Annotated in this window: 51 protein-coding genes (1 of these 51 running past the window's edge); 23 read left to right on the forward strand and 28 right to left on the reverse strand. The window is 63.3% G+C overall.

Annotated elements, in window-relative coordinates; translation table 11 throughout:
- Window positions 1–43 precede the first annotated feature (43 nt).
- On the reverse strand, window positions 44–814 hold the full coding sequence (locus ACODSP_RS20140; protein ID WP_488967336.1) for a 4'-phosphopantetheinyl transferase family protein: 771 nt from the start codon (window positions 812–814) through the stop codon (window positions 44–46).
- A 292-nt stretch (window positions 815–1106) separates the two neighbouring features.
- Between ACODSP_RS20140 and ACODSP_RS20145 the strand changes: the two genes are divergently transcribed.
- From ACODSP_RS20145 to ACODSP_RS20165, 5 genes are all read left to right on the forward strand, one after another.
- Window positions 1107–3593: a M1 family metallopeptidase gene (locus ACODSP_RS20145; RefSeq protein ID WP_488967337.1), complete on the forward strand. Its 2487-nt coding sequence runs from the start codon at window positions 1107–1109 to the stop codon at window positions 3591–3593.
- A gap of 11 nt (window positions 3594–3604) precedes the next feature.
- The gene (locus ACODSP_RS20150) at window positions 3605–4120 is read left to right on the forward strand and encodes a DUF6702 family protein (RefSeq protein ID WP_488967338.1); all 516 of its coding nucleotides are present in this window, start codon (window positions 3605–3607) and stop codon (window positions 4118–4120) included.
- A 44-nt stretch (window positions 4121–4164) separates the two neighbouring features.
- Window positions 4165–4503, forward strand: coding sequence for a type II toxin-antitoxin system RelE/ParE family toxin (locus ACODSP_RS20155; protein WP_488967339.1), 339 nt, complete (start codon window positions 4165–4167; stop codon window positions 4501–4503).
- Window positions 4500–4817, forward strand: coding sequence for a helix-turn-helix domain-containing protein (locus tag ACODSP_RS20160; protein ID WP_488967340.1), 318 nt, complete (start codon window positions 4500–4502; stop codon window positions 4815–4817). The genes ACODSP_RS20155 and ACODSP_RS20160 overlap by 4 nt, the downstream gene beginning before the upstream one ends.
- Window positions 4818–4901: 84 nt before the next feature.
- Entirely contained in the window at window positions 4902–6509 is a 1608-nt protein-coding gene (locus ACODSP_RS20165) for a carboxylesterase/lipase family protein (RefSeq protein ID WP_488967341.1), read from the forward strand.
- 42 nt (window positions 6510–6551) lie between these two features.
- Here the strand turns inward: ACODSP_RS20165 and ACODSP_RS20170 are convergent, their stop codons facing one another.
- A complete protein-coding gene (locus ACODSP_RS20170; RefSeq protein WP_488967342.1) occupies window positions 6552–6932 on the reverse strand; it encodes a response regulator in 381 nt (126 codons plus the stop codon).
- A gap of 103 nt (window positions 6933–7035) precedes the next feature.
- Between ACODSP_RS20170 and ACODSP_RS20175 the strand changes: the two genes are divergently transcribed.
- From ACODSP_RS20175 to ACODSP_RS20190, 4 genes are all read left to right on the forward strand, one after another.
- Window positions 7036–8658: a diguanylate cyclase gene (locus ACODSP_RS20175; RefSeq protein ID WP_488967343.1), complete on the forward strand. Its 1623-nt coding sequence runs from the start codon at window positions 7036–7038 to the stop codon at window positions 8656–8658.
- 106 nt (window positions 8659–8764) lie between these two features.
- A complete protein-coding gene (locus ACODSP_RS20180; protein WP_488967344.1) occupies window positions 8765–11662 on the forward strand; it encodes a response regulator in 2898 nt (965 codons plus the stop codon).
- Window positions 11663–11839: 177 nt separating this feature from the next.
- Complete coding sequence (locus tag ACODSP_RS20185) at window positions 11840–12286, forward strand: MarR family winged helix-turn-helix transcriptional regulator (protein WP_488967345.1); 447 nt, start codon at window positions 11840–11842, stop codon at window positions 12284–12286.
- Between the two features lie 52 nt (window positions 12287–12338).
- The gene (locus ACODSP_RS20190; protein WP_488967346.1) at window positions 12339–12836 is read left to right on the forward strand and encodes an SRPBCC family protein; all 498 of its coding nucleotides are present in this window, start codon (window positions 12339–12341) and stop codon (window positions 12834–12836) included.
- 159 nt (window positions 12837–12995) lie between these two features.
- Here ACODSP_RS20190 and ACODSP_RS20195 read toward each other — a convergent pair whose 3' ends face one another.
- Window positions 12996–14354 carry an MFS transporter gene (locus ACODSP_RS20195; RefSeq protein WP_488967347.1) on the reverse strand — a complete coding sequence of 453 codons (1359 nt, stop codon included), beginning with the start codon at window positions 14352–14354 and terminating at the stop codon, window positions 12996–12998.
- Between the two features lie 223 nt (window positions 14355–14577).
- On the opposite strand from ACODSP_RS20195, the gene ACODSP_RS20200 reads away from it, so the two are divergent.
- Window positions 14578–16596, forward strand: a complete 2019-nt coding sequence (locus tag ACODSP_RS20200; protein ID WP_488967348.1) for a methyl-accepting chemotaxis protein — start codon at window positions 14578–14580, stop codon at window positions 16594–16596.
- Between the two features lie 98 nt (window positions 16597–16694).
- Here the strand turns inward: ACODSP_RS20200 and ACODSP_RS20205 are convergent, their stop codons facing one another.
- The 4 genes from ACODSP_RS20205 to uraD form a co-directional block, all read right to left on the reverse strand.
- Window positions 16695–17282 (reverse strand): hypothetical protein, encoded by a 588-nt coding sequence (locus tag ACODSP_RS20205; protein WP_488967349.1) that lies wholly within the window; start codon window positions 17280–17282, stop codon window positions 16695–16697.
- A 162-nt stretch (window positions 17283–17444) separates the two neighbouring features.
- Entirely contained in the window at window positions 17445–17798 is a 354-nt protein-coding gene (gene uraH / locus ACODSP_RS20210; protein ID WP_488967350.1) for a hydroxyisourate hydrolase, read from the reverse strand.
- Entirely contained in the window at window positions 17786–19210 is a 1425-nt protein-coding gene (locus tag ACODSP_RS20215) for an NAD(P)-binding domain-containing protein (protein ID WP_488967351.1), read from the reverse strand. The genes uraH and ACODSP_RS20215 overlap by 13 nt, the downstream gene beginning before the upstream one ends.
- Window positions 19207–19746, reverse strand: a complete 540-nt coding sequence (gene uraD / locus ACODSP_RS20220; protein ID WP_488967352.1) for a 2-oxo-4-hydroxy-4-carboxy-5-ureidoimidazoline decarboxylase — start codon at window positions 19744–19746, stop codon at window positions 19207–19209. Before uraD ends, ACODSP_RS20215 begins: the two co-directional genes overlap by 4 nt.
- 97 nt (window positions 19747–19843) lie before the next feature.
- Between uraD and puuE the strand changes: the two genes are divergently transcribed.
- A complete protein-coding gene (puuE, locus tag ACODSP_RS20225) occupies window positions 19844–20770 on the forward strand; it encodes an allantoinase PuuE (RefSeq protein WP_488967353.1) in 927 nt (308 codons plus the stop codon).
- Window positions 20771–20947: 177 nt separating this feature from the next.
- Window positions 20948–21241: a hypothetical protein gene (locus tag ACODSP_RS20230; RefSeq protein ID WP_488967354.1), complete on the forward strand. Its 294-nt coding sequence runs from the start codon at window positions 20948–20950 to the stop codon at window positions 21239–21241.
- 279 nt (window positions 21242–21520) lie between these two features.
- On the opposite strand, the gene ACODSP_RS20235 is transcribed toward ACODSP_RS20230, so the two are convergent.
- Together ACODSP_RS20235 and ACODSP_RS20240 are read right to left on the reverse strand one after the other, a co-directional pair.
- Complete coding sequence (locus tag ACODSP_RS20235) at window positions 21521–24610, reverse strand: efflux RND transporter permease subunit (RefSeq protein ID WP_488967355.1); 3090 nt, start codon at window positions 24608–24610, stop codon at window positions 21521–21523.
- Window positions 24607–25716: an efflux RND transporter periplasmic adaptor subunit gene (locus ACODSP_RS20240; RefSeq protein WP_488967356.1), complete on the reverse strand. Its 1110-nt coding sequence runs from the start codon at window positions 25714–25716 to the stop codon at window positions 24607–24609. The genes ACODSP_RS20235 and ACODSP_RS20240 overlap by 4 nt, the downstream gene beginning before the upstream one ends.
- 236 nt (window positions 25717–25952) lie before the next feature.
- Between ACODSP_RS20240 and ACODSP_RS20245 the strand changes: the two genes are divergently transcribed.
- Entirely contained in the window at window positions 25953–26660 is a 708-nt protein-coding gene (locus tag ACODSP_RS20245) for a TetR/AcrR family transcriptional regulator (RefSeq protein ID WP_488967357.1), read from the forward strand.
- Here the strand turns inward: ACODSP_RS20245 and ACODSP_RS20250 are convergent.
- From ACODSP_RS20250 to ACODSP_RS20260, 3 genes are all read right to left on the reverse strand, one after another.
- The gene (locus ACODSP_RS20250; protein ID WP_488967358.1) at window positions 26601–27416 is read right to left on the reverse strand and encodes a sulfite exporter TauE/SafE family protein; all 816 of its coding nucleotides are present in this window, start codon (window positions 27414–27416) and stop codon (window positions 26601–26603) included. The genes ACODSP_RS20245 and ACODSP_RS20250 overlap by 60 nt on opposite strands.
- A gap of 266 nt (window positions 27417–27682) precedes the next feature.
- A complete protein-coding gene (locus ACODSP_RS20255) occupies window positions 27683–28210 on the reverse strand; it encodes a hypothetical protein (RefSeq protein ID WP_488967359.1) in 528 nt (175 codons plus the stop codon).
- Window positions 28211–28328: 118 nt separating this feature from the next.
- On the reverse strand, window positions 28329–29321 hold the full coding sequence (locus ACODSP_RS20260) for an aldo/keto reductase (protein WP_488967360.1): 993 nt from the start codon (window positions 29319–29321) through the stop codon (window positions 28329–28331).
- Window positions 29322–29421: 100 nt separating this feature from the next.
- Here ACODSP_RS20260 and ACODSP_RS20265 point away from each other — a divergent pair, with 100 nt between their 5' ends.
- Window positions 29422–30318 carry a LysR family transcriptional regulator gene (locus tag ACODSP_RS20265; protein WP_488967361.1) on the forward strand — a complete coding sequence of 299 codons (897 nt, stop codon included), beginning with the start codon at window positions 29422–29424 and terminating at the stop codon, window positions 30316–30318.
- Between the two features lie 175 nt (window positions 30319–30493).
- On the opposite strand, the gene ACODSP_RS20270 is transcribed toward ACODSP_RS20265, so the two are convergent.
- The 5 genes from ACODSP_RS20270 to ACODSP_RS20290 all read right to left on the reverse strand — a co-directional run bounded on the left by ACODSP_RS20270 (window position 30494) and on the right by ACODSP_RS20290 (window position 35590).
- A complete protein-coding gene (locus ACODSP_RS20270; RefSeq protein ID WP_488967362.1) occupies window positions 30494–31063 on the reverse strand; it encodes a hypothetical protein in 570 nt (189 codons plus the stop codon).
- A gap of 6 nt (window positions 31064–31069) precedes the next feature.
- Entirely contained in the window at window positions 31070–31624 is a 555-nt protein-coding gene (locus tag ACODSP_RS20275; RefSeq protein WP_488967363.1) for a hypothetical protein, read from the reverse strand.
- A gap of 264 nt (window positions 31625–31888) precedes the next feature.
- Window positions 31889–33235 (reverse strand): metal-dependent hydrolase family protein, encoded by a 1347-nt coding sequence (locus ACODSP_RS20280; RefSeq protein WP_488967364.1) that lies wholly within the window; start codon window positions 33233–33235, stop codon window positions 31889–31891.
- Window positions 33236–33400: 165 nt separating this feature from the next.
- Complete coding sequence (locus ACODSP_RS20285; protein WP_488967365.1) at window positions 33401–34897, reverse strand: MFS transporter; 1497 nt, start codon at window positions 34895–34897, stop codon at window positions 33401–33403.
- A gap of 93 nt (window positions 34898–34990) precedes the next feature.
- On the reverse strand, window positions 34991–35590 hold the full coding sequence (locus ACODSP_RS20290) for a GNAT family N-acetyltransferase (protein WP_488967366.1): 600 nt from the start codon (window positions 35588–35590) through the stop codon (window positions 34991–34993).
- 121 nt (window positions 35591–35711) lie between these two features.
- Between ACODSP_RS20290 and ACODSP_RS20295 the strand changes: the two genes are divergently transcribed.
- From ACODSP_RS20295 to ACODSP_RS20305, 3 genes are read left to right on the forward strand one after another with little or no spacing between them, the layout of a single operon-like run.
- Window positions 35712–37280, forward strand: a complete 1569-nt coding sequence (locus ACODSP_RS20295; RefSeq protein WP_488967367.1) for a glycosyltransferase — start codon at window positions 35712–35714, stop codon at window positions 37278–37280.
- 58 nt (window positions 37281–37338) lie between these two features.
- A complete protein-coding gene (locus ACODSP_RS20300; RefSeq protein ID WP_488967368.1) occupies window positions 37339–38532 on the forward strand; it encodes an FAD-dependent oxidoreductase in 1194 nt (397 codons plus the stop codon).
- Between the two features lie 57 nt (window positions 38533–38589).
- Complete coding sequence (locus ACODSP_RS20305) at window positions 38590–39057, forward strand: hypothetical protein (protein ID WP_488967369.1); 468 nt, start codon at window positions 38590–38592, stop codon at window positions 39055–39057.
- A 104-nt stretch (window positions 39058–39161) separates the two neighbouring features.
- Here the strand turns inward: ACODSP_RS20305 and ACODSP_RS20310 are convergent, their stop codons facing one another.
- The 6 genes from ACODSP_RS20310 to ACODSP_RS20335 all read right to left on the reverse strand — a co-directional run bounded on the left by ACODSP_RS20310 (window position 39162) and on the right by ACODSP_RS20335 (window position 43711).
- Window positions 39162–39899, reverse strand: a complete 738-nt coding sequence (locus ACODSP_RS20310) for a DUF6065 family protein (protein WP_488967370.1) — start codon at window positions 39897–39899, stop codon at window positions 39162–39164.
- 3 nt (window positions 39900–39902) lie between these two features.
- The gene (locus ACODSP_RS20315; protein WP_488967371.1) at window positions 39903–41096 is read right to left on the reverse strand and encodes a DUF2336 domain-containing protein; all 1194 of its coding nucleotides are present in this window, start codon (window positions 41094–41096) and stop codon (window positions 39903–39905) included.
- Window positions 41097–41100: 4 nt separating this feature from the next.
- A complete protein-coding gene (locus tag ACODSP_RS20320; protein WP_444732994.1) occupies window positions 41101–41676 on the reverse strand; it encodes a MarR family transcriptional regulator in 576 nt (191 codons plus the stop codon).
- Window positions 41677–41813: 137 nt separating this feature from the next.
- Window positions 41814–42233, reverse strand: a complete 420-nt coding sequence (locus tag ACODSP_RS20325) for a VOC family protein (RefSeq protein ID WP_488967372.1) — start codon at window positions 42231–42233, stop codon at window positions 41814–41816.
- A gap of 22 nt (window positions 42234–42255) precedes the next feature.
- Window positions 42256–42684, reverse strand: a complete 429-nt coding sequence (locus ACODSP_RS20330) for a spore coat protein U domain-containing protein (RefSeq protein ID WP_488967373.1) — start codon at window positions 42682–42684, stop codon at window positions 42256–42258.
- A 112-nt stretch (window positions 42685–42796) separates the two neighbouring features.
- Window positions 42797–43711: a spore coat protein U domain-containing protein gene (locus ACODSP_RS20335; protein ID WP_488967374.1), complete on the reverse strand. Its 915-nt coding sequence runs from the start codon at window positions 43709–43711 to the stop codon at window positions 42797–42799.
- A 147-nt stretch (window positions 43712–43858) separates the two neighbouring features.
- Between ACODSP_RS20335 and ACODSP_RS20340 the strand changes: the two genes are divergently transcribed.
- Genes ACODSP_RS20340 through ACODSP_RS20350 form a run of 3 tightly spaced genes read left to right on the forward strand, consistent with a single transcriptional unit; the run spans window position 43859 to window position 46093 of the window.
- Window positions 43859–44167 (forward strand): type II toxin-antitoxin system TacA family antitoxin, encoded by a 309-nt coding sequence (locus ACODSP_RS20340; RefSeq protein ID WP_488967375.1) that lies wholly within the window; start codon window positions 43859–43861, stop codon window positions 44165–44167.
- A 7-nt stretch (window positions 44168–44174) separates the two neighbouring features.
- The gene (locus tag ACODSP_RS20345) at window positions 44175–44708 is read left to right on the forward strand and encodes a GNAT family N-acetyltransferase (protein WP_488967376.1); all 534 of its coding nucleotides are present in this window, start codon (window positions 44175–44177) and stop codon (window positions 44706–44708) included.
- Between the two features lie 5 nt (window positions 44709–44713).
- The gene (locus ACODSP_RS20350; RefSeq protein ID WP_488967377.1) at window positions 44714–46093 is read left to right on the forward strand and encodes an amidase; all 1380 of its coding nucleotides are present in this window, start codon (window positions 44714–44716) and stop codon (window positions 46091–46093) included.
- Here ACODSP_RS20350 and ACODSP_RS20355 read toward each other — a convergent pair.
- On the reverse strand, window positions 46056–48626 hold the full coding sequence (locus ACODSP_RS20355) for a fimbria/pilus outer membrane usher protein (protein WP_488967378.1): 2571 nt from the start codon (window positions 48624–48626) through the stop codon (window positions 46056–46058). The two genes, ACODSP_RS20350 and ACODSP_RS20355, sit on opposite strands and share 38 nt — an antisense overlap.
- 61 nt (window positions 48627–48687) lie before the next feature.
- Window positions 48688–49419: a fimbrial biogenesis chaperone gene (locus tag ACODSP_RS20360; protein ID WP_488967379.1), complete on the reverse strand. Its 732-nt coding sequence runs from the start codon at window positions 49417–49419 to the stop codon at window positions 48688–48690.
- 343 nt (window positions 49420–49762) lie between these two features.
- On the opposite strand from ACODSP_RS20360, the gene ACODSP_RS20365 reads away from it, so the two are divergent.
- The 3 genes from ACODSP_RS20365 to ACODSP_RS20375 all read left to right on the forward strand — a co-directional run bounded on the left by ACODSP_RS20365 (window position 49763) and on the right by ACODSP_RS20375 (window position 53088).
- Window positions 49763–51691, forward strand: coding sequence for a hybrid sensor histidine kinase/response regulator (locus ACODSP_RS20365; protein WP_488967380.1), 1929 nt, complete (start codon window positions 49763–49765; stop codon window positions 51689–51691).
- 267 nt (window positions 51692–51958) lie between these two features.
- Complete coding sequence (locus ACODSP_RS20370; RefSeq protein ID WP_488967381.1) at window positions 51959–52480, forward strand: RNA polymerase sigma factor; 522 nt, start codon at window positions 51959–51961, stop codon at window positions 52478–52480.
- Window positions 52477–53088: a hypothetical protein gene (locus tag ACODSP_RS20375; RefSeq protein WP_488967382.1), complete on the forward strand. Its 612-nt coding sequence runs from the start codon at window positions 52477–52479 to the stop codon at window positions 53086–53088. Before ACODSP_RS20370 ends, ACODSP_RS20375 begins: the two co-directional genes overlap by 4 nt.
- A gap of 49 nt (window positions 53089–53137) precedes the next feature.
- On the opposite strand, the gene ACODSP_RS20380 is transcribed toward ACODSP_RS20375, so the two are convergent.
- From ACODSP_RS20380 to scpA, 3 genes are all read right to left on the reverse strand, one after another.
- Window positions 53138–54745, reverse strand: coding sequence for a tyrosinase family protein (locus ACODSP_RS20380; RefSeq protein WP_488967383.1), 1608 nt, complete (start codon window positions 54743–54745; stop codon window positions 53138–53140).
- 205 nt (window positions 54746–54950) lie between these two features.
- Window positions 54951–56777 (reverse strand): hypothetical protein, encoded by a 1827-nt coding sequence (locus ACODSP_RS20385; RefSeq protein ID WP_488967384.1) that lies wholly within the window; start codon window positions 56775–56777, stop codon window positions 54951–54953.
- 758 nt (window positions 56778–57535) lie between these two features.
- Window positions 57536–57671 carry the 3' end of a methylmalonyl-CoA mutase gene (scpA, locus tag ACODSP_RS20390; RefSeq protein ID WP_488967385.1) on the reverse strand. It continues 2018 nt past the right edge of the window, so only the last 136 of its 2154 coding nucleotides appear in the window; its start codon lies off the right edge, out of view; its stop codon occupies window positions 57536–57538.

The raw sequence follows: 57671 nt of genomic DNA on the forward strand, positions 1-57671 counted from the left end.
ATTCTCGAAAAACTCCGATGCACCCCTGCATCTCTTCAATGAGTCAATGCACTAGAATCGGTGCACCGTCGGCCAAGGCGGCCAGACCGTCGGCGGTGACGCGCAGGTGGCGGAGCGTGCCGGGGGGGCCGTTCAGGCTGGCCGCAGCCAGGACATGGCCGTCCACATCCCATTGCGACAGGCGCCAGTCGCCGGCGCGCAGCCATTCCTCTTCCGTCGTCAGAACGGGGGGGGCATCAGCCTTGGGCGGGGTGACGGTGAAGGCGGCCAGTTCCTGCGACAGGCCCCGGCCCGTGGCCTTGATCACCGCTTCCTTCAGGTTCCAGATGCGCATGAAGCGGGTGCGCTTGGCATCCTCATCCCCCTCAGCGGCGATCTGCGCCACTTCCTGGGGCGAGAACCAACGGTCGGCGATATCCAGTTCGACCGTGCGGTTGGGCACCAGCGGTTCGATATCCACGCCCACCTCCCCCTGTGCCGCGACGGCCACGGCCACCATGGAACGGGTGTGCGACAGGTTGAAGGAGGCGCCGCCGCGCACCAGCACCGGCTTGCCATAGGGGCCGGCATTGAAGGCCAGCGAACCGGCGGCGCGGCCCGTCCAGGCGCCCAGGAACAGGCGGGTCAGGCCGTGCGCCGCGATATAGGCGTTGCGGTCGGCATCAAACTGGAAACGGGCCGCGCGGTCGCGTTCCGCCCGGTCCAGCGTGTGCGACAGGGGCGCCAGATCCCGCGTGCCAAGGCCATCAACGGCCAAGGTCACAACGATCACGTCATGTCGCCAGTCGCCACGCATGGCAAACCCGTCCCGCATACGATGCCCCCGTTTCCAGAAAGCGCGGATGATAGGCGGTTCATGCCGCTTTGGTAAGGACAGAAGCCCCGACGCTGGGTGAAGGCCGCCCCGCGATTCCCGAAGGGCCAGGGCCCTTGCCGCCGCTGAGATTGATGATCCGCCCGTTCTCCTGTTACCGAACCGTTACAATATTCCGCCGGTTCTGCGCCTGTTTGTGCTTTGCGGGATTTGGGCGCCCGAGCATTATCAGACCCTTGTCGGCAGCGGGTCCTTCCGGACAAGAGACCCGGCCGTGACGTTGGGGGTATTGATGGGGTACTGGCGGGGACGGGTGGCGCGCCTGGTGACGGCCACGGCTTTGGTGTTGTCGGCCACGATCGCAACGACGGACAGGGCAGCAGCCGATGCTATCGTGCAGACCAAGGGCGACTGGCAGGACAAGTTCCGCCAGTTGGAGGTCGACCTTCCCACCCCCAATACCTACCGCACCGCATCGGGCGCGCCGGGCCATCAATATTGGCAGCAGCGCGCCGATTATCGGATTGAGGTGAAGCTGGACGCCGCCGCCAAGCGCCTGACGGGCAAGCAGAGCGTGCAGTACCACAATAATTCCCCCGATACGCTGCGGTACCTGTGGCTGCAGCTGGACCAGAATATCTACAAGGACAAGTCCATCGCCGAACTGACCCGCACGGCCAGCCCCGCCAAGGATGGCGGCGACCAGATCAGCTATGGCACGCTGGCGCGCGTCCAGGCCCTGAAAGACATCAAGTACGGGATGGAGATCGCCAGCGTCACCGATGACGGGGGCCGCAAGCTGCCCTTCACGGTGGTCGATACCATGATGCGCATCGACCTGCCCCGCCCCCTGGCCCCTGGTGCCTCGGTCGGGTTCAAGGTGGAATGGGCGTACAATATCATCAATCAGGATATTGTCGGCGGGCGCAGCGGGTATGAGCATTTCCGTGACAACAACACGGACCTGTTCTTCATCGCGCAATGGTTCCCGCGCATGGCCGCCTATACCGACTATGCCGGCTGGCAGCACAAGGCCTTTCTGGGCCGGGGCGAATTCACCCTGGAATTCGGCGATTATGATGTCGCCATCACCGTGCCCGCCGACCATCTGGTCAGCGCGTCGGGCGAATTGCAGAATGGCGGCGATGTCCTGACGGCCACGCAGCGCGACCGTCTGGCCAAGGCGGCCAAGGCCGACAAGCCCATGTTCATCGTGACGCCGGACGAAGCCCTGGCCAACGAGAAGGACACCGACAAGGCGACCAAGACCTGGCGCTTTGCGGCCAAGAATGTCCGCGATTTCGCCTTTGCCAGTTCCAACAAGTTCATCTGGGACGCGATGGGGGTGACCCAGGACAATCCGGCAGGCAACCCCGTGCTGGCCATGTCCTTCTACCCGAACGAGGCCGAACCGCTCTGGTCCAAATATTCGACCTGGGCCGTGGCACACACCATCAAGACCTACAGCAAATATTCCTTTGCCTATCCGTACCCGACGGCCCAGTCGGTCAATACCTGGGACGGTGGCGGCATGGAATATCCGATGATCACCTTCAACGGATATCGTCCCAATGTCGACAAGAAGACGGGCAAGCGCACCTATACGGCCAATGCCAAGTACGGGCTGATCGGCGTCGTCATTCATGAGGTCGGGCATTTCTATTACCCGATGATCGTGAATTCGGATGAACGGCAATGGAGCTGGATGGATGAGGGGCTGAACACCTTTGTCCAGAATATCGCGCATCTGGAATGGGAGGAGAATTTCGGCGAGCATCGCCGCAATCCCAACCTGCCCGCCGAGATTACCAGCTACATGACCAGCCAGGGTCAGGTGCCGATCATGACCCAGTCGGATTCGGTGCTGCAATTCGGTCCCAACGCCTATACCAAGCCGGCCACGGCCCTGACCATCCTGCGCGAGACGGTGATGGGCCGCGAACTGTTCGACCATGCGTTCCGCGAGTATTCGCAGCGCTGGAAGTTCAAGCGCCCGACCCCGTCCGACTTCTTCCGCAGCATGGAGGATGCGTCGGGCATCGACCTGGACTGGTTCTGGCGCGGCTGGTTCTATACGACCGACCATGTCGATATCGATCTGGCCGGGGTGCGGGAATACCGCATCTCCACCGGCAATCCCGATATTGAGAAGCCGTTGCAGCGCGAAGAATATCGCCGCGAAAATGCCGAGCCGCTGGCCCAGGTGCATAACCGCGAGCAGGGTCTGAAAACCCTGCTGGAACGGGAGCCGGACCTGAAGGATTTCTATAACGAGAATGACAAATTCACGCCCAGCAACAAGGACCGCAACAAGTTCGCGGACATGGTGGAAGGGCTGGACCCGTGGGAGCGTGAGGCGCTGGCGCGGGCCGAGAAGGATGGTGACTGGGTCTATTTCGTCGATTTCGCCAATAAGGGCGGTCTGGTCATGCCGCTGCCGCTGCGCCTGACCTATGCCGACGGGACCACGGAGTTCGTGATGATCCCGGCGGAGATATGGCGTTACAACAGCAAGGCTGTGACCAAGATGCTGATCCGCCCCCGCCAAGTGGTGGGTATTGAGCTGGACCCGCGCCAGGAGATTGCCGACGCCAATGTCGCCAACAACGCCTATCCGCGCAAGATCGCCTCGTCCCGTCTGGAGCTTTACAAGATGAAGGATGAGGACAAGGACCTGATGGCCGACATGCTGGTCGAGCTGAAGGCCAAGAAGGACGCGGATGGCAAGGCGGAGCCGGGCAAGGAAGTGCCCCTGGTCCCCGCCGGGGGACAACAGTGAGGATTGTGACGATGGACCGGCGCCGGGTTCTGGCGCTGGCCGGGGCAGGCATGCTGCTGGGCGTGGCGCCAATGGCCCGCGCCCATCGCGCCAAGGCAGCACTGACCCTGGTCCGGTTGAACCGGACCGGCGGCGTTCTGGAGGTGGAGCACACGCTGCACGCCCATGATGCCGAAATGGCCCTGAACCAGATCGTGAAGATGCCCACGCCCGACCTGTCGCAGTTGGAGGATCGGGCGCGGCTGGCGCTTTATGTCGAAGCGCGGTTCGCCCTGACTTTGCCGGGCGGGCCTTCCCTGGCGCTGAAACTGCTGGGGGCGGAGTTGGACGGAGAAGAGGTCCGCGTCTATCAGGAAATGCCCATGACGGCGCCGCCCGACCGCCTGTCGGTGCGCAACATGATCTTGCGTGATGTGTTTCCTGTGCAGATCAATCAGGTCAATTTCGACCTGTATGGCGATCCAGGCCGCATCCGCACGCTCACCTTCCTGGGCGGGGATGGGGAGAAGGATGTGGTGTTGGGGTAAGGGTTGTGCAGTGTTGTCAAAAGTGACAACATGCATTGATGCGGATGACGCGGAAAATCTCTTGGATCAAGGCGGCCCTCAAGGATTTTGAGGGATTCCCTGAATATGCACGGTTGGATATGGCTGCGGCGCTTGGGATTGCCGCCATGGGCGGAAAGGCCGACATCGCCAAGCCATTGAAGGGATTCGAGGATGGCGTCTTCGAGATTGCCCTTAATAAGCGTGGTGACGCCTATCGGGTTGTCTATGCCGTAAGGATCGGCAGTGATCTCTGGGTTGTGCATGCGTTCCAGAAGAAGTCGGCGAGCGGTATCAAGACCGCTTTGCAGGATATTGACCTTGTCCGTCAGAGGTTGCGGCGATTGAAGGAGATGTTGTCATGAGTGGACAGGACGATGTTGAACTTGTCTCTGGCTCCGGCAATGTCTTTGCCGATTTGAGCCTGCCGGACGCGGGTCTCTGGCAGTTGAAGGCCGAACTGGCCACCGCGATCATTGAGGTGTTGGATCGGCGCGGTCTCACGGTTCGACAGGCAGCGGCAGCCACCGCCATTGCGGCGGCTGATTTTTCCCGCATCCGGAACGCGCGGTTGCAGCGTTTTACCGTTGACCGCTTGCTGACGATCCTTGACCGGCTGGATGCGGGTGTTGAGATATCGGTGCGATTGCGCCCGGCTGTGCAGGCACCTGCCGCATGATCCGGCATCTGCCGGCCACCAATAAGGCTTCGCATTGACACCGGTATCAATTATTCTCAGCGCGCCAAAAAAAGGGGGGATGGAATGCGCGGGATGGAGTTGACGCGGCGGTCGCTGCTGCTGGCTGGGGCGGCGGGGCTGGTGGTGGCGGGGCCGGCGGGTGCGGCCACGGGCAAGGGGCCGGTGGTGAAGACGCTTGCCGGCAAGGTGCGCGGTCGTACCGTCGAGGGCATCCAGGTCTTCAAGGGTGTGCGCTATGGCGCCGATACTGCGGCGCGACGGTTTCAGGCTCCGCTGCCGCCGCAGCCCTGGAAGGGCGTGGTGGAGGCGGTGGAGTATGGCAATGCCAGCCCGCAGGGATCGAAGGAGGAACGGCAGTCGGAGGATTGCCTATTCCTGAATGTCTGGACACCGGGCCTGGGCGATGCGGCGAAGCGGCCTGTCATGGTCTATATCCATGGCGGCGCCTATGCCAACGGGTCGGGGTCGGACGTGCTTTATGACGGCACGCGGCTATCCCGGCGCGGCGATGTGGTGGTGGTTACCCTCAATCACCGCCTGAACCTGTTCGGCTATCTCTATCTGGCGCGGTTGGGCGGGCTGGATGATCCGCGCTTTGCCGATAGCGGCAATGTGGGGCAGCTGGACCTGATCCTGGCCCTGCAATGGGTGCGGGACAATATCGCGGGGTTTGGCGGTGATCCCGGCAATGTCATGCTGTTCGGGCAGTCGGGCGGCGGGGCCAAGATCGCCACCCTGATGGCCATGCCGGCGGCACGCGGCCTGTTCCACAAGGTTGCCACCATGAGTGGGCAGCAAGTGACGGCGGGCGGCCCGCGCAATGCCACGTCCCGCGCCGTGGCGGTCCTGAAACAGCTGGGCCTGGGTGCCGACAGGGCGGGGGCGGAAGCGCTGCTGACCATGCCGGTCGAGCAGGTAAAGGCCGGACTGAAGGCGGTGGACCCGGTGGCAGGGTCGGGTGGTGTCTATGCCGGCCCGGTCCTGGATGGGCGCAATCTGCCGCGCCATCCCTTCTTCCCCGACGCGCCGGCACTATCCGCCACCATCCCGATGATCATCGGCAACACCCATGACGAGACGCGCAACCTGATCGGCGGGGGCGATGCGTCCACCTTCACCCTGACCTGGGAGGCATTGCCGGAGAAGCTGTTCCCCGCCATGCGGGTGGATATTGCGCCAGAGATCGTGATTGCCGAGTACCGTCGGCTTTACCCGCATTACAGCCCGTCGGACGTGTTTTTTGCCGCCACCACGGCGGGCCGGTCCTGGCGCGGGGCGGTGGAGGAGCTGGAGGCGCGGGCCAAGCAGGCGCCGGGGGCGGCACCCACATGGGCCTATCAGCTGGATTTCCCCTCCCCGCGCGATGGCGGCAAATGGGGCGCGCATCATATGTTGGATATCCCGCTGGCCTTCGACAATGCCAGCTTGCCCGGCAGCCCTACGGGCGACGGTGTGGAAGCGCAGGACATGGCAGGCCGGCTGGCCGATGCCTTCATCGCGCTGGCCCGCAAGGGCGACCCCAATCATAGGGGGCTGCCGGCCTGGGCACCCTATGACCTGACGCGGCGGCAGACCATGGTGCTGAACAGCGAATGCCAACTGGTCGATGACCCGCGCGGGGCGGAACGCCGGCTGTTCAGCGCGGTGCCGTTTGTGCAGTTCGGGACTTAATGCGACCCTCAAACGCCGGGCGCTCAACGCTTGGTATCGGGGTTACCGCCCCGCCCAGATGGCCTTCACCTGTGCCGCCATGCCCATCAGGTCCAGCGGTTTGGTGATGACACCGGCGGCACCGAGCGCCAGCAGTTCGGCGCGTTCGGCGTCGGTATCCTTGGCCGTCACGAACAGGATGGGCAGGGAAGCCGTGAAGTCGTCGGCGCGCAGGGCGGCCAGGGTGCCGGGGCCGTCAAGTCCCGGCATCACCACATCCAGCAGCACCATCTGTGCCTGACTGTCCCGGGCCAGCATCGGGGCCTGCGCCCCATCGGCGCACAGCGTCACCACCAGCCCGCCGACGGTGCCCAAGGCCAGTTCGGCCATGGATCGCAGGTCGGGGTCATCATCAACATAAAGGACCCGGCAGAGTTCCGTCATTCCGTCTCCAACCCAACCTTTAAGGCAGGTTCTACGCCTCGACAGGCTTATTGGTACCAGCATAGAATGCATTTACAAACCACCGCCTGTTGCTGGACCGTCGATGAGCGATCCGTATCCCTCTGTTTCCGTTGTGACCCGGCAAAGGGAAATTCGTGAACAATATGTACTGATGCTTCCCGAGCGTCTGGCCGCGCTGGCGCAGGCGGCGGGCGATGCGCGCCGGCTTTCAAGTCTGGCGCATGGCCTGATCGGATCGGCCAGCACCTTTGGCTTCACGGAGCTGGCGGAGGCCGCCCGCCAGCTGGATCAGGCGACCCGCGCCTTGGTGGCGGGGGAGGAGGAAGCGGCCACCCGCATCGATGCGGCCCTGGCGCTTGCCCTGCGTCTGGGCGAACAGGTGGCGACCAGCCCGGTTCCGGAGATATCGGAGGAGGAAACCAGCGTACGCGCCGAGGAAATCACCGTCTATCTTCTGGAAGATGATCCGGTGCAGGCGCGTGAACTGGTGGTCCAGCTTCGCCCCTATGGCTATCACGCCATCGCCTTTGCCGATCCCGACAGTTTCGCCGATGCCGTCCGGACCTGCGCGCCCGAGGCGATGCTGGTCGACATCATCTGCGGCCCCGATACTGATGCCGGCAGCGACATCGTCGCCAGCCTGTCGGCGGAAGGGCCGGTTCCGCCCACCATCTTTCTATCGGGCCGGGATGATTTCGAGGCGCGGCTGTCGGCGGTGCGGGCCGGTGGTGCCGGTTATCTGGTCAAGCCCGTGGACCCGGCGGTCCTGGCCGAACGGCTGGACCAGATCATCGGGCGCGACAGTGCCCGGCCCTATCGCGTGCTGCTGGTCGATGATGACCCCCTGGTCGCCGCCGAATATGCAAGGGCGCTGGGCGCAGCCGGCATGGAGGTGGAGGTGCTGGCCGATCCAGTACGGGCCATCGGCCATATCCGCCGCTTCCTGCCCGATCTTCTGCTGCTGGATAACCGCATGCCGGGCTGTTCGGGTCTGGAACTGGCCGCCGTGCTGCGCCAGCAGGAAGGGATGCTGTCGCTGCCCATCCTGTTCCTGACGGCGGATGAGGAATTGACCGACAAGCGGCTGGCGCTGGACCTGGGGGCAGAGGATCTGCTGCGCAAGCCGATCAAGGCAGCCAAGCTGGTGGAACAGGTGCGCGCCCGCGTGCGCCGCGCCCGCCAACTTCAGGCCATGATGGCGCGCGACAGCCTGACCGGCGCCCTGAACCACGCCATGGTTCAGGAGCATCTGGCGACCGAGGTGGCGCGGGCCCGGCGCGAAGGGGTGCCCCTGTCTTTCGCCATGATCGATGTCGACCGGTTCAAGCGCGTCAATGATGAACATGGCCATGCGGCGGGTGACCGGGTGCTGCGGTCGCTGTCACGCCTGCTGCGCCAGCGACTGCGGCGCAGCGACATTGTGGGCCGGTACGGGGGCGAGGAATTTGCCGTCATCCTGCCCCGCACCACCCCGCATGAGGCGGCCCTCATTCTGGATAATCTGCGCAAGGCCTTTCATGCCGTGGGTTTCCGGGGGGCCGATGACAAGCTTTTCCATATCACCTATAGCGCCGGCGTGGCCGGCCTGACCGAGACGGGCGATCTGTCATCCCTGAATCTATCCGCCGATGCCGCGCTGTACTTCGCGAAGCGGGCCGGGCGTGACCGCGTGCATGTTTCCGGCTCCATCTCCGCCTCTGCGTGAGCCTTTCCTGGCATTCGGGGTGGCAACCGCCGATGGAAGTGCTTAAAAGGAAAGGGAGGGCCCGCAACCGTGCGGGTGCACGGGTGTAGCCGGGGCAAGGGGCCGGATGAGCACAGAGGCGCCACATCTGCTGATCGTGGAGGATAGCCCCACGCAGGCATTGCAGATGGAAATCACGCTGGCCGCCCAGGGCTGGACCGCAGATGTATGCGCCACAGCCGAGGATGCGCTTGAAAAGCTGAACGGCGCCCTGCCGGATGCGCTGCTGGTCGATTACCATCTGCCGCGCATGAGCGGGGATGAGTTCATCCGCCGTGTCCGCCTGAATGTCCGCACGCGCCAGCTACCCATCATCATGCTGACCGATGAGGTGACGGCGGAGGCGGAGTTCCGGGGCATTGAAAGCGGTGCCGACGCCTATGTCCGGAAATCTGCCGACAGCGACCTGCTGCCGGCCCGCATCCATGCTCTGTTGAAACGCCGACCGGGGACGGATTTCCATGCCTCGGCCCAGGCGCTGCGGCAATGCCGGCTGATGATCGTCGATGACAGCCCCACCTTCCTGGAATTCCTGCGCGGGATTCTGGAGGAGGAGGGGCATGATGTCGTCCCGCTTCTGTCGGGCAAGGAGGCCCTGGAACGGGCGGAAACGGAAAGTTTCGACTGCATCATCGTCGATCTGAACATGCCGGAGATCGACGGGGTGGAGCTGTGCGGCCGCCTGGATGGCGTGCGGCGGCGGCGCGAGGAACTGTTCCAGATCGTCATGCTGACGGCCAGCGACAGCAAGACCGACCTGATGCGCGGGCTGGAGGCCGGGGCCGACGACTACGTCACCAAATCCAACGATATCGAGATCATCAAGGCGCGTATCCGCGCCCTGCTGCGGCGCAAGCTGCTGCATGAGGAAAACCTGCGCATTTCCATGGAGTTCCGCGCCAAGGAGCGGGAACTGGAACGCGCGCATGAGGATAAAAGGCTGGTGGAGGCGCGGGCGGCCCTGGCCGACGCCCTGGAGAAGACCAACCGTGAGCTGACCCAGGCGCAGGTGGAACTGACCCGCGCCAAAGATCAGGCCGAGGCGGCCAACCGCGCCAAGTCCGAATTCCTGGCGAATATGAGCCATGAGCTGCGCACGCCGATGAATGGCATCATCGGCATGAACACCTTGCTGCTGACCACGGCCCTGACGCCCGAACAGCGGCATTCGGCGGAACTGGTGGGATCATCGGCCAAGCTGCTGCTGAGCCTGCTGAACGATATCCTGGATATTTCCAAGCTGGAGGCCAATCAGGTCACGCTGGAACATATCGAATTCGATGTGGCCAAGCTGTTCGAGGAGACGGCCCTGCTGATGGCGCCGAAGGCGGCCGAGCATGGGATCGAGCTAGTCCTGGATATCGACCCGTCGGCCCGGCGCACCGCCGTCAGCGACCCGACCCGCATCCGGCAGGTGGTGTTGAACCTGATCGGCAATGCCATCAAGTTCACGGCCAAGGGCGGGGTCACGGTCAGCGTCGCGGTGCATGAGGGGGCGGGCGGCGTCCTGACCTTGGATACACAGGTCATCGATACCGGCATCGGCATTCCACCCGATGCCGTGAACCGGCTGTTCGAGAAATTCGTGCAGGCCGACAGTTCCGTCAGCCGGCGGTTCGGCGGTACCGGCCTGGGTCTGGCCATCTGCCGGGAGACGGTGGGTCTGCTGGGCGGGCGCATCGGGGTGGAAAGCACCGTCGGGGCGGGATCGACCTTCTGGTTCACCATCGCGCTGGCGGCGGCGGAAGAGGCCGCGGTGCATCCGGCCCCGCTGCCCGATCTTGCTGGGAAGCTGGCCCTGCTGCTGGTGCCGGAAGGGATCGTGCGGGCGCCGCTGGCCCGTGAATTGTCGCGCCTTGGCCTGCGGGTGCGGGTGGAGGAAACCGACGACGGGGTGGCGGAGATTGCGGCGGGCCTGCTGTCGCCCGACATTGTGCTGCTGGACCTGGGCGTGGTGGCGGAAGCCGGGACCGGCGTGGCGCAGCGGCTGCGCGGGATGCTGCCCCGGGCGCGGCTGATCATGCTGCGGTCCATGACGGGGGTGGCGGCGGGGCCGGCGGCCATCAATGCCACGCTGGACAAGCCCGTGCTGCGCCAGGACCTGATCGCGGTGCTGCGCGGTGGGCAGCCTGTGACGGTTGCCGAGAAGCCGGTGCCAGCGCCGCCCACCGGCGCCGTGGTGGCGCTGGCCGGCGAAGGGGCGCGCATCCTTCTGGCCGAGGATAATTATGTGAACCAGCAGGTGGCGCTGCATATGCTGACCGGGGCCGGCCACCGTGTCGATGTCGCCAATCATGGCGGGGAGGCGGTGGCGGCGCTGGAGGCGCGGGATTACGATCTCGTGCTGATGGATGTGCAGATGCCCGTCGTTGACGGGCTGGAGGCCACGCGCCGCATCCGCGCCCTGGGCGGGCCGCGCGGCGGCATCCCCATCATCGCCATGACGGCCAATGCCATGACGGGGGTGGAGGCCGAATACCGCGCGGCGGGCATGGATGATTACATCTCCAAACCCGTGGAATATCAGGAATTCCTGGCCAAGGTGCGGGCCTGGCTGGATCGCCGCCGGGCGGCAGGGGCCGCCGCCGCCCTGGCGGAACCGGCAGTGACGGTGGAGGTGGGTGACCTGGATCTGGTCACCGTCCGTCAGTTGCGGGAGATGATGGGGGCCGTCGCCTTTGAGCGGCTGCTGGGCCAGTTCCTGGACAATTCACATGCCCGTCTGGACCGTATCGGCAAGGCGCTGGATGGCGGGGACAAGGTGGCCCTGGGCCGCGATATCCACGATATGATCAGCACCTCCGGCGGGTTCGGGTGCAAGGCGCTGGTCCGGCTGGGCCGCGATATGGAACAGGCCCTGCGCGAGGCGGATATGGACACCGTGGCAAGGCTTGGTGACCAGCTTCTGGCCCTGGCGCCCGCGACCTGGGACAGGCTGGCGGCTGCGGTGCGCGCGGCGACGTAGAGCGGCGTTGACGACTGTTGAGATCACTATTCCTTTATTGCTTTCCCGATCTTCGCCGGGGCGGCGGATTTTCTCAATGTTTCAGCCGGCGACATGGCAAAGGCCCGGCGGTCGGGATATGCTGGGGTGGCGTCAAATTTTTTGTTTTGACAAATCAAAGTAATTGGACGATGGTGCATGGAGATTGAGGAAGCCGCCGCGCAGGTTCTGGACTCCTATCCCCGCATCTGGTTTGCCTGCCACACGCGGCATGTTGCAGACCCGGTGACTGGAACGGGGCTGACCAGCCATCTTGCGTCGGTCTTGAACCATCTGTCGGCGGATCGGGCCACGCTGGTCGGTGATCTGGCACGCCATCTGGGGGTCACGCCGGGGACCATATCGGTGCAACTCTCCAAGCTGGAGGCGCTGGGCTATGTCGCGCGGGTCGCCGATGCCAATGACCGCCGCCGGCAGGGGATCATCCTGACGCCGGCGGGGCTGCGCATCCGCCGCGCCAACAGCCCGCTGGACTGGGGCCGGCTGACGGGTGCGTTGAGCCTGCTGTCACCGGCGGAGCGGCAGCAGGTGGCGGACGGGCTGGCCCTGCTGGCAAAAGCGGCGGGGGAGGCGGCCCCCGGATAGGTACCTTGAGAGCGGTTTTGTGTACCGGAAACAGGCTGTAGCGGGGGGCGCCATGAAGTGGCTGCTGCTGATCGCGGGGTTAATTGTGGCGGCGGGCGGGGTTGCCTATCTGCTGGGTGCGCTGTCACCGCAATCGCATGTGGCCAGCCGGGAGATTGTGCTGTCAGCGGCGCCGGACAAGGTCTGGCGGCTGATCACGGATTATGGCGCCTATCCGGACTGGCGCGCGTCCGTCAAATCCAGCAGCGGGGTGCAGGCCGCATCCGGCGAGATGCTGTGGACGGAGGATTACGGGCATATGAGCCTGACCTTCCGCGAGGAAGAGCGGGTGGAGGCAACCCGTCTGGTTCGCCGGATCACGGGCGAGAAGCTGGATTTCGGTGGGCGCTGGATTTTCGTGCTGACGCCGGAGGGGACGGGCACGCGCCTGACCATTACTGAGGAGGGAGAGGTTTATGGCGCGGTCTATCGCTTCTTCTCCCGCTATATGTTCGGGCATACGCGCAATCTGGAAACTTATCTGAGCGACGCGAAGGCGGCGTTGGGATAATACTAGGCGCTTCAGCTGATGATTGATGGCCGTAGGTCGCGGGTGAGCGCCAAGCGAACCACGACCAAGCGACGGTCCCATTGAATGTCGGGGTTCGGCATGCGCCTCACCCACGACCTACGGTGGGTGAGCATCAAGGGTTCTTGGTGTAAGCCCCCGTCATTGCAGCCGGTCCGCCCGGCGTCCCAGGAAAGCCTGTATCCGGCCATGCCGTTCGGCGTTCAGGCTGTAGCCGGCGACCGCCAGCATTGACAGGCCCAGGCCGAGAACAGGGGCGAGGCCGGCCAGTAGGCGGAAGCCCGTCAGGGTGCCTTCGGCCTGTACGGCGCCCGGTACATAGCCGACACCGTCAAGCGCCAGCCCGCCCAGGAAGGCGGAGCCGCCCAGGGCCAGCTTCAAGATCAGGGAAGCCAGGCCATAGACCTTCGCCTCGTCCCGACGGCGGTGGCGCCAATGGGCGTAGTCCACGGCGTCGGGCAGCATGGACCACATGGCCACCGCATGCGCAGCATGGCCGAAAAAGATCAGCGTCAGGCAGGCCAGCGTCAGCCAGAGGCTGCCCGGTGGGGTGAAGGCCAGGGCGATGCCGCCCACGATGACCATGGCGCTGCCCACCTGCCAGGAGATGCCCTTGGACCAGGAGCGCGCAACCCAGACCCAGGCCGGCACGGCGGCGATGCCGGCGGCGGAAAACCATGTCAGGGCCTGGGCCGTCAGGGTGGCATCGCCGCCCAGATCATATTTCAGCAGGAAGGGCACATTGCGCATCAGCAGGCCCAGCGACAGGTGCAGCGCCACCGTGGCCGCCAGCAACCGCAGCAGCGGCCCGTTGCGCAGCACGCCACGCATGAAGCCACAAAGATCGGCGCGTAAGCCCAGATGCACCGGTTCCATGAGCGTGGCGGGTGGCGGCAGTTCACGCACCGACAGGGCGCAGGCGACATGGGCCAGTACGGCCAGGGCGCCTACACAGGCGGCAGCCGGGCTATAGCTGTCAAACCAGCCGGCCAGCAGCGGCAGCAGGGCCGAAACGGAGGTGGAGCCGGCAAAGGCCAGCAGCATGCGCCAGCCCGTCAGGCTGGCCCGTTCATCGCTGTTCCGCGTCATGGCGGCGGTCAGTGATGAATAGGGGATGGCCACCACCGCGTAGCAGGTGCGCAGCAGCATGTGGGTGCATGTTGCGAACAGCATCATCCCCGCCGATCCCGCCACCAGGAAGGCGGGCGGCGAAAAACACAGCCAGAAGGCGAAGGCCAGCGGCACCGTGCCGAACAGGATGAAGGGCCGATAGCGGCCCATCCGGGTCCGCGTGCGGTCGGATATGATCCCCATCAGCGGGTCCATGCCCGCATCCCAGACGGACGCGATCAGATAGGACAGCCCGGCATCCATCGCCGACAGGCCCAGCGCATCCATCTGAAAAAACAGAATGAACAGCAGCAGCGACTGCCAATAAAGATTGAGGCCGAAATCGCCCACGGCGTAGCCGATCTTGGCCTTGAGACCCAAAGTCCGCATGGTCGCCCGCTTGAACCCTCCCGGTGCCCGGTTTGCTACCGGGCTTGGGACCGGACGTTACGCGGTCGGCAAGGCTTGGTCGAGGGGGCATTTATCCCCGACGCCAGCGGATGGCACCCTTCCCCGGCGCAATAGGCAGCGGTTGTTTCAATCATGAGGCGCTTATGTTACCTCCCTCCTCACCAACCAAGCCTCACGAACCGGTATGACAAGGGGCCTTTCAATGCGTCTCAACCTCTCCATGAAGATTCTGCTGGCCAACCTGGCCATCCTGGCGCTGCTGCTGATCGCGGCGGTGGTGATGGCCATCGGGGCCAGCCAGCAGCGCGCCCAGGTGGCGGTCGCCAAGCAGGCCGCCGAACGCGCCGCCGATCAGGCCCTGACGCTGGTCACCATGGTGAAGGATATTCGCGGCGATGTGATGCGGGTGCAGCTCTGGCTGACCGATGTGTCGGCGACGCGCGGGCTGGAGGGGCTGGATACGGGGTTTGAGGAGGCGGAGAAGGCCCGCAACGATTTGCTGCGCAACATGAGTGCGGCACGCAAACACGCGGCGGGCATGGGGTTGACCGAGGTCGAGGCGGCGCTGGGCCGGTTGGAGGGGTTCGTCGCGAACTTCTATACCAAGGGCACGGCCATGGCGAAGGCCTATGTCAATAGCGGGCCGGAGGTGGGCAACATGCTGATGGGCGCCTTTGTCGGCGAAACCGATGGCATGTCAGCCGAACTGGACGCCGTGGCAGAGGATGTGCGCAAGGTGGCCGAGGCCGCCAAGCAGAAGATGCAGACGGAACTGGCCGCCGCCGATGCCATCGCGGCCAAGCTGACCTGGCTGATCCTGGCGCTGGCCGGGGTTGGGGTGGCGATTGCGGTCGTGGTGCTGCTGGCGCTGCGCAGCAATGTGGTCATGCCGCTGATCGGGCTGACGGGGGCCTTGACCCGGATCGGGCGCGGGGACCTGAAGGTGACGGTGCCGGCCATGGCCGACCGGCATGACGAGTTGGCCGATATGGCGCACGCCATCGAGGCGTTGCGCGACAGTGCCGCCGATGCCGCCCGCCTGCGCACCGAGCAGCAGGCAAAGGAGGCGGCGGCCGAGCAGCATCGCCGCACCGCCCTGCGCCATATGGCCGAAACGGTGGAGGCCGAAAGCCGGGCCAGCGTGGATGGCATCGCCGTGGAAACCAAGGATATGGACAGCGCCGCCGCCGCCATGGCCGACAGCGCGTCGCAGGTGCGCGACAGTGCCGCCAATGTCGCCAGTGCGGCCATGCACGCCCTGGCCAATGCCCAGGCCGTGGCTGGGGCGACAGAGGAACTGACCGCGTCGATCAATGAGATCAGCGCCCAGGTGGCGCATGCCACCAGCCTGTCGGGTCAGGCCGTGGAGCGCAGCCAGCGCACACGCGGCACCATCGACAGCCTGTCGGACGTGGTGGAGCAGATCGGTGGTGTGGCCAACCTGATCCGCGATATTGCCGAGCAGACCAACCTTCTGGCGCTCAACGCCACCATCGAGGCGGCACGGGCCGGCGATGCCGGCAAGGGATTTGCCGTTGTGGCGTCGGAGGTGAAGAACCTGGCGACGCAGACCACGCGGTCAACGGAAGAGATCACGGCCAAGATCCAGCTGATCCAGAGCGTCACCGCCGAGGCGGTGATGGCCGTGGAAGGCATTGCCGATGCCATCCGCGCCATGGATGAAGTGTCGGCGGGCATTGCGGAGGCCATGGAGGAACAGGCCGCCGCCACCAGCGAAATCTCCCGCAATGTCACCGAAACGGCGGAAGCCGCACAGGAGGTGGCGACCCGCATTGATACCGTCTCGCAGGAGGCCGGCAGCACCGGCGAAAAGGCCGCCGCCATGCGGGAAGTCGCCATGCGCATTGTGGGATCGGTCAGCGACCTGCGCCAGACCCTGGTTCGCGTGGTGCGCACCGCCACGGTGGATGTCGACCGCCGGCATGGGGAACGGCACGCGGTGGATCTTGAGGTGTCGGTGGAAGTGGCGGGGGAACGCCGCCAGGGCCGCCTGCTGAACATTTCCGCCGGCGGGGCGCTGGTTGAAGGCTTGGCGCTGGCCGAGGGGGCGCAAGGGCTGCTGTCGGTGCCGGGCCTGGAGGGCACGCTGCCGTTCCGGGTGAAGACGCGCGAGGGGGCGCAGAACGGCGTGGCGTTTGTTCTGGATGATGGCGAGAAGTTGCAGCTGGGCGGCAGGCTGGTGGATCGGTTTGCGGCGTAAGCTGTTGTGGTTGGCCATAATCAGCCCCGGCGGCGACTGCCGCCGCGCCGCCGGTGCGGCGAAGCCGGGGCGACCAATTAATCCAGTCGGGCAATTGGTTAGTCGTGCTTGCCCGCGGTGTTTTCGCCCCGGATGCCGGCCAGCACCCGGTGTGTGACCTCGCTGTCGCAGCCGAAGGGCCCCTGCGGGTCCATCAGCGTGCTGGCATCATCGGCGCCATGTGTGTGCATTATGGTGATTGATGTGGCGCTCATCACATCGGCCATGTCTGGTCCCCCTTTCATGATGACCTCAATGCTCCCGACTAAGCCGGTGAGTATGGCACCTATAAACAGGCCTTCCGCCTCCATGGAGTGAACCATGTTGCGGCAGCGCGGATCGCCCGACATTCGTGTATGTGCGTCGATCGTTTCCAACATTCCTCTGCTGTAGAGCATCAGCCCTATCTGATTTTTAACCTTGTCGCCGTTTCCTAGATAAAGCGCCTCTATTATTTCCCCTCGCTTGAACAAGGATTTGTTCAGCTTATACGTGGGGCGATTTGAGAGGATGTTGGACGCCAAAAAGAATACAAGAATAACAGGTATGAATGCAATTATAATCACAAGAAAATTTCTTCTGGCGGGTTTTATATTTTCCTCGATCTCGTCATAGTAAGAGTTATCATCCTCGTCGGAAGTACTCATATTTGCCCCCGGATTGAGATTTCAGGGGATATCATATATTAAAATGAGATAAATCGAATGATATTTATCGATAAAATTGTTTTCGTTCGCTCCATGCCTTGCACGTGACGGGCTGCTGACGGCTTTGGACGCTGGCTTATCGACGACACCGTACTCCCCCCCTCAACTCCCCCTATAGGTCGAATAGCTCCAGGGGCTGAGTAGCAGGGGGACGTGATAGTGGCCGTCGGCTTCTGCGATGGCGAAGCGCAGGGGGATTTCGTCCAGGAAGGGCGGGTCGGTGAGCGCCATACCCAGGCTGCGGAAATAGTCACCGGCCTGGAACAGCAGCTCATACCGACCAACGGGGATGGTGTCGCCCGACACTAGGGGGCTGTCGGTGCGGCCATCTCCGTTGGTCCATTCCGTTTTGATCAGGGTGCGCTGCCCATCCGCCAGGAAGAACAGTTCCAGTTTTAACCCGGCGGCGGGGCGCCCCGTGGCTGTGTCCAGGACATGCGTGCTCAGGCGGGCCATGTCGTGCTTACCAGTTCGGGTTGGTCATATTCTTTCAGGTCGGCCAGGAAATGGTCCTGATCGGCCAGCCAGAGGTCACGGATGATGCCCTGGACCAGCCGCTGCACCCCATATTTCATGCCGCTGATCGAGGCGCCGGACAGGCCCATGGAGAGGGTGGCGCCGAAGGTGAAGTTATGGATATTGGCCAGATGCGGGGCGCCGCCGGGCACACGCTCGGTAAACTGAAACGCATCACCCAGATAGGGATAGCGGATCAGCAGGGGGTTGCCTTCCCCCCTTGGCGGGGTGAAACGGTCGGCCCAGGTGGCGATATCCTTGGCAAAGGCCGCCACTTCGGGCCGGAAGGCCGCCTCCACGATGAAGCCGGTGCCGACCACCAGAAAGTCGAAGATCATCACGCCCTTGGGCGTGCCGACATGGATCTCGTCGCCTTCCATCCGCAGCCATTCCCAGGGGCAGGATGTGTGGAAGGCGAAGTTGGGATGCAGGACGCAGCGGTGGAACGTGTCCTGCGGCGGCGGCTGGTTCAGGTCAAAGATATGGCGCATGTAGCGCCAGCGATTGAGATCGCCCATGGCGGCGAAATGGCCCAGGAATCCGGAGAATTCCATCCAGCGATAGGGGTTAACACGCGGCAGGTCGGGCCGGCGCAGACAGAGATCGACCGAGGCGACGCCCGCTTCCAGCGCCGTGCCGGCATTGTCGAAGGCCGAGGCACCGGCGCCGAGCACGCCGATGCGTTTGCCTTTCAGTTCTGTGAAGTCGATGAATTCGGAGGTGTGGGCATAACGGCTTTCGGGAACCACGCCCCGGATGAAATCCGGCACATGCCAGCGCCCTGCCCCGTCAATGCCGGTGGCCAGCACCAGCTTGCGGGTCAGCAGCAGTTTTTCCCCATCGGGCGTGTCGACGGTCAGGCGCAGGATGCCGGTTTCATCCTCCGGCTCCACCCGCGTCAGGTCATATTCATTGCGCACGGGGATGTTCAGGGTCTGGCGATACCAGGACAGATATTCCTGCCAAACCTCCTTGGGCAGCTTGCCCAGGCTGGCCCAGGCATCAGTGCCAAACCGCGCCTCATACCAGGCGCGCGGCGTCAGGGACGGTACACCCAGGTCGGGACCGGTCAGGTGCTTGGGCGTGCGCAGGGTGATCATGCGGGCGAAGGTCACCCACGGCCCCTCCTGCCCCGCCTTGTTGCGGTCGATCACCAGGATATTGCCGACCTTTTCCCGCATCAGGCCAAAGGCGGTGGCCAATCCCGCCTGACCGCCACCGACAATCACCACGTCATAGACAGGGCCGTCAGCATGGGTGCGCGCCGGTACCCAGGGCCGGGCGGGATAATCCAGCAGGGTCAGGTCGCGGGCAACCTGGGCAGCGAGCGCTGCCAAACCATCATCACTCATGTCCCAAAAAGCCCCTCCAGGCGGAATTTGGCTATTTTGGCGACTTCTCCCAATGCTGTTTTCATTTCCACGGCGGGATCATTGTCCAGCCGGGTTGCCAGGGCAGCCTTGATGCTGTCCCTGGTATTTTCCTTCACCGCGATGATGAAGGGAAATCCGAAACGGTCGCGATAGGCGCTGTTATGTCGGTCGAACCAGTCAAACTCTTCATCGCTCAACCGGTCCAAGCTTAAGCCCGCCTGTTCGGCACTGCTGTGCGCCGTCAGGCCGCCGCCACGTGCCAGCTTGCCCGCCAGATCGGGATGGGCGCGCAGCAGCGACAGTTGCGCCGGGTGCCCTGCATCGCGCACGGCGCGGATCATGGCGTTGTGCAGTGCAACAATATCGGCGAAGGGCCGGGCCTCATACGCCGCCTCGGCCACCCAGGGGCTGTCCTCCCAAATCCCGCCTAACAAATGCACAAAGTCAGCGTGGGCCAAGCTGTTCAGCAGGGCGGGGGTGGGACGGGCGGGGACGGGTGCGGTGTCATCGGCCATGTCCCATCGTGCCATGGATTTTTTTGTGCGCAAGCGAAACGATCAATGACATCATCGCCATGATTGACCCCGGTTCCGGACCAGGAGTGTTTCGCGCATGAATGTCCCGTACCCCCGCGACCTTATCGGCTATGGCGCCCATCCGCCGCATCCGCGTTGGCCGGGCGATGCCCGCATCGCGGTGCAGATCGTGATGAATTACGAGGAGGGCGGGGAGAATTGCCTGCTGCACGGCGATGGGCAGTCGGAGGCCTATCTGCAGGAGGTGGTGGGCACGCAACCCTTGGCAGGGCAGCGCAACCTGTCGGTGGAGTCCGTTTACGAATATGGCAGCCGAGCCGGGTTCTGGCGGCTGATGCGGCTGTTCGACCGCTATGGGATCAAGATCACCTGCTACGCCGTCGCCATGGCGCTGGTCCGCCATCCCGATGCCGCGCGGGCCATGGTCGAGGCCGGGCATGAAATCGCCTCGCATGGCTGGCGCTGGATCGATTATCAGAATGTGCCGGAGGATGTGGAGCGGGAGCATATGCGCCTTGCCATCAACACGATCCGGGAACTGACGGGGGAACGGCCCTTAGGCTGGTACACGGGCCGGCTTGGGCCGAACACAAGGCGGCTGGTGGTGGAGGAGGGCGGGTTCCTCTATGATGCGGATGCCTATAATGACGACCTGCCCTATTGGTTGCCGCCCGGCACCTATGCGGGGCAGGGGGAGCCGCATCTGGTCATCCCCTATACGCTGGACGTCAATGACATGAAGTTTGGCACGGCCCAGGGCTTCAACCAGGGGGATGATTTCTTCATTTATGCCCGTGACGCCTTTGACGCGCTGTATGCGGAAGGCGAGACAGCGCCCAAGATGATGTCGGTCGGGCTGCATACCCGCCTGATCGGCCGGCCGGGGCGGGTGCGGGGCTTGGAGAAATTCCTGGACCATGTCATGGCGCATGACAAGGTCTGGGTGGCGCGGCGCGTGGATATTGCGCAGCATTGGCGGGCGGTGCATGCGTGGCTTGGGTGAGGGGTGTTGATCAAGCGGTGCAATGATTTCCTGGCGAGAATATCGTGGCAGCCCTTACGCAGCTTTGTCATGGCGGTGACTGCGGGGACATGCGTTGTTGGACTGTTACCAGCAATCTTGGTTGTGTCCGACATTCATGTGGATAATTGGCGAGACCTCACTAGAATCTTTGTGAAAATGGCTTACGTTCTTGGCGTGCCGATGATTTTTGTAACAACTGCAATGATTCTGGTTTGCTTGCCGTTGACGTGGTTTTTGCATCGGTTTGGTCTGGAATATTGGTTTATATATTTATTTTTTGGCGGCGTGACGGGCTTCATCATCATGCGGCTTTTCTTGGCTATCAGCTTTTCCATGAATGATGGGTTGTTTCTGCCAACGGTGGGCGCGCTTAGCGGCGCTGTTGCAGGAATTACGTGGTGGGCTGCCCGGCGTGATGGGTCGGATAGGCAGCAGGAGACTTGGCGGTAGGTTAGACTTGGCTAGGTATAGCAGATAATCAAGGTCCTTGCCGCCGATGCGCGTGTTGCAAAGCATTAGATCGGGTTTAAGTTGATTAGAAGTCCCTCTTATCGTCATCCCGGCGAAAGCCGGGACCCAGGGGCCATGGGAGCAGCGGTTGACGCTGCCGCAGTCGAACCTGCCGATGGGTCGGGCGCTTGACCCCTGGGTCCCGGCTTTCGCCGGGATGACGACATAGGGTGGCTTCACATAAACTTGTCCGTATCTCGGATTATTTCTAGCGGTTCCTCACTCCCCGCCCCAACCCCCCGGCGATGTCGGGCCCGTCTCGTCCGCGCGGACGCGGAACCAGGCGGCGTACATGGCGGGCAGGGAGTAGAGGGTGAGTGCGGTTGCCACGATCAGGCCGCCCATGATGGAGATGGCCATGGGTCCCCAGAAGCTGGAGCGCGAGAGTGGGATCATGGCCAGGACGGCGGCGGCGGCGGTGAGCGCGATGGGCCGCGCGCGGCGCACGGTTGCATCGACGATGGCGTCGAAACGGCCATGGCCGGCGGCGATATCCTGTTCGATCTGATCGACCAGGATGACGGCATTGCGCATGATCATGCCGGCCAGCGCGATCACGCCCAACTGCGCCACGAAGCCAAAGGGCTGATTGAACAACAGCAGGGCCAACGTCACCCCGATCAGGCCCAAAGGCGCTGTCAGGAAGACCAGGATCACGCGCTGGAAGCTTTGCAGCTGTACCATCAGCACCGTCAGCATCAGGACGATCATCACCGGCACGACCGCCATGATGGAGGCCTGACCCTTGGCGCTTTCCTCCACGGCACCGCCCACCTCAATCCGGTAGCCGGTGGGCAGCTTGGCGCGCAGGGGGCCCAGGACGGCTTCGATTTGTGCCACCACGGTCGGGGCCTGGATATTGCCCTTCAGGTCGGCGCGGACCGTCAGGGTCAGGTCGCGCGACCGGGTCCAGAGGATCGCTTCCTCCAGCCCATAGTCCAGGCGCGCCACCTGTGACAGCGGTACCGGCCCATTGGGGCCGCGCAGGCGCAGTTCGGCCAGACGGTCGGCGGCCACGCGTTCATCCTGACCGGCGCGCAGCACCACGTCGATCAGTTCGATTCCTTCGCGATATTGCGTGGCGGTATAGCCGGTCATCACCGTCTGCAGCGCCAGGGCCAGATCCTGGCTGGTGACGCCCAGCGCGCGGGCCCGGTCCTGATCCACGACCAGACGCACCGATTTCAGCTTTTCCGTCCAGTCGAGATTGACGTCCACGGTGTTGGGATTGGCGCGCATCAAGTCGCGCAGGTCGCTGGCAATGCTGCGCAGCATTTCCGGGTCACGGCCCATGATGCGGAACTGCACCGGATAGCCCACGGGCGGGCCGTTTTCCAGCCGCGCCACGCGGGTGCGGACGTCGGGGAAGCGGGTTTCCAGATCACGCGGCAGGGTGCGGGCCATCTCCACGGTCCGTTCCAGCGACTTGGTCACTACAATGAACTGCGCGAAATTGGGACGCTTCAGCTCCTGGTTCAGGGGCAGGTAGAAGCGCGGCGCGCCATTGCCGACAAAGGCGCTATAGCTGGCGATGCCGTCATCCTTGGCGAACAATGCCTCCAGCTCCTTCACGCGGGCCTGGGTGACATTGATGGAGGTGCCTTCGGGCAGTTCCAGATCGACCACCAGTTCCAGGCGGGCGGAATTGGGGAAGAATTGCTGCTGCACAAGGCCGAAGCCGGCGATGGAGATGACGAAGGCCCCCACCGTCGCCGCGATCACCATGTAGCGATGGCGCACGGTCCAGACCAGGCTGGCCCGCAGCCGGCGGTACAGCGGCTTCTGATAGGCAGCGTTATGATCCTCGCCATGTCCGCCATCCAGGTTCTGCGGCAGCATCTTGTAGCCCAGATAGGGCGTGAAGATGACGGCCACCAGCCAGGAAACCAGCAGGGCCGTGGCCACCACCCAGAAGATGGCGCCCGTATATTCACCCGCCGCCGAATGGGCAAAACCCACGGGCACGAAACCCGCCGCCGTGACCAGCGTGCCCGACAGCATGGGGAAGGCCGTGGAGGTCCAGGCGAAGGCCGCAGCCTTGGCCCGGTCCCAGCCCTGTTCCAGCTTCACCATCATCATTTCGACCGCGATGATGGCGTCATCGACCAGCAGGCCCAGCGCGATGATCAGGGCGCCGATGGAGATTTTATGCAGGTCGATGCCGGCCATCTTCATCACGCCGAAAGTAACGGCCAGCACCAGCGGCACTGACAGCGCCACCACAACGCCGGTGCGCAGGCCCAGCGACAGGAAGGTGACGACCAGCACGATGGCCAGGGCCTCCGCCAGGGCGCTGGCGAATTCATCGATGCTCTCGCGCACCACGGTCGGCTGGTCGGCCACCAGGGCGATGTCGATCCCTTGCGGCAAGGCGGCCTGGATGGTCTTCATCTCCGCCTTGACGGCGTCGCCCAGCTTCAGGATGTCGCCGCCGGCGGCCATGGCGATGGCCAGACCCGTCACCGGCTGTCCATTATGGCGCATCAGGGTTTCCGCCGGGTCCTGAGCCGCGCGGCGCACGCTGGCAATATCGCCCAGGCGCAGCAGGCGGCCACCGGCCTGGATCGGCAGCTGTGCCACCTGCTCCTCGGTCTTCAAGGCGCCGGTGACGCGCACGCGGATACGGTCGGTGCCGGTATCGATCAGGCCGGTCGGGTTGACGGCGTTCTGCGCCGCCAGGGCCTGCCCGATCTGCTGTACCGTCACGCCCAGCGAGGCGAGGCGGCCCGTATCGAATTCCACATAGATTTTTTCATCCTGCACGCCCAACAGGTCGACCTTGCCGATGGACGGCAGGGTCAGCAAACGTTGGCGGGCGGCCAGCAGGACCTGACGCATCTCGGTCTGGCTGAACCCGTCGCCCGTGAAGGCATAGATGATGCCGAACGTATCGCCGAATTCATCGTTGAATTGCGGGCCGATGACGCCGGCGGGCAGGTTGTGGGCCATGTCACCCACGCGCTTGCGCACCTGATACCAGATATCGGGCAGAGTGTCGGACCGGGTGTAGTCATGCAGGTTGATGAAGATCACCGTTTCGCCCGGTCGTGCATAGGACCGGGTGAAGTGATAGTTCGGCACCTGCTGCAGGGTCTGTTCGATACGGTCGGTGACCTGTTCCTGCATCTCCCGCGCGGTGGCGCCCGGCCATTGCGCCGTCACCACCATGGTGCGGATGGCGAATTGCGGGTCTTCGGCCCGGCCCAGCGTCACGAAGGAATAGGCGCCGACAGCCAGCGACATGATGATCATGAACAGCACAAGCGCCTGATGCCGGATGGCCCAGGCGGAAAGGTTCAATCCGCTCACGGCAGGCCCCCATCCCAGACGCGCACGGGCAGATTGGCATCCAGACGGTGGGCACCGGCGGTCACCACCAACTCACCCTCCTTCACCCCGGATTTCACGGCGACACCATCGGGACGGTAGGCCGTAACCTCCACCGGGCGCAGCAGCACCCGGTCCTTGGACGGGGCCAATACCCAGACGGCGGGCTTGTCCCCCTGATGGAACAGGGCGGAGGAGGGGAGCACGGCCAGGGCGGCGGCATCCGCCTCGGGGAAGCTGACGCGGGCCGTCATGCCCAGACGCACGGCGTCGGGCGCATTGGCGGGCAGGGTGACGCGCAGGCGGAAGGTGCGGCTGGCCGGATCGGCCACGGGTGTGATTTCGCGGATGGTGCCGGCAAGATTGATATCGCCATCGGCCCAGAGCGCGACAGTGGCGGTACCGCCAGCGGACAGGTGGGCAAGGTCGCCCTCCGCCACATCGATGGCCACTTCGCGGCCCAGGTCGGTCGCCATGCGCAGCACGGTCTGGCCATCGCCCACCATCTGGCCGGCATCGGCCAGGACGGCGGTGATCACCCCGCCCTGATCCAGGGTCAGGGACCCGTAGGCGCGCTGGTTGCGGGCGATGGACAGGGTGGATGCGGCCTCCCGCTTCTGCGCGGCGGCCGCATCGGCGGCTGCCTTCACCCGGTCGAACTGCGCCTGCGACACGGTGCCGGAGGACAGAAGCGGTGTGTAGCGTTTCAGGTCGGCGGCGGTCTGTGCGGCCTGCGCCTCGGCCTGGGCCAGCCGCGCTTCGGCGGCTTTCAGCGACAGTTCCAGGTCGGTCGGGTCCAGGCGGGCCAGGGTCTGGCCGGGCTTCACCCGGTCACCCACCTCCACCAGACGCGCCGCGATGCGGCCACCGACGCGAAAACCGGCCTGCACCTCCGTCCGGGGGACGATGGTCCCCGTGAAGGAACGGGCGGCGTGGGCGTCCTTGAAGCTGACCGGGGCCACGCGCACGGGGCGAACCGTGGCCTGTTCCGCCTCCTTCGCCCCGCAACCGGCCAGAACCAATGGCAGGATGACGGCCAGAACCGCCCCCCGCCCCCGGATGAAACCGGTGCCCCGAACCCCCACCATGATATTACCCCCAACTCTCGTTTACAGTTCCTCAAACGCCGGCGCTGCATCCGCAGCTTGGCTTACGCGGCACGGGCCGCGCGGCGGCAGTCGCCGCCGGAATGGTTTTCCCAACGAAGGAAAACCATTCTTAAGCGATACTGACGGACAGGATAATGTAACGTACATTACAGTTTTCAAGTGACGGCCATCACGCCCCGTTGCAGGACCGGCACCCCGAATGCGATGATCCGGACATGAGCATAGAAAACGAAGCCGATATCGACGCCGCCGACCATACGCCCCGCATGGCAGCGCGCCGTCAGGCCATGATCGACGCCGCCGCCGCCGTGTTTTTCGAACAGGGCTTTGAACGGGCCAGTCTTTCCGCCATCGTGCGCCGGTCGGGCGGCTCACTCTCTACACTCTACCAGCTTTTCGGCAGCAAGGAGGGGTTGTTCGAGGCCATGGTGACGCAGCGCTGTGCGGAGATCATGGAACCGCTGACGGCCCCGCACCTACCCGACCAGTGCCCGCGCGAAACCCTGACCCGCATCGCACGCGGCCTGATGGGCGTGCTGATGGACCCGGAGGCACAGGGGCTGTGGCGGATGGTGATGGGGGAGGGGATCAAGTTCCCACGCCTGCCGGAGATCTATTTCCGCTGCGGGCCGGACCCGCTGCAGGCCGCCATGATCAGGTACCTGGGCGAACTGCATGAACGCGGCGTGGTGCAGTGCCCCGATGTGGGTTCTGTGGTCAATGCCTTCTGCGGCATGATCCAGAGCGATCTGTTCTACCGCACCGTCACCGGTATGCGCCCCATTCCGGACAATGGCGAGATTGAGCGGCATGTGCAGAAGGTTGTGGACCTGTTCATGCGGATCATCGCGGTTGGTGCCGCATCATCCGAGCATGTGCCAGGCCATGCGCCCCACCAGAAAGGCGTTCACCAGCATCAGTAGGGGCGTCAGGCGGGCGGCGGTGCTGCGCCAGCGGTGGGCGGCGGCCCCTCCCAGCAGGCCGATGGCCAGCAGGGCCGGTACCGTGCCCGCCCCGAAGGCCGCCATCATGATCAGTCCGGCCAGCGGGTCGCCCGTCCCCATGGCGGAGGCCAGCCCGGCATAGACCAGACCGCAAGGCAGCAGCCCCAGGGTCAGGCCCAGCAGATAGCCGTTAAGCCCGAGGGGCCGCGCGAAAAGCGGGCGCAAGGGTGCCGTCAAACGCTGTCCCAGCCCGATGGCCAGCCCACCACCCGTACCGCCCGCCAGCCGGGGGAACAGGCCGATCAGCCCCTGGCGCAGGAACAGCAGGGAAGCCAGCGACAGGATGAAGGCCAGCAGCCAGGACACGCCCGTCATCCGCGTCACCGCCCCACCGCCCGCCGCCACCAGGGTGCCCAGGGCGGCATAGGTGGTGATGCGGCCCAGATGATAGGGCAGCAGCATCGACCCGCGCGCCCGCCGTAACAATATGTCGGCCTTAGTCGCCGGCGCTGCATCCGCAGCTTGGCTTTCGCGGCATGGGCCGCGCGGCGGCAGTCGCCGCCGGCGCTGCTTCCGGTCAACCGAAAGCAGCGCTGAAGCGGGACCCGGCAGATTGGCGCAGGCCCCGACCTGGGCCAGCACGAACGGCCCGCACATGCCCACGCAATGCGACAGCCCGCCCAGCATCCCCGTCGTGAACATCGCCACCGCCAGCGACCAGACCATGAAATCCATGATTTTCCCCTTGGTACAGGGTGGTTATGGCATGGGCGGCGGGGTGGGGTCGTTGATGGGGATCAATTGTTTGGTCGGCGAAGGGTGTTCTGCTCCGCCTTCACAGCCCCTACCGCCTTCGCCCATATGCGCTAAGTTAGCCACTCGCACATTGTTGCCTCCCCCGCTTTCGCGGGGAAAGCATCGCAGGGCAAATGCTTACCGTAGCGTCTATGGGCTTTCGCCGGGATGACGATAGGGGGTGCTAAAGCCGATCTGGCAACCTGCTACGCCGCTTCGTAAGTCGCCGTGATCACCCCAAGCTGCCAATCATCCTTGCCCGTCGTGCCCGACGGCGTCAGGGAGACGGTCATCACCCCGTTCGGCATGGGGAGCGGAGTGGACGTGGCCGGCAGGTTCGGGTCAGCCGGTGGGACGTAGGGCTGCTGAAGCACGCCGGGGACGAAGTTCTGGGCGTAGCTGCTGATGGCGCTTGTCGTCATCGTCACCGTTAAGGTGACGGATGTGCCCGGTCCGATTCGCATGGTCGGGATGGGGGCGGTGGGGACGTCGATGGTGGAGATCGGCGTGGCGATCACATCGAACGTGGCTTTGCTTTCCACGGTACTTGCGGCGGTGAAGGCAGCCTCGAAATAGTAATAGCCGGGATTCTGCGGCGCGCCCGGCGCCGTCTCTCCCGCTGCCAAAGTGACATTGAAAGGCGAGATGTCCCCCGTCCCCTGATAATTGGAACTGCTGAAACTGACCTGAAACGGGCATTTGTTGACGATCTGGAACATGAAGCCGGTGGCCACGACAACCCTCCATTGTTCGCCCCGCACCGATCTGCGCAGATGATCGATCCGGAGTCATACGCCGACACTCTGAAGTGTAACCACCGCGCCCGCAATGCCCGTTACAGCAGCTCTTCCCTCACCGCTCACTATCCATATGCGCCAGCAACGCCGCTGGATACCGCTCCCCTGCCGCCGCATCCTTGGGCACCGCCGCCTCGATGGCCGCCAGTTCCGCTGCCGACAGCACCAGACCTGCCGCACCCAAGCTCTCGGCCAGGCGATCCCGCCGCCGCGCCCCGATCACCGGCACGATATCCGCCCCGCGTGAGGCGACCCAGGCGATGGCCACCTGGGCCACGCTGGCCCCGATCCGCTCCGCCACCCCGCGCAGCGCCTCGACCAGGGTCAGGTTATGATCCAGGTTCGGCCCCTGGAAACGCGGGCTCATGGCGCGGAAGCCGGCATTGCCGCTGTCCTTCGACCAATGGCCGCTGATCAGCCCGCGTGACAGCACGCCATAGGCCGTGATGCCGATGCCCAATTCGCGGCAGGTGGGCAGGATCGCGGCCTCGATCCCCCGGCTGATCAGGGAATATTCGATCTGCAGGTCGCAGATCGGATGCACCGACGCGGCGCGGCGGATCGTGTCCGCCCCCACCTCCGACAGGCCGATATGGCGGACAAAGCCTTCCCGGACCAGATCGGCGATGGCGCCCACCGTCTCCTCGATCGGCACCTCGCTGTCCAGACGGGAGGGGCGGTAGATGTCGATATAGTCGGTGCCCAGCCGTTTCAGGCTGTAGGCCACGAAATTGCGCACCGATTTCGCGCGCCCGTCATAGCCCAGGAAGGCCCCATCCGGCCCGCGCACGGCCCCGAACTTCACCGACAACACCACATCCTCGCGCCGCCGGTCCTTCAACGCCTCGGCGATCAGCATCTCATTATGGCCCATGCCATAGAAATCGCCCGTATCCAGGACATTGATGCCGGCATCCAGTGCCGCATGGATGGTGGCGATGCTTTCGGCCCGGTCGGCGGGGCCATACATATCGGACATGCCCATGCAGCCCAGGGCCAGGGGCGCGGTGGCAGGCCCATGGGCCCAGATAGTGCGGTGCGTCAGCATGATGCAGCTCCCTGTTCAGGTTTTGATGCCCTATCGTGCCATCGTCCCCACTGTGCGATAATCTGCTCAAGTCAACATGACCTGTTCGGAAATCCGTACAATGCGACCCCACTCCCTTGCCGATCTCGATGCCTTCCTGTCGGTCGCCCGTCACCGCAGCTTTCGCCGCGCGGCCCGCGACCGGGGCGTGTCAGCCTCCACCCTGTCCCAGGCCGTGCGTGATCTGGAGGAAGCCGTCGGCATCCGTTTGCTGCACCGCACAACGCGCAGCGTAACCCCGACGGAGGCGGGCCAACGCCTGATCGACAGCCTGTCCCCGGCCATGGATGCCGTGACCCAGGCGCTGGATGGCTTGAACGAGTACCGTGACAGCACGTTCGGCACCCTGCGCCTCAACGTGCCCTCCATCGTGGCGCGCACGGTCCTGCCCGATCTGCTGGCCCCATTCCTGACGGCCCATCCCGGCATAAGGCTGGATGTGGAGGATAATAACGCCCTGGTCGATATCTTCGCCGCCGGCTTCGATGCCGGCGTGCGGTACGAGGAGGCGCTGGCCCAGGACATGGTGGCCCTCCCCATTGGCCCCCGCATGCAGCGCTATATCCTGGCCGCCTCACCGTCGCATGTTGCGCAGCATGGAATGCCAGAACACCCGACCGACCTGCTGTCCCGCCCCTGCCTGCGTCACCGTTTCCACGATGCCGGCCCTTTGGCTTGGGAGTTTGAGCGGCAGGGGGAAGTGCTGAAACTGCACCCGGAGGGGCCGCTGGTCAGTTCCAGCACGCCCCTGCTGCTGCGCGCCGCCCTGGACGGTCTGGGCTGGATCTACACGTTCGAGGATCTGCTGGCCGACCATTTCGCCGCCGGCACCTTGGTTCCCGCCCTGCCCGACTGGTCGCTGTCCTTCTCCGGCCCCTTCCTTTATTACAGCAGCCGTCGGCACGTGCCGGGGCCGCTCAGGGCTCTGGTGGACTGGCTGCGCAGCCATCGATCCTGATCGCGATCGTAGCGCGGATTAGCGAAGCGTAATCCGCGGAGCAACGATGGGGCAGGCATTCCGCGGATTACGCTTCGCTAATCCGCGCTACAAAACCGCCATCGAAAACCCATCGGTCAGAATTTCGTGCCATTCGCATAACATAGATTATGTCCTGGCCTCCCGTTGAGATTGCCTAAACTGTCGCCCCGCCAAACGCCACCCGCAACGCCCGGCCCTCCCGCCTGACCGCCTTCACCCGGCCCCAGAGCATCCAGGCCCAGACCAGCGCCAGGAAGATGGACGGCCCGTCCCCGTCCATGACGTCCAGCCCCTTGACCCAGGTCAGCACATAAAGCGGCCCCACCAGCGAGAGGATCAGAACCAGCCGCAGCAGACGCGGCGGCCAGGGCTGCTCCGGGACAAGCCGCAGCGCCCCCTCAAACGGCACAGGCCGCGCACAGACCTCCGTCACAAAGAACAGCCGCAGCGCGGCACACCACAGGAACCCCGCAACCGCCAAGGCCAGCGCCAAAGGCCAGTTTGCCTCGGCCAGCAACAGCGCCACCAGCGTCAGACCCAGCCCCGCCGCCATCGCGGCAACACAGCCACCCCGCAGCCAGCCCATCCGATCATCCCGAATGCGGGCAATACGCGGCCTGATCCCCTGCGCCACCCGCTCCGCCGACAGGACCGGCGGCTCCAGCAGCGGCGTGACCCGCTCATGCCAGTAAAGATGGCCCTGGTCATCCTGATACAGCGGCATCGCGGATCAAGCCGGGCGGGAAGGGGTTCGCAACAGGGACAGCAAAAAATGCCCCGTCAGCACCAGGAACACGACAAAACCACCGCCCATCAACAAGGCGCCCGCCTGGTGCCACGGGCCGATCTGATCGGGGGTCAGCATCTCGATGGTCATGGACAGGAACATGGTGGCAAGGGACAGTTTTCCAGACAGTTCCAGCAGCAGCGCGCCCCATGGCTGTGGCCGCAGCAGGTACAGGGTGGTGGTGGGCACCATCCGCATGCCGCTGCGCCGTGGGATCACCAGATTACCGACGAGGGCGACCAAGACGGACAGGGCCGGAAACAGGCCAGCCTGTTCCCGCCCGCCAGTGGCCAGCAGCAGCAGCGCCACCGATGCCAACACCAGGGCAACACACCCGATCAGCCGCCCGGACCAGAGCAGGCTGTCCAGCCGGTGCCCATGGATAAGGAACGGTTGTTCCCACGGTACCATCCGGCCCCCTTCCTTCGGGGCCGGGATCACCGCCCCCGCCGCATCGGACCAGTACAGATTACCCAGGTCATCCTGGTAGAGCGCCATTCCCGTGCCTCGTTCAGGTTGCAGCCTTGGCGATATATACCCGCATAATGTCAGCGGAGCGCCCCGGATTCAACGGCAATCACGATCCGTTTCCCTGTCAGCGCAGCCCATGATATAGGTTTATTATCCTTAAGCGGTCTGCACCCAACCCACACCGAAAATCCGGTCTCCGTGCAACAGAGGTAAAAATCATGTTTCACACCGTTGCATCTGCGCCGAAAATCCGGGATGACACCACGCACCACCCCGGATTTTCGTCCCACATCAGATCTTCGGCACGAACGTCACCGGCGCCCCGTCCTGCTTGTGCACCGTGCCCCGGCGCATGACGAACTGCACGCGGCTCAGTTCGGTCACATCCTCGATGGGGCTCTTGGCGACGGCGATGATGTCGGCATCCTTGCCGGCTTCCAGGGTGCCGATGCGGTTGCCCCGGTCCAGAAGGTCGGCGGCGTTCACGGTGGCGGCCTTGATGGCGTCAGCAGCCGGCATGCCGGCATCGACCATCAGCTTGAACTCATAGGCGTTCTCGCCATGCTGCGACACGCCGCTATCGGTGCCGAAGGCGACCTTGACGCCGTTCTTCACGGCATTGCCGAAGCTGACCTTCATCCGCTCGCCCACATCCAGGGCCTTGGCGGCCTGGGCCGGGGTCAGGGTGGTGCTGTTCTTGGCCATGTTCACAACGGTATGGCCGGCCAGCAATGTGGGCACCAGATAGGCGCCGGACTGCTTGAACAGCTTGATGCTGTCGGCATCCATGAACGACCCGTGCTCCACGCTGTCCACACCGCTGCGCAGGGCCAGGTTGACACCGCCCGCCGCATGGGCGTGGCTGGCCACCTTCTTGCCCATCATATGGGCGGTGTCGATGATGGCCTTGGCCTCATCCTCGAACATCTGCTGGCCGGTGCCGGCGGCGATGTTGGACAGCACACCGCCCGTGGTGGCCAGCTTGATGACGTCGGCCCCCTTGCGGATCTGCTCCCGCACGGCGCGGCGGCAATCATCGGCGCCGTTGCAGATGCTTTCGGGCCGCAACGCGTGGGTCACTTCCTCGCTAAAGCCGTTGACGTCGCCATGCCCGGCGGTGATGGAGATCATCATGCCGGCGGCCACGATGGACGGCCCCGCGACCTCGCCCTTGGTTATGGCATCGCGCAGGGCAAAGCCGGTGCGGGCGGGGGAGCCCAGGTCACGGACCGTGGTAAAGCCGGCCATCAGGGTGCGGTTGGCATAGACGACACCGTCCAGCACCGTCTCCTCCGGATCGTCCTGCACCTCGGCCAGTTGCGACCGGGCATTCAGTTCGCCCGTGATATGCACATGGCAATCGATCAGGCCGGGCAGGACAAAGGCATTCTTCAGGTCGATGGTCCGCGCATCGGCGGGCGCGCCGGCGGAGGCGGCATCCAGATAACCGGCCTTGACCGCGCTGACCTTGCCGTCGGTGACGACCAGCGTCTGCTGGCTCAACGGCTTCTGCCCCGGAACCGCCAGCAGGGTACCGGCATGGATCAGCACCGTTTCGGCGCCCGCCGCCCCGGTCAACAGCGCAACAGACGCCACGGCCCCCGCCAGACGGCGGCGCCAGATGGAATGCATGGACATGGAATTGCCTCACCCGGTGTTGTTATCCGTTACGGATGAAATGACCGGGTTCGGCGACAAAGGCAAGCAGCCCGTGCCCATCAAGAGCGTAGCGCGGATTAGCGGAGCGTAATCCGCGGATAACCCCGTCGCCAGCCCGCGGATTACGGCTTCGCCTAATCCGCGCTACACCTCGTCCTTCACGGCGATCATGGCCAGCGCCGCCAGCAGCCAGGACACCCCACCCAACACCAGCGCCCAGATGGCCTCGCCCCCGAACCCGGCGCGCAGCACGGCGCCCAGGATGCTGGCGGCCAGGACCTGCGGCACCACGATGAAGATGTTGAAGATGCCCATATAGACACCCATCTTCGCCGCCGGCACCGCCGCCGACAGAATGGAATAGGGGGCCGACAGGATCGACGACCAAGCAAAGCCGACCCCGATCATGGGCAGCCACAGCAGGGCCGGGTCCGTGATGAACATGAAGCTGATCAGGCCGGCCCCGCCCAGGCACAGGCTGAGCATATGCGCCCCCCGCCGCCCGATGACCCGCGCAATCACGGGCAGCAGGAAGGCGGCAATGGCCGCCACGCCATTATAGACGGCGAACAGCAGACCGACCCAGTCGGCCCCGTCATTATAGGCCTGGGACGCCGTATCGCTGGTGCCATAATGAAAGGCGGTGACGGCAGAGGTGGTGTAGATCCACATGGCGAACAGCGCGAACCAGCTGAAGAACTGCACAAAGGCCAGCCGGCGCATCACCGCCGGCATGGCGAACAGGTCCTCCATCACCTCGCTGAACCCGTTCTGGCCGTTGCCGGCGTTCTTCAGCCCGGCATGAACCAGCAGGCACAGGCCAAAACCGATCAGACCGGCCCCCAGGATATAGACCTCTTTTTCCAGGCCCAGTAGGCCAACCGCCGCCGTCACAACGGCACCGATAAGGACCGACATCAGGCCCCAGCGGCGGAAATCGCCGGCGGGACGGTCGGGGCGCGTCGCGGCATCCACCCCGCGCTGCGCCAGCCGTGCCGCCTCGAACGCCGCCATCTGTTCGGGCGAATATTCCTTCGTGGTCAGCACCGTCCACATCACGGCGATGAAGATGGCCGCCGCCCCCACATAGAAGGCGATATGCACCGTCAACGGCACAACGCCGGGGGCTGCCGTATTGTCCATGCCGAACCAGTGGGTCAGCATCCAGGGCAGGGCGGAAGCGCCCACGGCCCCCACCCCGATGAAAAAGCTCTGTGCCGCAAACCCGCTCATCCGCTGCTCATCAGGCAGCAGGTCGCCGACAAAGGCGCGGAACGGTTCCATGGTGATATTGATGCTGGCATCCAGGATCCACAGCATTGACGCCGCAAACCATAAGGCCGGCGACGATGGCATGATCAGCAGCGACAGCGTGACCAGGATGGCCCCGACCAGGAAATAGGGCCGGCGGCGGCCCAGCCGTCCCCAGGTCTTGTCCGACATATGCCCGACAATGGGCTGCACCAGCAGACCGGTCAGGGGGGCCGCGACCCACAGAATGGCCAGCTCATTAATATCGGCGCCCAGCGTCTGGAAAATGCGGCTGGCATTGGCGTTCTGCAACCCGAACGCCACCTGGATACCCAGGAAGCCGATGGACATGTTCCAGATCTGGATCAGGCTCAGCCTGGGCTTCTGCATGGTCCCGTTTCCCCCCGAAGGATTATGTTTATTGACCGCGACCATGCGGGGGGTGTTTTCGCCCGTCAACGGGCACCCGGCTTGAATACGTAGTCAGCTGGCATCCGCTGTACCGGGCGGAAATTCCACCTTGATGCCGTCCGGCAAATACTTCGCATATCGCCGTAAAGAGCGCTGGATGGCGTCATTGGAAATGGTGAACAGAAAGTCCAGATCCGTTTCCCCCGCCCGCACCGCGCCAAACCGCTCATGGAATGTCCAGACGGACACATTGTCCTTGCGCACATCGAAATGGGCGCCCTGAAAGCCCAGCAGCAGCGCGTAGTGATAGATGATCAGCGCGGATTCAATGGCATAGCTGCTGGGAACCTCATCCGTGATGATCCAGGAGCCCCAGCAGAAGGAGGTGTCCTGCTGATCATACATCCGCACCGTTCCGACCCTGCGGCCATCTGCATCCGCGATGATGAAATAGACCTGCGCGCTGTCGGCTTCATACCGCTCCATCCAGGCAATCTGTCTGGACAGATCGTTGGCCGTCACGGACAGGCATCTGGATTTCTTGGGGTCGGTCCGCAGCCCAAGGATGAAAGCCGCGTCCTGCGGGCCGGCATCATGAAACACCAGCTGCCTGCCCGTGATGCGGGCCGGCTTGCGCAGACGGGGGGCCAGGGGGGGGCTATCATTGCTCATGGGATGATAGTGGCCCCGGCATCGGGCGTATGCAAGCGACCGCGCCCATCGACGGCTGTTCCCGCCGAACAGGACGATATGCTAACCTTTTTATGCTGTTGCGTGGCTGGAGGTTTCTTCCTTGTCAACCGATGTCCAGGCCGGGGGCTCGGGGCCTAAGCCCACCTTGCTGCTGATCCGCTACCCGCTCACCGGCGGCCTGCTGCATCAATTATGGGAAGAACCCTATATCACCGCGTTCAGCCGCCGATTCAAAGTGGTTCTGGTGGAAGAGGACTGTGATCTGGCGGCTTTGTGTGACCGGCACAGCCCCGACCTGATTGCCTATCGTGGCTCTTATTCCGCACCGCACCGCCGGATCGAGGTATCGAACGCGCATGTAAACCGGCATATACCGCGCATTTCGCTCTGCATGTGCGACTGTTTCTGCACCAGCCGCATTCCGCATTTCCGGGATATGGACGCGTGGGGCTGTGAGGTCATGATGGCCCATGTCAGCGTCGTGGAACAAACCCCGGAAATGGCACACCGGACCTTTGGCATGCCCCATGTCTTTGACGATGGGATGTGCATTGATCCGGGGGGGGAGCGCGACATTCCCATCTGGCTGGTGGGTGCCATGTCGGCGGACCGGCCCTGGCGTGTCCGTGCGGCGGCGGGCCTGTCCGCCCGTTTTCCCGATCTGGTGCAGACCAGCCCCCATCCCGGCTATGGGCGAGAGGTGGCGCAGGGTCTGGTGGGAGAGACCTTCTTCCGCACCATGGGGCGGGCCCGCATCTCCCTCACCGATGGCACGCTGTTCGATTACGTGGTGCGCAAGCATCTGGAAATCCCGGCCTGCGGCACGTTGCTGCTGACCCCGCCCATCCAGAATCTGGCGGATTACGGATTCCAGGACATGGTGAACTGTGTCATGGGGGAAGGCGATGACCTGACGGACAAGGTGGATTTGCTGCTGCGGGACGAGGCGCGCCTGCGCACCATTGCCGGGGCCGGCCACGATCTGGTCCATCGCCGCCACGCCGCCTCGAAAAGCGATTTTCTCTATGACTGGTTCCTGGCGCAGTCCCGGCTGCTGCCGGGACAAACCCTGGTCCAACACGGGCTGTTCGGCCCTTATGAGGCGGTGTGGGACGGGCGGCAGGGCCTGATCTCCAGCTATCAATGGAAGCCAGACCCCCTGACATTGACCATGCGGGCCGCCGGGGAGGATTATGCCAAGGGCGATTACGCCGCCTGCATCAACCGGGCGCAGAAGGCGTTGGAGATGCGGGTGGAACATGCGCCCGCGCGCTTCATGCTGAACCGGGCCCTGCTGCGGACAGGCCGGGCGGCGGAGGTGCTGCTGCCGCAGCATGGCCTGTTCCAGTTCAATTTCTGCCGCACCTACTATCAGACACCGGAAGCCGACCCGGTGGAACTCGCCTGGTGGGTGCTGGCCCATATCTGCGGTCGGCAGATTGATGAAGCCGAGGGATTGCTGAACCTTTATGCCCATGTCCGCCATGCCGAACTGCGCCGGGTCCGCTGGCTGATCGACAGCCTGCGCGGACGGGCGGCGGTCGTGCCTGCCGAAAGGTGCGTCGATGACCGGCCCAGCGTCATGCACATGACCGCCGCCAGCTTCGCCGAATGGATGGCCGACATCATGCCGATGATCGCAATTCATTGGCAGGGCACATCCGCTTGAAATTTGCCCCAATCACCATCCTATTCTCCCGGCGCATGCCAAATATCGGGGATTATGAATGACCGTCCGCTCCTTCAACCGCCGCACCCTGTTGATGGGGGGCGGCAGCGCCTTGATGGCCGGCATGCTGGCCGGCTGCGCCACGGGGCCGGCCAAACTGGCGGTGGCTCCTGCGCCCAGGGGCCCGGTCCTGACCCTGCCACCCCTGCGGGCCAGCATCGACCGCATCACCCAGATCACCGTCTGCACCCGGCCCTTCCGGCCACAGGGGCCACGGATTGAACGGGTGGCGTTCGGGGACAAGGCGCTGGTGCATCATTACGGCCATGGGGGTGCGGGCTGGTCGCTGTCCTGGGGGTCGGCGGCCATCGCCACCGATCTCGCCATGCAGATCGGCGCGCGCGATATCGCCGTCATCGGCTGCGGCGCCATCGGCCTGACCACGGCGTTGCAGTTGCAACGCGCTGGGGCGCGGGTCACAATCTATGCCCGGGACCTGCCGCCCGCCACCCGTTCCTCGCTCGCCACCGGCGTCTGGTCGCCCGAAAGCCGGCTTGCCCTGGAACAGCATGTGACCCCGGAATTCAAGGCGCAATGGGCCGGCATGGCACGGGCCAGCTTTGACCGGTACCAGACGCTGCTGGGCCTGCCCGGAACGCCCATCGAATGGATCGACACGCATATACTGCTGTCCGGCAGCAATGGCGGCTCGACCCCGCCCGATGACCGCCCCGCCTTCGCCCATGGCCTGACGCGGGAAATGGCACCCGAACTGCGCGCCCCCCGCATCACCTATGCCACCGGCAATCATCAGTTCGGGGACCGGGAGGTGCTGACCACGTCGGGCCTGATGTTCAATATCGCAGCATATTCCGACTATCTTCTGTCGGGTTTCCTATCGCTGGGCGGCAGGATCGAGGTGCGGGAACTCCACAGCGCGGTGGAACTGTCGGCCCTGCCGCAGAAGACCCTGGTCAACTGCACCGGCTATGGCGCCAAGGCCCTGTTCGGTGACGACACATTGGTGCCCGTGCGCGGACAGCTGGCCCGCATGATCCCGGACGGCGATATTCGCTACGGCCTCTATTTCAACCAGACCTCCTTCGTGCCGCGCCGCGACGGCTGGGTGTTTCAGGTGACGGGTGCCAATGAATATTACGGCTTCGGCATCGAAGACGCCGCGCCCGACCGGGCCGAGGCAGAACGCGCCGTCTCCACCATCGCGGGTCTGTTTGCGGGGTATGTCGCCTGAAAAAACTTTAATATAAATCAATTACATAACCCCGAGATAGATACGGCAGGACAGCAAATGCTTTGGCGGCTTCTCAAGGCGGTTCTTACTGGAGCTTTTGCAGGCCCGGCGCTGGTGTTCATGAGGTTTTTTGTCGAAACCGTTATCGGCATTGGGTTGGATGCCTATCTTGAAACCTTCACGCTAGACGGTCAGGAACTGCTACCCTTGTTGCATATCCTGATATTCGCCTACGTGATAGCGCTGCCGGTCACATTCACCCTGGCCGTTGTGATCGGGATTCCGATAGATCGCTGGCTTATCCACCGTGATATCCATGGTCCGACTGCATACGCACTGGCTGGCACCATGTCAGGTCTGGTGATCGGGCTTCTATGGTGGTTTGTCTCAGAGGGGCCCTCTGGCCCGCGTGATATCAGTAACGCACTTATCTGCATGGTTAGTGGACTTGTAACAGCCCTGGTCTGGTGGCGTGGCGGCAGCCATCTGCGCCCCTCACTGAGTTTGAATTCACCTACCGAATAATTGATCCCCGTCAACGACCGCCCGCCGCAACCGTGCTTTCCTCGTCATCCCGGCTTACGCTGGGATGACGAGGAAAGCACGGTTCCAGCCAAAAGAAGTCCGCTCTACCCCCGCTTATCCACGAACCCTGGCGGGCGCAGTTTGATCAGGTGGTCGGGGTCGGCGGGGGTGCCGTCGGGGTTGAGGCCGAGATAATAGCTTTTCTGCCATTTCTCGGTCTGGGCCGCCGATCCGGGCTGGGCGAGGTCGGCGTTGAAGCGCAGGCGGCCCGTGGACCATTCCTGGAAACGGCGTTCCAGTTCGGGGTCGTCCTTCAGGGAACGGATTTCCGGTTCCACGCTTTCCAGCAGGCGGCGCTGAATGGGGAAGATCGCGCAGAAAGGCTCACCGGCGTCGAACCGGGCCACGCGACCGGGGGCGGTGAATTTCCAGTTCATGGTGAAACTGTAGGGGGCCCAGTCTGTCTCGATAATGCCGGTCAGGGGGGCGATGCCGTCCTTGGGCGCATTCACGGGACCCTGGGCATAAAGGCTCCATCCCGGCTCGGTGCGGAACACCGCCTCGATATGGAAGGTCAGGACGCCAGAGCCGAAATGGCTGATGGCCGGTGCCATGGTGCCGGGATCAGGCGTGATCACGATGGCATCCTTGGATGCGCCGCCATCCCAATGGGCCGTGAAGCCGGTGCGGCACAGGATTTCCCAGCCATGGGCATTCGCAATGTTCAGCGGCAGGCAGCGATAGGCATAGGCCTGCGGCGTGCCATCCATCCAATCGCGGGTCGCGGGGGCCGCGCGCAGCAGCGGCGGTTCCCCATGCATGGCGAAACAGGTGAGCTTCATGGCTCAGGACCGCATGGGGTTCAGGGCCGCACCGATATCGATGCCGGGCTGATCGGAGATCTGCATCAGCAGTTCATCCACCTCCCGCTCCGCCGTGTCGGCGAACTTGTCGAACAGGGCCTCCAGCACCAGCTGCTGGAAATGTTCGCGGGGACAGTCGCCACTGACGAATTCCGTCTCCAGCGCCACCTGCTGTGCGGTGCGGAAGGGGCCGGTCAGGGTGCCGGGGATGTTCGCCGCCTCCATCAGGCAATGCAGGCCCAAGATGCCGTCATCCCAGGCCAGGATGCCGGCGGCCTGTGGCGTGATGTTGGCGCGGGCCGCCATGCCGGCCACGAAGAACTCGACATCACCGGCGCACAGCGCCCGGAACAAGACCTGCGGCGTCAGCCTGCCCTGGCGGTAAAGATGCTTGGCCACCATCTCCGCATCCTCGTGTGACAGCAGCAAGGGCTGCAGCACGCGCAGGGTGGCGGTCTCCCGCCCGCCCTCGGCCAGACGCTTAGCCAGCGCCGGTTCGATATTGTGATCGCGGATCAGCTGCTGTCGCACATCCTCCGACACCAGCGCGATCATGCGCTCCACGATGGCGATGGTCACTTCTGGTCGGGCGGCGATGCTGTCGGCCACGATGCGGAACTGCCCAAACCGCTCGGCGGCGCGGGTCAGCGTCGCCTCCCGCACGGCGGCACCGCGATTGCGCAGGAGATGGACGACGGTGACGACATTGCCGGTTTCGACCAGGGCGGCGGACACCGCCTCTGACACGGTGCGGCGACCGGCGATGGCCAGCTGCTTCTGCGGATCGCGTTCGGCCACGATCTCCAGCAGCAGCTTTTCGGGCAGGCCATCCACATATTTCAGGATGGGAACCGCCACCTGCGCCACGTCGCGGGCCAGCTTTTCCGCCATGCGGGCGGTCAGGATGGGGCTGTTATGGATCTGCCAGGCGACTGCGGCCCGCACCTCTGCCTCTGCATCCGATGCGAAGGCGCGCAGGATGTCGAGCGCCAGACGCTTTTCAGCGTCGGTCAGGTCGCCTTCTTCCATCTCCATGACCAGCTTGGTCATGGTATCGATGCGGGGCTTGGTGCCGGGCTGATGCAGCAGCCGGTCCACATCGCTGCTGTTCAGGCGTGAACGCAGGATGGGACGCAGGGGCGCGTCGGGGTCCCCGGAATTCGGGGGGGGCATCATCGGATCAGTCCTGGCCACGGTTGTCGTAGCGCACGACATCTCCCCATAGCCGCTCCAGCCGGCGCAGCATGCGATAGGTGGTTTCCAGGTCGGTGGCGTCGGTATTGGTGCGCAGCAATTGTGCCGCCTGCCGGCTTTCCAACTTGCCGATCTCCGCACACAGCCATTCACCCTTTTCCGACAGACGCAGGCGGGCCGCGCGGCGGTCGCGCGCCGAGGCGCCGCGATCCACATAGCCCTGTTCAACCAGATGCTTCAGATTATAGGACGCGTTGGACCCCAGATAATAGCCGCGTTCCATCAGGTCGCGAACCGTCAGTTCATCGCTGCCGATATTCAGCAGCATCAGAACCTGCATCGGGCTGATGTCATCCACGCCGATGCGGCCCAGTTCGACCCGGACCACATCATGCAGGCGGCGCTGCATATGATCGATGACGCGGGCGATGTCGGCGTAAAGCGCGACCTCACTGACCGGGGCTTCGGCCCGGTCGCCCGCCACATGCTCAATCGGCGCGTCGCCCATGCGGGCCAGCTTGATCATCGTCCCAAAGCCCCGACCTTCGTCACCAGCCATCATGACCGCCTCTTGGCTTGTCGGGCCCACAATAGACCATCCCGCCCGGTCCATAGATTATCGCGTATGGCGTTTACCGCAAGTGCGTAGGTCGTATTCCTGCCCTGGCATGCGACATAGACCTTTTGGAAGTTTTGGGATTAACGCGCGAAGATCATCGCCTCGTCACGGAAGGCCTTGAATTCCAGAGCGTTGCCGGACGGGTCCAGCAGGAACATGGTGGCCTGTTCGCCCACCTGGCCCTTGAAACGGATGCCGGGTTCGATGATGAAGCGCTGACCGGCGGCACGGAACCGATCGGCCAGGGCGTGCCAGGCGTCCCAGTCCAGGATCAGGCCGAAATGGCGCACGGGCACGTCATGCCCGTCCACCGGGTTGGTATCGGCCGATCCGCATTCATCAGGCGCCAGATGGGCCACGATCTGATGGCCATAGAGGTCGAAATCCACCCATTCCGGCGATGACCGCCCCTCCGGACAGCCCAGCAGATCGCCGTAGAAACCACGGGCGGCGGCCAGATCATGGACGGGGAAGGCGAGGTGGAAGCGGGGATGTGACATGGGAAGGTTGACTCCGGTGGGGCTATTTGGCGGCGATGGCGATGGTGACCGTATCCTGGTAGTCGCCCGCCTGACGCTGTGTCCCGGCAGGGACGGAGACGGACAGAACCGTCTGCCGCGCCGTGCCCGACACGGGACGGCCCGCCGTCAGGCTGCCATCGGCGGTGCTGCTGCTGTCACCATAATGCAAGGTGTAGGCGATGCTGGACGTGCCGGAGGACAAGGCGCCGCCATTCTTGGAGGACAGGCTGACCGTATAGCCATTGGCGGCATTGCAGCGCTCCTCCACCGTTGCCACGGGCACGATGGCCGCGCTGCTCAGGTTCAGGGAAATATTCTCGGTCGACAGGCTGACGGCGCAGGTGGCGGGTACGGACGCCCGCAGCGTGATGGTGCCCTGGGCGCTGTTCTGGGCCGGGGTGGGGCCGGCGGACAGCAGAAGCATGAGCATCAGGGGACCATATCCCCGTCCTGTGAAACGCCAGGCCATGGCGATCCTTTCCGCCCATTCTGGGCACCCACGGCGGTTTGTCCGCGCCGTGACGGTCAATCATGGCCTGATCTTAATTGGCGGTGATGGTCAGAAGCAAGCTGTCCGAATAGGTACCTGCCAGGGCTTGTGCCGCACCATCGGTCTGTACCTGCAGCCCATAGCGGCCAGACCCGCCCAGATCGACAGTGGTGCCCCGGCCCAGGGAAACGGCGCGGCCGGAGACATAAAGCTGATAGCCGATACTGTCGCCGCCCGTGCCCACCAGCCGCCCGCCATTGCTGGACGACAGCGACAGCGAATAGTCGCCATTGCCGGAAATATCGAGATCGAAGCGACCGCCGCCGCCGCGTGTCAGGTCACCAAGGTCCAGCGTGCCGACGGAACCGTTCAGCGGGCGGGTGACGCCATCGACGATCACGCTGGCGCTGACCACCGACCGCACCTTGGTTCGCACCTGCGCCGTGCGCGAGGCGATGGGGCCATAGGGGGTGCCGTCGATCAGCTGATAGACATTGACGGTCACACGGTCGGAATAGGTGCCCTTCTGCACCAGCTGTCCGCCAGGGATGTTGGAGAAGAACTGGATGGTGGCGTCGTCATTCTTGCTGTCCATCGACAGGGCGAACATGTTGGACTCACTGCCCCGCACATCGCCCACCCGCTGGCTAAGGCGGCTGTCCTTATAGAGATCATAGACCAGCCGATCCTTGGAGCTTTCCAGCACACGGCTGCCATTGCCGCCATCGTCGATGCCGACCAGGATGGCGCAGGCCGGGCCGTCATCATGCTCCAGCTCGATCTGGTGATAACCGGTGGCACCGCCCGAATAAGGGTCATACTCATCCGTCGGCTCGATCCGGTCGATGCTGCTGATATCGATCTCGCAGCGGTCCTTGTCCTTGGACCATGCCGGCAAGACAGCCAGCAGACCCAGGGCCAGGACAGACAGCAACGGCAGGGGGCGGAACAGGATCGGCATTTTCATTCCAGCATCATCGGCACCACCAAAGATGGATGCAATGACAATGCCAGCAGACGGGAAGTGATCCAAGGTTTTCAGTGGAAACCCTTCTAAACAGGGGTCGTATTGCAAAAAGCACTACGATAGGGCATCCTAATGCGGATGCATCCCATGAGGAACGCCATGGCCACCAATACCAGCCGTAAGGATCATCCGCTGTCGATGCGTCTGCCCGATGCCGATCTGGCCATCATTGACCGGGCGGCCCAGCTGCGTGGGCGGTCGCGGACCGATTTCGTGCGGGAAGCGGCGGTGCGCGCGGCGGAAGATACGCTGATGGAGGCGGGATTGATCCGGATGGGGCCTGAGGGTTTCGCGGCCTTCGTGGATGCGGTATCGGCCCCGGCCACGCCGGTGCCCGCGATGGTGGAGATATTGCGCCGTCAGGCCCCGTGGGACGTTGAACCCGGTCAGAGGTGAAGCGGCGATGGCCATGTCCAAGCCGGAACTGCTGAATGTCAGCCATGATGTCTCGCGCTTTACCTGTGGTAAACCGGCCCTGGACCACTGGCTGCGTAACCGCGCCCTATCCAACCAGGAGAAGGGCTTCACGGTGGTCATGGTTGTGCATGAGGCAGGACGGGTTGCCGGCTATTACGGCCTAGCGCCAACGGCCATCGTGCCCTCTGTCCTGCCCCGCGTCATCAGGACGGGGCAGCCGCCCAGCCTGATGCCGTGCCTGTTGTTAGGTCAACTGGCCACCGATCTGGAATGGGTGGGGCGCGGGGTTGGAACGGCGCTGCTGTCCCATGCCCTGACCCGCTGTGTTCAGGGTGCACGGCTGATCGGTGGCCGCGCCCTGATGGTCAATGCCATCGACGCAGAAGCCGCTGCGTTCTGGCAGAGGCGAGGTTTTCTGCCCTCACGGGATGACCCGTTGCTGCTGTTCCGGTCTATCGCGGACATTGCGGCATCGCTGCGGGCCGCCGGTATCGATGTTTCCTTGAGTTTGGGACCCTGAAAGCCATGACCGATTTCACCTCCATCGCTGAAACCGCGCTTGCCCACATCGCCCGGTTTGATCCGCATCTGAAGGCCTTTGCCCTGGTGGAGCCGGAATGGGTGCGGGAGGAGGCGTGGCGGCAGGGGCGGGCGGGGGCCAAGGGGCCGCTGGCCGGGCTGACCCTGGCGGTCAAGGATCTGCTGGACCTGCGCGGCCTGCCCACCGGTGGCGGCTGCCGCACCCCGGTGGTGGGGGAGGCATCGGCGCATGCGGCCAGCGTGGCCGCCCTGATCGGGGCGGGAATGCTGACGCTGGGCAAGGCGCATACGGTGGAACTGGCCTTCGGGACCTGGGGCATCAACCGGGCCACGGCGACGCCGCGCAATCCCTGGGATGCCACGACGGTAAGGGTGGCGGGCGGATCGTCCAGCGGGTCGGCGGTGGCGGTGGCAGCGGGGCTGGCCGATGCGGCATTGGGCAGTGATACGGGCGGGTCGATCCGCATCCCGTCGGCCCTGAACAATCTGGCGGGGCTGAAGCCCACGTGGGGCCGGGTGCCGGTGGGCGGCTGTCTGCCGCTCTGCCCTGAACTGGACACGGTCGGCCCCATGGCGCGCACTGTGGAGCGGGTGGCGCGGATGCTGGCCGTGATGCGGGACCCGCAGGCAGGACCGGTGAAGCCAGGACCGAGGCTGGCGCGGCAGGCGGCGTTTGACGCTGATGCCGCCCTGGCCGCCAGCCCGCGGGGGTTGAACTTGGCTGTGCTGCCCGACCGGTTGCTGGACGGGGTGGACCACGCCGTGGGGTCCGCCTATCTGGCTGCCCTGTCCCGGTTGGAGGCGCTGGGCGCCAAGCTGGTGGAGGTGGCGCCCGCCATCGATCCGCCGGCCTGTGTGGAACCATCGGGCCTGCTGATGGCGGGCAGGGCCTGGCGTTTGTGGCGGGAACGGATAGAGCGTTTCGGTTCCGAAATGGATGCCGGTGTGTTGGGGCGATTGCGAGGGGGTGAGGATATTCCGGATGCGGAACTATCCAGGTTGATCAGGGTGCAGGGGCAAGAGCAGGCGCGGTTCTATGCCTGGGCGCAGGATTATGATGCCATCCTGACACCGACCGTGCCCATTCCGGCCCCCGCCCTGGCCGATGCGGATGAGGGGCGGCTGCCCTTCAGCCGGTTCGTGCGCATGGCGAACTGGTTGAACCTGCCGGCGCTGGCGGTGCCGTGCGGCGCGGATGCCGGCGGGTTGCCGCTGTCGCTGCAAATCCTGTCCACGCCCTGGCGGGAGGCGGTGCTGGTGACGCTGGGCCATGCATACCAGTGCGCTACCGATTGGGCCGACCGCCGCCCGGACCTGGAGGCGTTGGTCAAGGCCGGGCCGGCAGGCGCAGCGGCCCCAGCTTGACCAGACCTTCGGCTTCCTTAGCCACTGTGATGGGCAGGGGCGTCTTTTCCATGCCGGCCACAATCAACAGCCAGTCGCCCGGACGCACGCTGTCGATGCGGAACAGGCCGGCGCGGTTGGTGAAGAAGGCCAGATCCTTGGCATCCTTGATACCTTGCGGTCGTAAGGTGCCGGACAGCAGCGCCATCGGCTTGTCATCCGGGCCGATCAGGGTGCCGACCAGCGAGGCGACCGCATCGGTGCCGATGGTGATGATGGTTCCGGACTTGTATCCCGGCTGCACCGCAGGCCGGTCATCGCCCAGATCATAGTTTGCGGGCGCGTCGGGCACGTCCAGCAGGATGGGACGCACCAGATAGGCGGAGATGTTGGGGACGATGGGCACGCCCAGCCAGTCGGTCTGGGCGGCGTAACGGTCATCGACGGGATCGATGCCAATATCCTTGCCCGCCAGACGCGGGTGCGGGGTGACAATGGCAAAGCTGTTGCTGATCGGCCGCGTGATACCGTAATGCCCGTCGGCGAAGGCGAGCGCCGTGCCTAAGGTCATGGAGGTCCGGCTTTCGATGCCCTTGCTGTCATTCAGCGACCGGCGGACGGTGTCCTGGCGCACCTGCGCTTCGAAGCGCTGATGTGTGTAGTTCAGGTTGCCCTGCACCCGGTCGCCGGCCTGCCCGCCCTCATTCAGCATTTCCAGCCCGCCCGACAGGGCATTCACGGCGTAGAGCGACTGGAACCGCCAATCCAGGCGCTGCTGCTTGGAGATGGTGTCGACATTCAGACCCGCGCTCTGGCGTCCGCTGTCGAACACGAAGCGGGTGGTCAGGTAGACGCCCGTATCCTTTGCCCCGAACCCGTCCTTGCCATGGCTGAAGGTCAGATCGACGCTGCCCGTCTCGAACAGGCGGCGGCGCAGGGCCAGATCCACCGAATAGCTGTCCCGTTCCGAACTGCCGCGCGTTTCGCGGTAGCGACCGCCCAGCGAGGTGGTCAGGTTCTCGAACAAGGGCTGAGAGATGCGGACAGCCGCATCCAGCTTGGTGTTGGAGACAAAGGTGGAACCGAAACTGCGGTAATTGGGATCATACCAGCTGACCTGGGCCGTGATGGCCTGACTGTCCAACACCGAGGCGCCGTTGGAATAGGAGCGGTAGCGCAGGGTGCCGCCATAGCCCTGCTTCTTGTCGGCGGCTGTTTCGGTGGGTCCCCAATCCTTGCGCCGCAGATAGGCCGACGGCTCCACGCTGAACGTGCCGAGGCCGGTGGCCACCAGCGCCTCTGCCGTGACCGTGGTTTCCGTTTTGTCGGTCTGGGTGCCCAGGGTGAAGGTGAAATTGTCGGTCACGCCCACGCGATGATAGGCAGAAAGGACCGGGTCCTTTTCGTCATAGAGATAGCGGTCATTGTCGATCCGCGACGGCACGCCGATCGAGTAGCCATATTCCTGCACCCCTGTCGCCAGCAACTGGCTGTCGAAGAAGAAGGGGAAGTCGATGGTCTGTTCACGGCCAAAGGCATCGGTGATACGGATCTGCACATCATTGGTGCCGGACGCGCCGGGGAAATTGTTCAGATTGTAGGGGCCGGGTTCCAGGCGGAAGGTACGGGTGGGCCGGCCATTGACGATGACCTCCACCATCGACGGATTGTCGAGGATGAATTCACGGTTGCCGCCGGGCTGCACCATGTCATAGGGGCGGATGGAGAAATTCTTGGCGACGGAGATGCCGGCCACGGCCCGGCCCACCTGATTGCCGATCACCGGCATGGTGAAATCGCCCAACTGTGTGCGGATGCCGGCATCGGTGAAGTCATGGATCAGGCGGACGGGGCCGCGCGACAGGGTGCGCACCGCATCCTCGCGGTAATTCACCTCCCCCTCCACCACCCAGCCCTTCCAGTTGATGGCGGGTTCCATGGAGACGGACAGGGGACCCAGCCCATCCTTGCCGAAGCCGGTGGGGACGGACAGATATTCGATGGCGGCCCGCATGTTCATCTGGGCCGACAGATCGGCCTGCGGGATAACGGTATAGGCGCGGGCGGCGGCCCCCCGTTCCAGCACCGACAGATCGCGGGGCCGGCGGGCGGCGGCGGGGACCGTGACCTTCACGATCTGGTCGCCGCCATCATAGGCCAGCTGGATGCCCGACCGGGTCATGCGGGCGGGCGCGGCATTGCCGTCCGGCCCGGCCTGGGCCAGCAGCGCCTTGATCGGTTCCTCCTGTGCGATGGGGCGCAACAGTTCGGACAGCTTGTTGAGATCGACCAGCGTGTCGGCGGGGTTGATGGAGACCTGGCCTGGCACCTGCCCGATCTCGTACCCGTCGAAATAGACGGGCAGGTCAGCCTTCTGGCTGCTCTGCGCCTGTTTTTTCTGCCCGAACGCCTTCTTGAACAGCTCATCCGCCGAAATCTTCGGCTGGGCGGGGGCGGCGGTCGGCGTCGGCGTCTCCGACCCCGCGCCGGCGGCCAGCCGGGCCGGCGCCAGGGTCAGCGCCAATGCCGACGGGCCGGCAACAGCCAGCCTCAAACATTGTCGGAACCGTGAGCGCGGGGGGCGGGGCATGGCGGGAAGGCGTGACCGGGCGCGATCAGGGCAGGTTCAGCTTGGCATTCAGCGGACCCTTGGGCAGGTCCCCCGGCCAGGGCAGCAGGAAGCTGCGCGTGACACCCGGCAGCACATTCTCGCCCGCCAGACCACCCAGGCGGTCGGTCGGGATGGACACGGACTTGCCACCCGCTTCCACCACCAGGGTCGGGTCCTTCAGGATCCTGTGGGCGGTACCGTCATTGCGGAGCTTCACCTCCATGACCACCCCGTCGCTGAGCTGACGCGGGCCGGCGGAAGCGACATTGATCTGCGCCTTTACACCCGGCGGGGTGACATAGATGGAGGCCTTGTACTGCACCAGCAGCTTGACCTTCCCCCCCTCCACCGGCGCCTGGCCGATATCGACATCCAGCTGTTCGGCGATGAGCCGGTAGGCCAGTTCCTGATCCGGCTTGGGATTGCCCGTCCACTGCACCCGCACCGACTGATTCTGGTTGGGTTCCAGCACCAGCTGTTCGGGGAAGATCACCCATTCATCCGACGGTTCGGCGGGCAGATCCTCCCCATCCGGTCCCATCTTGCGGCCCGTGATGTGAATTTCGATGGCGATGGGCAGCTGGGTATCATTCTCCACCCGGAAAATCTGGGTGGCGCCGCGCCCTGTCGGCTCGAACTCCATCTCGATCGGGATCAGGCGGAAGGCAGAGGCGGGCAGCGTGCCCAGCAGCATTGCCCCCAGCATCAGCATCAGACCGCGAAGATAATGTTTCATGACCGCGCCCCGCATTGGCGTTCCCCCTGCCGCCCCGCCGGCGGCATGACCTGTCCCGATGGGTTAAGTATATCGGGCAATCCTTTGAATCATAAGCGTGCGGGATTTGCCACAACGAAGCGTGGGACAAGAGGGTCGCAACGCGCGAGCCCTGCCCGGCATCCCGCCAGCCCACCATAGCCGCGAACTGGCGCATTGTTCAAGTTGATGAGGAAAAAATGACGAAAATACATGTTAATGTGTTCACGCATCGATTCACATTAAAAGCATCTGCGACTATAGATGGGGCCATGAGCTGCCATGTTGCCTGTTAAGATTGCGTATTCGTCGCCATTGTTGCAAGATGTCGGCCCTGCTCAATCTTCTGTTTATGGCTGCCGTTGCCATTTTGACGAACATCGATCTTGAACGCGCTTTGCTGTTGGTGAATGCGGCCCCCCTTCTGGGTGCCGCAGCGCTGCTGGCCGCGATCTGGTGGAATAGCCGGCGGGAAACCTATGCGCTGTGGTGGGCGCTGTCCTTTGTCACGGTGATGCTGTCCATCCCTTTGCTGGAGACTGTCGGCACGCCCACCGACCCGGTCATGGCCGTTGCCGCGCTGCTGGCCGATTGTCTTTACAATCTGGCCTATTATCTGTTCGCGCATGGGGTCGCCATCTATGCCGGCCACCGGTACCGCTGGCGCCGCTGGCTGTCGGCGGGTGCGCTGGTGGCGCTTCTGGTCGGGCTGGCCCTGCTGCGCCGTGACGGGGTCCTGCGCGAACTGTTGAATGTCGGCTTCATCGAGGCGGTGCTGGCGATGGCGCTGCTGTCGCTGCTGCGGATATATCCCCGCCGGGTGCCGGAATGGGTGCTTCTGGGCGCGGTGGCCGCCACCTTGGTAGCCAATACGCTCTATGGGCTGGACATCCTGTTGAACCGACCGCAGGACGCGTTCGACCCGGCCACGCTGGGCAACCGTCTCATCGACTTTATTCAGCCCTTCGTGGTGATGGCCATCGCCATGGGGGCGGCGGGCGGTGCCCTGCTGCGCATGACGGACCGGCTGGCCGCTGAACGCGCCGCGGCGGAGGTGGCGGCCGAGCAGGCCCGCGCCGCCGACCGCGCCAAGTCCGAATTCCTGGCCACCATCAGCCATGAAATCCGCACCCCCATCAATGCCATCCAGGGCTGTCTTCAGATATTGGAGACGCATAATCTCAATGCCGGTCAGATCCGCCTGCTGGAGGTGATGGGCAGTTCCAGCGCCTCGCTGCTGACGCTGATCGATGATGTGCTGGACATGGCGCGGCTGGAGGCCGGGCGGCTGGAGATGGAGCAGGGGCCTGTCGATCTGGGCCTGCTGCTGGGCGACTTGATGTCCAATGTGGGGCCGCGGGCGGAGCGCAAAGGCCTGATCCTGTCCTTGCGGACGGGCGACGGGGTGCCGTCGGGCGTGGTGACCGATGCCAAGCGTCTGCGCCAGATATTGCTCTGCCTTCTGGACAATGCCGTGAAATTCACCGACCAGGGCCGGGTCACCCTGTCGGTGGACCGGGTGGAGGCGCCCGGGTCGGTGCCGGGCCTGGCCGTGCCGTCGCCCATGCATTGGGTGCGGTTCCAGGTGGTGGATACCGGCGTCGGCATCCCATCCGAAAAACTGGACCAGATTTTCGATGTGTTCAGCCAGGCCGACAGCTCCAGCACCCGCCGGTTCGGCGGGGCGGGACTGGGTCTGGCCATTGCCCGGTCCCTGACCGACATGCTGGGCGGCAGCCTGACGGTGGAAAGCGAAGCGGGGGAAGGCAGCCAGTTCACCTTGTGCCTGCCGCTGGTGCCGCTGGCCGTGGACCGTCCGCGCCAGGACGCCCCCATCCAGGGCGCCCTGCCCACCGTTGCCACGGGCCGTCCCGTTATCCTTCTGGTGGAGGATGACGAGGTGAACCGGTTTGTGGCCACCGAACTGCTGATCCAGCGCGGGGCGCAGGTTCTGCAGGCCGGCAATGGCGGCGATGCCATCGCCATCGTCAAGGAACGCCCTGTCGATGCCATCATCATGGACCTGTCCATGCCCGACATGGACGGGCTGGAGGCCGCACGACGGCTGCGCGCCATGGGCGGACAGGGCGCGCAGGTGCCCATCGTTGCCCTGACAGCCAACCTGTCGGCGGAAATCCGCCAGCAATGCCGCGATGCCGGCATGCAGGCCTTCTTGGCCAAGCCCATCAAGCTGGATCATCTGATCGCCACCCTGTCGGCGGTACTGCCGCCCGTGCGCGACCCGGCAGCGTAGGGCTGTTGCTTCCATTGGCTTCCTGACTGTCGGAGCGGGGTTGCCCTCACCCTCCCAGACGCTTGCGCGTCCGGGCCCCTCCCTCTCCCACGTTCGTGGGCGAGGGGAGAAGTTTGCCCCTCGACCGCTTGGCAGGGAGGGTGAGGGGTCCGCGCCGGGAGGCGTGGGAGGGTGAGGGAGCCACCGTATAAATCAAAATCTTTTGTCCTTTCGCTGTAAGGAACGGATGCTGGGTCCTGTCTAATCCATCGGATCGAACGGGAGCGGATGATGGATGCGGGACGCGAGGCGATGTTCAGGCAATGGATGCGGGAGCATCTGACCCTGCTGCACCGGATCGCGCGGGGTTTTGCCCCCCCTGCCGACCAGCCGGACCTGTTGCAGGAACTGATGCTTGCCGTCTGGCGGGCCTTGCCGGCCTTTCGGGGCGACAGCCAGCCCGTCACTTTCATCTATCGCGTCGCCCATAACCGGGCGCTGACCTGGCAGGGCAGCCAGGGCGGGAAGGCGCGGCGTGATGCCGAGGCGGCGGCGGAGGCCATGCGGCGCAGCGCCCTGTCCGCCGATCCGGATGAGGTGCGGATGCTGGATCGGCTGTACGTGGCCATCCGGCAATTGCCGGCGCTGGACCGGTCGATCCTGCTGCTGTCGCTGGACGGGGTGCCGTACCGCGATATCGGCCAGATGCATGATCTGAGCGAAAGCAATGTCGGCGTTCGCCTGACACGGGCCAAGGCCCGTTTGACAGGAATTATATCCCAGATCGAAGCGCAGGAGGAAGAGATATGAGCATGGATATGGCAAGGCTGGAACGTGCCTGGACCGGGGCCGCCAACCGCGCGGAGGATGCGGCGGGCCTGTACCTGATCGACAGTGCCATGGCGGAGGTGGCGCGACGGGGCCGGGATTTTCGCCTGCGCATGGGATTGATCGGCGTGGCACTGGGCGGATGGAGCCTGGTGGCGGCCTATGGCATCGCCGGGCGGGGCAATGTCGATCCCGCGCGGGAATGGGGCAGCCTGCTGCTGCTGGCCATTGCCTGGGCCGTCCTGGCCGTGGTGGTACGGCGGGGATGGGAAGGGGCGGTGACGCCGCCACCCGAAAACCTGCCGGGCAGCCTGCGCGCCCTGCTGTCGCAGGTGGAAGGGGCGATGGGGCGCTTGCGGGTGATGGGGGTGGTGGTGCCGATCTTTCTGTCGGCGCTGGGGCTGGCCGTCATGCAGCTGGGCGATGTGGGCAAGATGACGGGCAGCAATATCCGGGACTTCGCCCTGCTGGCGACGGTGGGATTTGGCCTGTCGGGCGGCATCATGGCCGTGCGTTACTTCCGGGTACTGAAGCCGGAGGCGGAGCGGCTGCGCCGTCTGCTGCGCCAGTATGAGGAGGGGATTGGTTGAAGGACGGCCCGGCGGCATCGGATGAGGATGCCGCCGGGTGCCCGGATCATCAGGAGCCGCGGAATTCCAGGGCTTCGATCTGCGGTTCGGTGGAGCCGGCCCAGGCCGGGGTGGGGACAAGGCGCAAGTTCATCTGGCCGCCGGCCTTGGCCACCACCGCCGGGGCCAGCGACACGATGTAGGTCACGCGGTGCTGCATGTCGGATGTGTGGCTGCCGAAGAAGGAGATGCTGCCGGCATAATAAGGGCTGTCGAAGCCCGCCACCTTCAGATCCGCCGGCGCATTGACGACCAGCGCATATTCGCGGGCCGATTCGGCAGGGCGGGTGAAGGTGATGATGGCCTGCAGCTTCGTGGTATTCAGGCCGATGGGCCATTGGGCCAGCGCATCCACCGACTTCTTATCGGGTGCCGAGGCCAGCAGGCGCTGCGTGGGGGCGGGCTTCTTCTTCAACTCCTCCACCAGGTTCGGCAGGGTCGGGTCCACCGGCGGGCCGTAATAGTACCAGAACTGCTTGGGATCGATATAATCGCCGGCCTTGCCGTTCAGGATCGGCTCGCCCTTGTCGTTCACGAAGAACAGGAAGGGTTCACGCTCAAACTGCGCCCGCTCCTCCTTGTTGGTGGGCAAGGTGGGCAGGCCCTTGGCCTTCTGCTTCTCCTCCCACATCCACCACAGCCGGTCCATGTTCGAATGATGCAGGAAGAAGATGGGATCGACGGGCGACAGGTTGTTGGTCATGTTGCCGAAGGGACCCTTGCCCCAGTTGCCCTCGCCATCGAACGCGCCGCCGATGAAGTTGTGGACCTTGTTGTGCGGTTCCCCCTCCAGCTTGGAGAAGACCGAACCGTCGGGCGGCGTGACATTGTGGGAGGCGGCCTTCACGCTGGTGAAGCTTTTTGACAGGTCGGAGCTGTTGAACAGGATCGGTGCCAGGCCCTCGGCGATATTGCCCGGCAGGCAGAGCACAGCGACGCTGGGGGCGATTTCCGGGTTGGCGCGGGTCGGGTAACGGGCCTTCTCCGTGGGTGAAAGGTTCGTCGGCGCGAAGGCGCGGTCACCGATTTTCACCCCGCCGGTCGCGGCCACGCCGTCCCACAGCTTCTGGAAATTGGTGTTGCCGCGCAGGTTCTGCTGGTTCTTCTGCGCTGCCGTCAGGCGGTTGTAATAGGCTTCCAGCGGACCCTGGATGAAATTGGTGAAGGTCGGCAGGTCCCTGGAATATCTGGCGAAGGCATCGGCGACGGGTGTCAGCACGCCGTCGAACATACCATCGGGCAGAGCCTGCTTCTGGCTCCAGTCCCAATAGGGGAAGGCGAAATCGGGCATGCCGGAATATTTGCGCACCGTCTGTTCGAAATAGCCCAGAAAGCCACGATGCCAGACATAGAACCACCAATTGCCATGCGGGCAATCCATGTAATGGGTGAAGGCGGTGCGGAACCAGTTATGCGGATGGGTCGGCGGCAGGGCCAGCATCGCCTCAATCGCGGTGGCATAGCCTTTCAGCATGCGCCGGCCATCTTCACTCCACACATCATAGCGGACCCACGGGGCGGGCAGCTTCTTCGTGGCGGCACCCGCCACCCCGCTCATCGCCCCCAGCCCCGCCAGCGCCCCGCCGGTGGCCAGCACATTGCGTCGTGATACGCGCATAACCCTATCCTCCCCATGCCAAATGGTGGAGGGCAGGGTAGGGCATGATCGCGAATAAGTCACGCGCCCATGCGCGGAATGGTGGTTTTTTGATCTATGCCTTTGGATGGGTGCTGTGGGGGTCGTCGGGGCGGGGGGGAGACGAGTTTACCCCTCCCCAGGGCAAACATAGATTATAGGCTTACGATTTAGCCAATTTACGATGTTAACCGCCGCTCCAATTCCAACTGAAATCGGACGTTACAAAAACATCGCGTCCTTCATTCAGGCCATAGTAGGTCGCGTGTTCAACAGGGTTGATGCCGGCAGTCCTCACATCTGCGTACATATCGAGATAGACGGAAATATCAAACATTGGTGAGGGATCGCGACCTTCTCGCCATCCGTAAGTCATGAAGTGCGTGAACGGATCAATGTTTGCTGCGCGAACGTCCTGGTTTTTGGCCAGATAATATTCTTTATTGAAGAATGGAGTAAACGTGCGGCCCTCTGCCTTTCCAAACGTAACGAAATGCTGGTATCCATTGGCAATTGCTCCAGATTGTACTGCCGCTGCGACATCCTGGTTCGTTGACAGATAATAGGTTTCATCATAAAGGGGATTAGCGACAGCGTTAATGGCCATACGCCCTTCTGCTTGTCCCCAGCGCGTCCAATGCTCAAAGCCGCTGGCGAGTTTGCCAGCCTTGACTGCATCAGCAACATCCGGATTTTCGGAAAGGTAATATCCTTCGTCAAAAGGACCGATCTTTTTTGAGTTAACAAACATGATCTGACCACTTGAGAAATAAAGTGCTTCAACGTTTCCAAAAATATCTGTGCCCTCTCTTCCCGTTACATGCATATACTCATTGTCTTTTTTGAAAGAGTAATTGAATTTCGCATTGGATAACCCAATAATATCAAAGCCAGCACCTCCTTCGACAATGTCGTTTCCATTTCTTGGAATGAACCTATCGTTTCCAGCTCCAAGATTGACAAAATCGTTATCCGCGCTGCCGTTTAAAACGTCATCTTTTGCGCTTCCATTGAGGAAGTTAACCCAGTCTGTATTCTTGCTAGTTCCATCGGTCGCAATATATTTTGAGTTATTGCCATCAAGGACTTTAATTATCTCATATTTACTACTCCTATAAACCTCTTCTATTTTACTTACACTGTCCTTCGGCGTATATGTGGCAATAACATTAGTACCATTTTTAGTGCTGTCAGTACCATATAGGGTGTAATTTTTCTCCGTATAGGAGTATATATAAAATATCCCCTTGTCATTGAATTTTGATATCTCATGAATATTACCGCCATTCTTTCCAACATTGTGATCTATAATCTTGCTTGCACCACCTAATGTTCCATCCGTTCCGTACACTGAAAAAATGTGATTGCTTACGACATAAAACATATCTCTTTTGTTAAATTCCATAAAATCCTTCAAACTTAAACTATCATTGCCGTATGTGTATGATAAAATCCTATCTGTTCCTTTAATGGTTCCATTCGTTCCATAAATATTTAGAACCCCACCCGTTGTGGTGTATAAAAGTTCTTTCGAATTTACGGATGAAAGGATATCAATATTTAATACATTATTCTCACTCTGGAGGCTCAGGAAATTTTCTGTTCCTGATTTAGTTCCATCTGTACCAAAAAAGGTAAACTTATTGTCATCTGATACATAATAAATATCCCTGCCTTCTATAGAAGACAATTTTTTGATGCCGTGACCAAATTTGCCCGAGGTGTAGTCTAGTATTTTTTCTGTTCCATTTAAGGTTCCATTCGTAGAGTACAAAATAAGCGAACTTCCTTCGCTAATTTTTAATATTACTCGAGAGTCTATTATCGAAAAAAGATCAGTGGACCCAATGTTTTTTCCAAATTCATGATATATTATTCTCTCTGTTCCGGATTTTGTTCCGGTTGTTCCATAAAATATCCCTTTGCTTCCATCGTTTATATAGATAATATTCCTTGAATTAATTGAAGCATAATTTTTAACGTAGCCACCAGTTTTTCCAAACTCGTAGTTCAATATATTTTCCGTCCCAGCGCTCGTTCCGTTTGTTCCATAGAATACAAAAGCTCCATCGTCGCTGAAATAAAAAAATACTTCTATTGCCCACAATGGAGAAGTCTTTCACATAACTAGTTGTCTCTTTCGTCGAGTAATTCAGGATATTCTGTGTGGAAAATCCAGTGCCATCAGTGCCATATAGAGAATATGTCTTATCGGAGTATATATATATAATTTCACGGGAACCTGGAACCGTAAGCGTTTCGTATCTGCTAAAATCCCCTTTCACTGACTTTGAAAAAAGTTCTTCCATATAAGCATAGTTATTTTTGTTCGCATAAAAAACATAATTCTTATTTTTGTATGTATAGTATATCTCATACCCATTTATATTAAATACAAAGCGCTGATCATCTACTGGAGCGGCGCCACTGGATACGGTGATTATTCCATCGCTTTGTTCAGATGCACCATCTTGCGGGGCTGTCATTATGTAAAAATCAGAGGGCATGCTGATAAAACCCCATATTATGATGGAGATTTATCATAGCAGTCCCATTGAGGAGTGAATACCCTCTTGTTGCTTGTCGCTGTAAGGCTAAAATTAGTAGCGCAACAATACTCTTGCATGTGTCGATTGCATTAGTAACTGTGGTACAGTTTTTGAGAATTAGGTTGCGTCCGATCCCGTCCCTGGCTTGCACGGAAGTGGCGCAAGTGGGACGGGGCGTTGATTCCTCTTACAAGGATATCATCACGGAAACGAGGACTTGGTACTATGCCCCGCGTTTGGCGCGGATCATCCCCATGATCTCCGCCGCTGCCTTGGGGATGTTGGTCCCCGGCCCGTAGATGGCCGACGCCCCGGCGTTCAGCAGGAACTCGTAATCCTGGGGCGGGATGACGCCGCCG

It is taken from the genome of Niveispirillum sp. FG156 (assembly GCF_057809555.1).

Excerpts from the sequence above, each read along its gene's own strand:
- ACODSP_RS20160 (WP_488967340.1), top strand. The coding sequence starts at position 4,500 with ATGAGTGGACAGGACGATGTTGAACTTGTCTCTGGCTCCGGCAATGTC.
- ACODSP_RS20205 (WP_488967349.1), bottom strand. The coding sequence starts at position 17,282 with ATGAGTACTTCCGACGAGGATGATAACTCTTACTATGACGAGATCGAG.
- ACODSP_RS20165 (WP_488967341.1), top strand. The coding sequence starts at position 4,902 with ATGCGCGGGATGGAGTTGACGCGGCGGTCGCTGCTGCTGGCTGGGGCG.
- ACODSP_RS20245 (WP_488967357.1), top strand. The coding sequence starts at position 25,953 with ATGAGCATAGAAAACGAAGCCGATATCGACGCCGCCGACCATACGCCC.
- ACODSP_RS20285 (WP_488967365.1), bottom strand. The coding sequence starts at position 34,897 with ATGCAGAAGCCCAGGCTGAGCCTGATCCAGATCTGGAACATGTCCATC.
- ACODSP_RS20170 (WP_488967342.1), bottom strand. The coding sequence starts at position 6,932 with ATGACGGAACTCTGCCGGGTCCTTTATGTTGATGATGACCCCGACCTG.
- ACODSP_RS20310 (WP_488967370.1), bottom strand. The coding sequence starts at position 39,899 with ATGAAGCTCACCTGTTTCGCCATGCATGGGGAACCGCCGCTGCTGCGC.
- ACODSP_RS20265 (WP_488967361.1), top strand. The coding sequence starts at position 29,422 with ATGCGACCCCACTCCCTTGCCGATCTCGATGCCTTCCTGTCGGTCGCC.
- ACODSP_RS20150 (WP_488967338.1), top strand. The coding sequence starts at position 3,605 with ATGGACCGGCGCCGGGTTCTGGCGCTGGCCGGGGCAGGCATGCTGCTG.
- uraH (WP_488967350.1), bottom strand. The coding sequence starts at position 17,798 with ATGGCCCGCCTGAGCACGCATGTCCTGGACACAGCCACGGGGCGCCCC.
- ACODSP_RS20315 (WP_488967371.1), bottom strand. The coding sequence starts at position 41,096 with ATGATGCCCCCCCCGAATTCCGGGGACCCCGACGCGCCCCTGCGTCCC.
- ACODSP_RS20185 (WP_488967345.1), top strand. The coding sequence starts at position 11,840 with ATGGAGATTGAGGAAGCCGCCGCGCAGGTTCTGGACTCCTATCCCCGC.
- ACODSP_RS20345 (WP_488967376.1), top strand. The coding sequence starts at position 44,175 with ATGGCCATGTCCAAGCCGGAACTGCTGAATGTCAGCCATGATGTCTCG.
- ACODSP_RS20275 (WP_488967363.1), bottom strand. The coding sequence starts at position 31,624 with ATGGCGCTCTACCAGGATGACCTGGGTAATCTGTACTGGTCCGATGCG.
- ACODSP_RS20180 (WP_488967344.1), top strand. The coding sequence starts at position 8,765 with ATGAGCACAGAGGCGCCACATCTGCTGATCGTGGAGGATAGCCCCACG.
- ACODSP_RS20360 (WP_488967379.1), bottom strand. The coding sequence starts at position 49,419 with ATGAAACATTATCTTCGCGGTCTGATGCTGATGCTGGGGGCAATGCTG.
- ACODSP_RS20370 (WP_488967381.1), top strand. The coding sequence starts at position 51,959 with ATGATGGATGCGGGACGCGAGGCGATGTTCAGGCAATGGATGCGGGAG.
- ACODSP_RS20350 (WP_488967377.1), top strand. The coding sequence starts at position 44,714 with ATGACCGATTTCACCTCCATCGCTGAAACCGCGCTTGCCCACATCGCC.
- ACODSP_RS20380 (WP_488967383.1), bottom strand. The coding sequence starts at position 54,745 with ATGCGCGTATCACGACGCAATGTGCTGGCCACCGGCGGGGCGCTGGCG.
- ACODSP_RS20335 (WP_488967374.1), bottom strand. The coding sequence starts at position 43,711 with ATGAAAATGCCGATCCTGTTCCGCCCCCTGCCGTTGCTGTCTGTCCTG.
- ACODSP_RS20240 (WP_488967356.1), bottom strand. The coding sequence starts at position 25,716 with ATGGTGGGGGTTCGGGGCACCGGTTTCATCCGGGGGCGGGGGGCGGTT.
- ACODSP_RS20375 (WP_488967382.1), top strand. The coding sequence starts at position 52,477 with ATGAGCATGGATATGGCAAGGCTGGAACGTGCCTGGACCGGGGCCGCC.
- ACODSP_RS20305 (WP_488967369.1), top strand. The coding sequence starts at position 38,590 with ATGCTTTGGCGGCTTCTCAAGGCGGTTCTTACTGGAGCTTTTGCAGGC.
- uraD (WP_488967352.1), bottom strand. The coding sequence starts at position 19,746 with ATGGCCGATGACACCGCACCCGTCCCCGCCCGTCCCACCCCCGCCCTG.
- ACODSP_RS20145 (WP_488967337.1), top strand. The coding sequence starts at position 1,107 with ATGGGGTACTGGCGGGGACGGGTGGCGCGCCTGGTGACGGCCACGGCT.
- ACODSP_RS20325 (WP_488967372.1), bottom strand. The coding sequence starts at position 42,233 with ATGTCACATCCCCGCTTCCACCTCGCCTTCCCCGTCCATGATCTGGCC.
- puuE (WP_488967353.1), top strand. The coding sequence starts at position 19,844 with ATGAATGTCCCGTACCCCCGCGACCTTATCGGCTATGGCGCCCATCCG.
- ACODSP_RS20300 (WP_488967368.1), top strand. The coding sequence starts at position 37,339 with ATGACCGTCCGCTCCTTCAACCGCCGCACCCTGTTGATGGGGGGCGGC.
- ACODSP_RS20190 (WP_488967346.1), top strand. The coding sequence starts at position 12,339 with ATGAAGTGGCTGCTGCTGATCGCGGGGTTAATTGTGGCGGCGGGCGGG.
- ACODSP_RS20230 (WP_488967354.1), top strand. The coding sequence starts at position 20,948 with ATGGCTTACGTTCTTGGCGTGCCGATGATTTTTGTAACAACTGCAATG.
- ACODSP_RS20250 (WP_488967358.1), bottom strand. The coding sequence starts at position 27,416 with ATGGATTTCATGGTCTGGTCGCTGGCGGTGGCGATGTTCACGACGGGG.
- ACODSP_RS20365 (WP_488967380.1), top strand. The coding sequence starts at position 49,763 with ATGTCGGCCCTGCTCAATCTTCTGTTTATGGCTGCCGTTGCCATTTTG.
- ACODSP_RS20320 (WP_444732994.1), bottom strand. The coding sequence starts at position 41,676 with ATGATGGCTGGTGACGAAGGTCGGGGCTTTGGGACGATGATCAAGCTG.
- ACODSP_RS20280 (WP_488967364.1), bottom strand. The coding sequence starts at position 33,235 with ATGTCCATGCATTCCATCTGGCGCCGCCGTCTGGCGGGGGCCGTGGCG.
- ACODSP_RS20140 (WP_488967336.1), bottom strand. The coding sequence starts at position 814 with ATGCGGGACGGGTTTGCCATGCGTGGCGACTGGCGACATGACGTGATC.
- ACODSP_RS20340 (WP_488967375.1), top strand. The coding sequence starts at position 43,859 with ATGAGGAACGCCATGGCCACCAATACCAGCCGTAAGGATCATCCGCTG.
- ACODSP_RS20200 (WP_488967348.1), top strand. The coding sequence starts at position 14,578 with ATGCGTCTCAACCTCTCCATGAAGATTCTGCTGGCCAACCTGGCCATC.
- ACODSP_RS20270 (WP_488967362.1), bottom strand. The coding sequence starts at position 31,063 with ATGCCGCTGTATCAGGATGACCAGGGCCATCTTTACTGGCATGAGCGG.
- ACODSP_RS20290 (WP_488967366.1), bottom strand. The coding sequence starts at position 35,590 with ATGAGCAATGATAGCCCCCCCCTGGCCCCCCGTCTGCGCAAGCCGGCC.
- ACODSP_RS20175 (WP_488967343.1), top strand. The coding sequence starts at position 7,036 with ATGAGCGATCCGTATCCCTCTGTTTCCGTTGTGACCCGGCAAAGGGAA.
- ACODSP_RS20260 (WP_488967360.1), bottom strand. The coding sequence starts at position 29,321 with ATGCTGACGCACCGCACTATCTGGGCCCATGGGCCTGCCACCGCGCCC.
- ACODSP_RS20195 (WP_488967347.1), bottom strand. The coding sequence starts at position 14,354 with ATGCGGACTTTGGGTCTCAAGGCCAAGATCGGCTACGCCGTGGGCGAT.
- ACODSP_RS20215 (WP_488967351.1), bottom strand. The coding sequence starts at position 19,210 with ATGAGTGATGATGGTTTGGCAGCGCTCGCTGCCCAGGTTGCCCGCGAC.
- ACODSP_RS20330 (WP_488967373.1), bottom strand. The coding sequence starts at position 42,684 with ATGCTCATGCTTCTGCTGTCCGCCGGCCCCACCCCGGCCCAGAACAGC.
- ACODSP_RS20155 (WP_488967339.1), top strand. The coding sequence starts at position 4,165 with ATGACGCGGAAAATCTCTTGGATCAAGGCGGCCCTCAAGGATTTTGAG.